Source organism: Streptomyces sp. NP160, assembly GCF_006335115.1.
In the GTDB taxonomy this organism is placed as follows: domain Bacteria; phylum Actinomycetota; class Actinomycetes; order Actinomycetales; family Quadrisphaeraceae; genus Quadrisphaera.
The window spans coordinates 115,344-172,184 of sequence record NZ_VDMJ01000006.1 but is presented as its reverse complement, the minus strand read 5'-3'; the positions used below and the strand labels follow the sequence as shown (position 1 = coordinate 172,184).

General features: G+C 75.8%; 53 protein-coding genes, 1 tRNA gene and 1 riboswitch (1 of these 55 cut by a window edge). Of the genes, 19 read left to right on the top strand and 35 right to left on the bottom strand.

Annotation, left to right across the window (positions count from 1 at the left end; all coding sequences use genetic code 11):
- The 4 genes from fbaA to FHN55_RS04860 form a co-directional block, all read right to left on the bottom strand.
- A protein-coding gene (fbaA, locus tag FHN55_RS04875) for a class II fructose-bisphosphate aldolase (RefSeq protein WP_139711110.1) crosses the window boundary here: on the bottom strand, nt 1–678 show its 5' portion. It extends 351 nt beyond the left edge of the window; 678 of the gene's 1,029 nt are visible here — the first part of the coding sequence; the start codon lies at nt 676–678; its stop codon lies beyond the left edge, outside the window.
- Nucleotides 679–725: 47 nt separating this feature from the next.
- Complete coding sequence (locus FHN55_RS04870; RefSeq protein ID WP_373995698.1) at nt 726–2,432, bottom strand: sodium:solute symporter family protein; 1,707 nt, start codon at nt 2,430–2,432, stop codon at nt 726–728.
- A complete protein-coding gene (locus FHN55_RS22535) occupies nt 2,429–2,758 on the bottom strand; it encodes a hypothetical protein (RefSeq protein ID WP_180357642.1) in 330 nt (109 codons plus the stop codon). Before FHN55_RS22535 ends, FHN55_RS04870 begins: the two co-directional genes overlap by 4 nt.
- A gap of 104 nt (nt 2,759–2,862) precedes the next feature.
- On the bottom strand, nt 2,863–3,561 hold the full coding sequence (locus tag FHN55_RS04860; protein ID WP_373995697.1) for a TrmH family RNA methyltransferase: 699 nt from the start codon (nt 3,559–3,561) through the stop codon (nt 2,863–2,865).
- 137 nt (nt 3,562–3,698) lie between these two features.
- On the opposite strand from FHN55_RS04860, the gene FHN55_RS04855 reads away from it, so the two are divergent.
- The 3 genes from FHN55_RS04855 (at nt 3,699) to FHN55_RS04845 (ending at nt 6,232) form a co-directional block, all read left to right on the top strand.
- Entirely contained in the window at nt 3,699–4,706 is a 1,008-nt protein-coding gene (locus FHN55_RS04855; protein WP_139711109.1) for an intradiol ring-cleavage dioxygenase, read from the top strand.
- 100 nt (nt 4,707–4,806) lie between these two features.
- Nucleotides 4,807–5,547 carry an HAD-IIA family hydrolase gene (locus FHN55_RS04850; protein ID WP_139711213.1) on the top strand — a complete coding sequence of 247 codons (741 nt, stop codon included), beginning with the start codon at nt 4,807–4,809 and terminating at the stop codon, nt 5,545–5,547.
- Nucleotides 5,548–5,569: 22 nt separating this feature from the next.
- Nucleotides 5,570–6,232, top strand: coding sequence for a DedA family protein (locus tag FHN55_RS04845; protein WP_218974351.1), 663 nt, complete (start codon nt 5,570–5,572; stop codon nt 6,230–6,232).
- On the opposite strand, the gene pyrE is transcribed toward FHN55_RS04845, so the two are convergent.
- Nucleotides 6,205–6,807, bottom strand: coding sequence for an orotate phosphoribosyltransferase (gene pyrE, locus FHN55_RS04840; protein WP_139711108.1), 603 nt, complete (start codon nt 6,805–6,807; stop codon nt 6,205–6,207). The genes FHN55_RS04845 and pyrE overlap by 28 nt on opposite strands.
- A 195-nt stretch (nt 6,808–7,002) precedes the next feature.
- On the opposite strand from pyrE, the gene FHN55_RS04835 reads away from it, so the two are divergent.
- The 3 genes from FHN55_RS04835 to FHN55_RS04825 all read left to right on the top strand — a co-directional run bounded on the left by FHN55_RS04835 (nt 7,003) and on the right by FHN55_RS04825 (nt 10,456).
- Nucleotides 7,003–8,454, top strand: a complete 1,452-nt coding sequence (locus FHN55_RS04835; protein WP_180357641.1) for a multidrug effflux MFS transporter — start codon at nt 7,003–7,005, stop codon at nt 8,452–8,454.
- 91 nt (nt 8,455–8,545) lie between these two features.
- Nucleotides 8,546–9,346, top strand: a complete 801-nt coding sequence (locus FHN55_RS04830; protein WP_139711106.1) for an exodeoxyribonuclease III — start codon at nt 8,546–8,548, stop codon at nt 9,344–9,346.
- Between the two features lie 9 nt (nt 9,347–9,355).
- Nucleotides 9,356–10,456 carry an alpha/beta fold hydrolase gene (locus FHN55_RS04825; protein WP_139711105.1) on the top strand — a complete coding sequence of 367 codons (1,101 nt, stop codon included), beginning with the start codon at nt 9,356–9,358 and terminating at the stop codon, nt 10,454–10,456.
- A 119-nt stretch (nt 10,457–10,575) separates the two neighbouring features.
- On the opposite strand, the gene clpB is transcribed toward FHN55_RS04825, so the two are convergent.
- The 4 genes from clpB to gndA all read right to left on the bottom strand — a co-directional run bounded on the left by clpB (nt 10,576) and on the right by gndA (nt 17,598).
- Nucleotides 10,576–13,275: an ATP-dependent chaperone ClpB gene (gene clpB / locus FHN55_RS04820; RefSeq protein WP_139711104.1), complete on the bottom strand. Its 2,700-nt coding sequence runs from the start codon at nt 13,273–13,275 to the stop codon at nt 10,576–10,578.
- Nucleotides 13,276–13,382: 107 nt separating this feature from the next.
- Nucleotides 13,383–14,345 carry a manganese catalase family protein gene (locus tag FHN55_RS04815; RefSeq protein WP_139711103.1) on the bottom strand — a complete coding sequence of 321 codons (963 nt, stop codon included), beginning with the start codon at nt 14,343–14,345 and terminating at the stop codon, nt 13,383–13,385.
- 136 nt (nt 14,346–14,481) lie between these two features.
- A complete protein-coding gene (locus FHN55_RS04810; RefSeq protein WP_180357640.1) occupies nt 14,482–15,954 on the bottom strand; it encodes a DUF2786 domain-containing protein in 1,473 nt (490 codons plus the stop codon).
- 138 nt (nt 15,955–16,092) lie between these two features.
- Nucleotides 16,093–17,598, bottom strand: a complete 1,506-nt coding sequence (gene gndA, locus FHN55_RS04805; protein WP_139711101.1) for an NADP-dependent phosphogluconate dehydrogenase — start codon at nt 17,596–17,598, stop codon at nt 16,093–16,095.
- A gap of 161 nt (nt 17,599–17,759) precedes the next feature.
- Between gndA and FHN55_RS04800 the strand changes: the two genes are divergently transcribed.
- Nucleotides 17,760–19,145, top strand: a complete 1,386-nt coding sequence (locus FHN55_RS04800; protein WP_139711100.1) for a diguanylate cyclase — start codon at nt 17,760–17,762, stop codon at nt 19,143–19,145.
- A 13-nt stretch (nt 19,146–19,158) separates the two neighbouring features.
- Here FHN55_RS04800 and FHN55_RS04795 read toward each other — a convergent pair whose 3' ends face one another.
- Nucleotides 19,159–19,944, bottom strand: a complete 786-nt coding sequence (locus FHN55_RS04795; protein ID WP_139711099.1) for an isocitrate lyase/phosphoenolpyruvate mutase family protein — start codon at nt 19,942–19,944, stop codon at nt 19,159–19,161.
- 101 nt (nt 19,945–20,045) lie between these two features.
- Between FHN55_RS04795 and FHN55_RS04790 the strand changes: the two genes are divergently transcribed.
- The gene (locus FHN55_RS04790) at nt 20,046–21,017 is read left to right on the top strand and encodes an aldo/keto reductase (protein ID WP_139711098.1); all 972 of its coding nucleotides are present in this window, start codon (nt 20,046–20,048) and stop codon (nt 21,015–21,017) included.
- Between the two features lie 74 nt (nt 21,018–21,091).
- Here the strand turns inward: FHN55_RS04790 and FHN55_RS04785 are convergent, their stop codons facing one another.
- From FHN55_RS04785 to FHN55_RS04745, 9 genes are all read right to left on the bottom strand, one after another.
- Complete coding sequence (locus tag FHN55_RS04785; protein ID WP_257570713.1) at nt 21,092–21,571, bottom strand: DUF4262 domain-containing protein; 480 nt, start codon at nt 21,569–21,571, stop codon at nt 21,092–21,094.
- 234 nt (nt 21,572–21,805) lie between these two features.
- On the bottom strand, nt 21,806–22,273 hold the full coding sequence (locus tag FHN55_RS04780; RefSeq protein ID WP_257570700.1) for a heat shock protein transcriptional repressor HspR: 468 nt from the start codon (nt 22,271–22,273) through the stop codon (nt 21,806–21,808).
- Nucleotides 22,274–22,279: 6 nt separating this feature from the next.
- Nucleotides 22,280–23,347 (bottom strand): DnaJ C-terminal domain-containing protein, encoded by a 1,068-nt coding sequence (locus FHN55_RS04775; RefSeq protein WP_139711096.1) that lies wholly within the window; start codon nt 23,345–23,347, stop codon nt 22,280–22,282.
- A gap of 70 nt (nt 23,348–23,417) precedes the next feature.
- Nucleotides 23,418–24,071, bottom strand: coding sequence for a nucleotide exchange factor GrpE (gene grpE / locus FHN55_RS04770; protein WP_139711095.1), 654 nt, complete (start codon nt 24,069–24,071; stop codon nt 23,418–23,420).
- On the bottom strand, nt 24,068–25,942 hold the full coding sequence (gene dnaK / locus FHN55_RS04765) for a molecular chaperone DnaK (protein WP_139711094.1): 1,875 nt from the start codon (nt 25,940–25,942) through the stop codon (nt 24,068–24,070). Before dnaK ends, grpE begins: the two co-directional genes overlap by 4 nt.
- 173 nt (nt 25,943–26,115) lie before the next feature.
- Entirely contained in the window at nt 26,116–26,757 is a 642-nt protein-coding gene (locus tag FHN55_RS04760; RefSeq protein ID WP_139711093.1) for a GNAT family N-acetyltransferase, read from the bottom strand.
- A gap of 186 nt (nt 26,758–26,943) precedes the next feature.
- Nucleotides 26,944–27,750, bottom strand: a complete 807-nt coding sequence (locus tag FHN55_RS04755; protein WP_218974350.1) for an energy-coupling factor transporter transmembrane protein EcfT — start codon at nt 27,748–27,750, stop codon at nt 26,944–26,946.
- A complete protein-coding gene (locus FHN55_RS04750; protein WP_218974349.1) occupies nt 27,747–29,351 on the bottom strand; it encodes an ATP-binding cassette domain-containing protein in 1,605 nt (534 codons plus the stop codon). The genes FHN55_RS04755 and FHN55_RS04750 overlap by 4 nt, the downstream gene beginning before the upstream one ends.
- 7 nt (nt 29,352–29,358) lie before the next feature.
- On the bottom strand, nt 29,359–30,177 hold the full coding sequence (locus tag FHN55_RS04745; RefSeq protein ID WP_139711092.1) for an ECF transporter S component: 819 nt from the start codon (nt 30,175–30,177) through the stop codon (nt 29,359–29,361).
- A 69-nt stretch (nt 30,178–30,246) separates the two neighbouring features.
- Nucleotides 30,247–30,359, bottom strand: a riboswitch (TPP riboswitch).
- A gap of 54 nt (nt 30,360–30,413) precedes the next feature.
- Here FHN55_RS04745 and FHN55_RS04740 point away from each other — a divergent pair.
- Together FHN55_RS04740 and FHN55_RS22530 are read left to right on the top strand one after the other, a co-directional pair.
- Nucleotides 30,414–30,695, top strand: a complete 282-nt coding sequence (locus FHN55_RS04740; RefSeq protein WP_139711091.1) for a DUF4235 domain-containing protein — start codon at nt 30,414–30,416, stop codon at nt 30,693–30,695.
- Nucleotides 30,696–30,714: 19 nt separating this feature from the next.
- Nucleotides 30,715–30,882 (top strand): hypothetical protein, encoded by a 168-nt coding sequence (locus tag FHN55_RS22530; protein WP_180357638.1) that lies wholly within the window; start codon nt 30,715–30,717, stop codon nt 30,880–30,882.
- Here the strand turns inward: FHN55_RS22530 and FHN55_RS04735 are convergent, their stop codons facing one another.
- Nucleotides 30,883–31,890 carry a hypothetical protein gene (locus FHN55_RS04735; RefSeq protein ID WP_139711090.1) on the bottom strand — a complete coding sequence of 336 codons (1,008 nt, stop codon included), beginning with the start codon at nt 31,888–31,890 and terminating at the stop codon, nt 30,883–30,885. It abuts the gene before it with no gap.
- 14 nt (nt 31,891–31,904) lie between these two features.
- The gene (dcd, locus tag FHN55_RS04730) at nt 31,905–32,510 is read right to left on the bottom strand and encodes a dCTP deaminase (protein ID WP_139711089.1); all 606 of its coding nucleotides are present in this window, start codon (nt 32,508–32,510) and stop codon (nt 31,905–31,907) included.
- 225 nt (nt 32,511–32,735) lie between these two features.
- On the opposite strand from dcd, the gene FHN55_RS04725 reads away from it, so the two are divergent.
- Both FHN55_RS04725 and FHN55_RS04720 read left to right on the top strand, forming a co-directional pair.
- Nucleotides 32,736–34,145, top strand: coding sequence for a TonB-dependent receptor (locus tag FHN55_RS04725; protein WP_139711088.1), 1,410 nt, complete (start codon nt 32,736–32,738; stop codon nt 34,143–34,145).
- A 52-nt stretch (nt 34,146–34,197) separates the two neighbouring features.
- A tRNA-Gly gene (locus FHN55_RS04720) sits at nt 34,198–34,268 on the top strand.
- 71 nt (nt 34,269–34,339) lie between these two features.
- On the opposite strand, the gene FHN55_RS04715 is transcribed toward FHN55_RS04720, so the two are convergent.
- The 5 genes from FHN55_RS04715 to FHN55_RS04695 form a co-directional block, all read right to left on the bottom strand.
- Nucleotides 34,340–35,041 (bottom strand): hypothetical protein, encoded by a 702-nt coding sequence (locus tag FHN55_RS04715; RefSeq protein ID WP_139711087.1) that lies wholly within the window; start codon nt 35,039–35,041, stop codon nt 34,340–34,342.
- Nucleotides 35,042–35,131: 90 nt separating this feature from the next.
- On the bottom strand, nt 35,132–35,353 hold the full coding sequence (locus tag FHN55_RS04710; protein ID WP_139711086.1) for a DUF6458 family protein: 222 nt from the start codon (nt 35,351–35,353) through the stop codon (nt 35,132–35,134).
- 81 nt (nt 35,354–35,434) lie between these two features.
- A complete protein-coding gene (locus FHN55_RS04705) occupies nt 35,435–36,526 on the bottom strand; it encodes a DNA polymerase domain-containing protein (protein ID WP_257570699.1) in 1,092 nt (363 codons plus the stop codon).
- A gap of 118 nt (nt 36,527–36,644) precedes the next feature.
- Complete coding sequence (locus tag FHN55_RS04700; RefSeq protein ID WP_139711084.1) at nt 36,645–36,977, bottom strand: AzlD domain-containing protein; 333 nt, start codon at nt 36,975–36,977, stop codon at nt 36,645–36,647.
- The gene (locus FHN55_RS04695) at nt 36,974–37,672 is read right to left on the bottom strand and encodes an AzlC family ABC transporter permease (protein WP_257570698.1); all 699 of its coding nucleotides are present in this window, start codon (nt 37,670–37,672) and stop codon (nt 36,974–36,976) included. Before FHN55_RS04695 ends, FHN55_RS04700 begins: the two co-directional genes overlap by 4 nt.
- Before the next feature lie 97 nt (nt 37,673–37,769).
- On the opposite strand from FHN55_RS04695, the gene FHN55_RS04690 reads away from it, so the two are divergent.
- Complete coding sequence (locus FHN55_RS04690; RefSeq protein ID WP_139711082.1) at nt 37,770–38,351, top strand: helix-turn-helix domain-containing protein; 582 nt, start codon at nt 37,770–37,772, stop codon at nt 38,349–38,351.
- 37 nt (nt 38,352–38,388) lie between these two features.
- Here the strand turns inward: FHN55_RS04690 and FHN55_RS04685 are convergent, their stop codons facing one another.
- Nucleotides 38,389–39,054, bottom strand: a complete 666-nt coding sequence (locus tag FHN55_RS04685; protein WP_180357637.1) for a LysE family transporter — start codon at nt 39,052–39,054, stop codon at nt 38,389–38,391.
- A 124-nt stretch (nt 39,055–39,178) separates the two neighbouring features.
- On the bottom strand, nt 39,179–39,616 hold the full coding sequence (locus tag FHN55_RS04680; RefSeq protein WP_139711080.1) for a hypothetical protein: 438 nt from the start codon (nt 39,614–39,616) through the stop codon (nt 39,179–39,181).
- A 163-nt stretch (nt 39,617–39,779) separates the two neighbouring features.
- Between FHN55_RS04680 and FHN55_RS04675 the strand changes: the two genes are divergently transcribed.
- Both FHN55_RS04675 and FHN55_RS04670 read left to right on the top strand, forming a co-directional pair.
- Nucleotides 39,780–40,484, top strand: coding sequence for a response regulator transcription factor (locus tag FHN55_RS04675; protein ID WP_257570697.1), 705 nt, complete (start codon nt 39,780–39,782; stop codon nt 40,482–40,484).
- A 16-nt stretch (nt 40,485–40,500) separates the two neighbouring features.
- Nucleotides 40,501–42,435: a histidine kinase gene (locus FHN55_RS04670; protein ID WP_139711078.1), complete on the top strand. Its 1,935-nt coding sequence runs from the start codon at nt 40,501–40,503 to the stop codon at nt 42,433–42,435.
- Here FHN55_RS04670 and FHN55_RS04665 read toward each other — a convergent pair.
- Nucleotides 42,416–42,796: a hypothetical protein gene (locus FHN55_RS04665; protein WP_139711077.1), complete on the bottom strand. Its 381-nt coding sequence runs from the start codon at nt 42,794–42,796 to the stop codon at nt 42,416–42,418. The genes FHN55_RS04670 and FHN55_RS04665 overlap by 20 nt on opposite strands.
- A gap of 157 nt (nt 42,797–42,953) precedes the next feature.
- On the opposite strand from FHN55_RS04665, the gene FHN55_RS04660 reads away from it, so the two are divergent.
- Nucleotides 42,954–45,047 (top strand): histidine kinase, encoded by a 2,094-nt coding sequence (locus FHN55_RS04660; protein ID WP_139711076.1) that lies wholly within the window; start codon nt 42,954–42,956, stop codon nt 45,045–45,047.
- Complete coding sequence (locus tag FHN55_RS04655; RefSeq protein WP_139711075.1) at nt 45,035–45,703, top strand: response regulator transcription factor; 669 nt, start codon at nt 45,035–45,037, stop codon at nt 45,701–45,703. The genes FHN55_RS04660 and FHN55_RS04655 overlap by 13 nt, the downstream gene beginning before the upstream one ends.
- Nucleotides 45,704–45,798: 95 nt before the next feature.
- Here FHN55_RS04655 and FHN55_RS04650 read toward each other — a convergent pair whose 3' ends face one another.
- The 4 genes from FHN55_RS04650 to FHN55_RS04635 are packed head-to-tail and all read right to left on the bottom strand — an operon-like array spanning nt 45,799 to nt 53,092.
- Nucleotides 45,799–47,844: a thioredoxin-like domain-containing protein gene (locus FHN55_RS04650; RefSeq protein WP_139711074.1), complete on the bottom strand. Its 2,046-nt coding sequence runs from the start codon at nt 47,842–47,844 to the stop codon at nt 45,799–45,801.
- A gap of 21 nt (nt 47,845–47,865) precedes the next feature.
- Nucleotides 47,866–48,933 (bottom strand): Gfo/Idh/MocA family protein, encoded by a 1,068-nt coding sequence (locus FHN55_RS04645; RefSeq protein ID WP_139711073.1) that lies wholly within the window; start codon nt 48,931–48,933, stop codon nt 47,866–47,868.
- The gene (locus tag FHN55_RS04640) at nt 48,930–51,053 is read right to left on the bottom strand and encodes an alpha/beta fold hydrolase (RefSeq protein ID WP_139711072.1); all 2,124 of its coding nucleotides are present in this window, start codon (nt 51,051–51,053) and stop codon (nt 48,930–48,932) included. The genes FHN55_RS04645 and FHN55_RS04640 overlap by 4 nt, the downstream gene beginning before the upstream one ends.
- Nucleotides 51,050–53,092, bottom strand: coding sequence for a cytochrome c oxidase assembly protein (locus FHN55_RS04635; protein WP_139711071.1), 2,043 nt, complete (start codon nt 53,090–53,092; stop codon nt 51,050–51,052). Before FHN55_RS04635 ends, FHN55_RS04640 begins: the two co-directional genes overlap by 4 nt.
- 93 nt (nt 53,093–53,185) lie before the next feature.
- On the opposite strand from FHN55_RS04635, the gene FHN55_RS04630 reads away from it, so the two are divergent.
- Nucleotides 53,186–53,998: a hypothetical protein gene (locus FHN55_RS04630; RefSeq protein ID WP_139711070.1), complete on the top strand. Its 813-nt coding sequence runs from the start codon at nt 53,186–53,188 to the stop codon at nt 53,996–53,998.
- 19 nt (nt 53,999–54,017) lie between these two features.
- Here FHN55_RS04630 and FHN55_RS04625 read toward each other — a convergent pair whose 3' ends face one another.
- Entirely contained in the window at nt 54,018–54,824 is an 807-nt protein-coding gene (locus FHN55_RS04625; protein ID WP_139711208.1) for a carbon-nitrogen family hydrolase, read from the bottom strand.
- A 31-nt stretch (nt 54,825–54,855) separates the two neighbouring features.
- Between FHN55_RS04625 and aroQ the strand changes: the two genes are divergently transcribed.
- Nucleotides 54,856–55,299 (top strand): type II 3-dehydroquinate dehydratase, encoded by a 444-nt coding sequence (aroQ, locus tag FHN55_RS04620; RefSeq protein ID WP_139711069.1) that lies wholly within the window; start codon nt 54,856–54,858, stop codon nt 55,297–55,299.
- A gap of 53 nt (nt 55,300–55,352) precedes the next feature.
- Here aroQ and FHN55_RS04615 read toward each other — a convergent pair whose 3' ends face one another.
- On the bottom strand, nt 55,353–56,837 hold the full coding sequence (locus FHN55_RS04615; RefSeq protein ID WP_139711068.1) for a dihydrolipoamide acetyltransferase family protein: 1,485 nt from the start codon (nt 56,835–56,837) through the stop codon (nt 55,353–55,355).
- Nucleotides 56,838–56,841: the final 4 nt, after the last annotated feature.

Here is a 56,841-nt window from a genome sequence, read left to right as displayed (position 1 = left end):
CACCTCGGGCTTGAGCTTGACGTTGCCCGGCTTGTAGACGCCGTGCACGTTGCCGAACGTCAGGGCGGTCAGGTAGTAGCCCTTCTCGCCCACGCCGAGGGCCTTCGCCGTGGCGATGGCGTCCTCGGGGGTGGAGTACAGCTGGTCGTTGATCTCGTTGGCGACGCCGTCCTCCTCGCCGCCGACCACGCCGACCTCGATCTCGAGGATGACCTTGGCCGCCGACGAGCGCTCGAGCAGCTCGGCCGCGATGGAGAGGTTCTCCTCCAGCGGGACGGCGGAGCCGTCGAACATGTGCGACTGGAACAGCGGGTCGCGGCCGTTCTTCACGCGCTCCTCGCTGATGGCGAGCAGCGGGCGCACGTACTTGTCCAGCTTGTCGGCCGGGCAGTGGTCGGTGTGCAGGGCGATGTTCACGCCGTAGCCCTTGGCCACGTGGTGGGCGTACTCGGCCAGCGCCTCGGCGCCGCGGACCATGTCCTTGACGGTCGAGCCGGAGGCGTACTCGGCGCCGCCGGTGGAGACCTGGATGATGCCGTCGCTGCCCGCCTCCGCGAAGCCCTGGATGGCTGCGGTGATGGTGGACGAGCTGGTGATGTTGATCGCCGGGTAGGCGAAGGAGCCGGCCTTGGCCTTCTCCAGCATCTCCGCGTAGACCTCGGGAGTGGCGATGGGCATGCGTGGTCCCTCCTCGTGTGAGCTTCGCCGCTGATCCTCCCACCGGGTCAGATGACGGCGAACACCACGTACCCCGCCGCTGCCAGCGCCAGCACCGACACCGACAGCACCGCCGGGGAGCGCAGGACGCCGGGCTCGCGGGGCACCGCCCGCTCGGCGGCCGGGGTGAGCGACCAGACCAGCCCCCGCAGCTCGGACTCCGGCTTGGGCCGGCCGGCCTTGGAGACCAGCCACCCCACGAGGACGGCGACGACGGTCGCCACGCCACCGCCGAGGAAGCTCGACCCCTGGCCCGACAGCGCCAGCGCCCCGGTCTGGTTGAGGACGAAGACGACGACGGCGCCGAGGGTGCCGCTGACGAGGCCCCAGAACCCGGCCGAGCCGGTCATCCGCTTCCAGAACAGGCCCAGGACGAAGACCGCGAACAGGGGCACGTTGAAGAAGGAGAACAGGGTCTGGATGTAGTCCATGATGTTGGTGAAGCCGGCCGCGATGAAGGCGGTGCCGATGGCCAGCGCCGTGCCGATGACGGTGACCGCGCGGCCCACCCGCAGGTAGTGCTGGTCGTCGCGGCCGGGGCGCACCCAGTCCTGCCAGAGGTCGTAGGTGACCACGGTGTTGAAGGAGCTGACGTTGGCCGCCATGCCGGCCATGAACGCAGCCAGCAGGCCGGCCAGGGCCACGCCGAGGAAGCCGTTGGGCAGCAGCTCGTCGAGCAGCAGCGGCACGGCGTCGTTGTAGGTGGCCCCGCCGCTCGACCCGCCGGTCTTCAGCGCGGCGATGCCGGGCACGAGCACCGCGGCGATCATGCCGGGGATGATGATGACCAGGGCGATGAGCACTTTGGGGAACGCCGCGATGAGCGGGGTGCGCTGCGCGGCGGAGGCGCTGCGGGCCGAGAAGGCGCGCTGGACCTCGGTGAAGTTGGTCGTCCAGTAGCCGAACGAGGTGACGAAGCCCAGGCCGAGGACCACCCCGACGGTCGAGCCGACGCCGCTGGCGATCCCGGTGAGGTCGCTGCCGGGGAAGGCCTGCAGCATCGAGCCGCTGCCCTGGTCGGTGAGCTGCTGCACCAGACCGCCCCAGCCGCCCACGCGGTGCAGGCCGACGAGCGTCAGCGGCACCATCGTCGCGACGATGACGAAGAACTGGAGCACCTCGTTGTAGATGGCCGCCGACAGCCCGCCGAGGAAGGTGTAGGCCAGCACGATGACGCCGGCGAGCACGATGGCCAGCCAGGTGGGCAGCCCGAGCAGGGCGTTCACCACGATCGCCATGGCGTAGAGGTTCACGCCCGCCAGCAGCACGGAGGCGAGGGCGAACAGCAGGCCCTGCAGGCGCTGGGTCTTGGCGTCGAAGCGGCGGCCGAGGAACTCGGGGACGCTGCGGACCTTCGAGCCGTAGTAGAAGGGCATCATCACCAGGGCCAGGAAGACCATGGCCGGGATGGCGCCGATCCAGTAGTAGTGGAACGCCTGCTCGCCGAACTGCGCGCCGTTGGCGGCCTGCCCGAGCAGCTCGATGGCGCCGAGGTTGGCGGAGACGAACGCCAGGCCCGTCACCCACGCGGGCAGCGAGCGCCCCGACAGCAGGAAGTCGAGGCTCGAGGAGATCCGCCGCCGGGCGAGCAGCCCGATCCCCAGGACGACGACGAAGTAGAGGGCCACCAGCACGTAGTCGCCGGCGCCGGCGTCGATGCGGGTGGCGCCCGTGGTGCCGGCGGCCAGCACCGGGGAGCCCAGCACAGCGCTCACGGGCGGCCTCCCTCGTCGTCGCCGTCAGCGGCCTCGGCCTCGAGGGCCTCGCGGACCGCGGGGTCGTCCTGGGTCAGCGGCCGCGCCACGACCCAGACGAGGAAGGCGGCCCCCATGACGAGCATGCCGAGGCCGGCCCAGAGGTTCAGGTTCACGCCGCCGGTCTTCTCGGCGGCGGCCTGCGGGAACGAGACGAGCCCCCAGACCAGGCAGACCAGCCCGTAGACGACGAACAGGGCGCCGATCACCGAGCGGATGTCGAAGGCCAGGTCGGCCAGCCGCTTCCTGGCGGGCTGCCCGGTGGCCGGGGTGGGTGGGTGTGGCACGTCGCGCTCCTCACGGCCCCCACCTCCCGTGGCGGAGACCGCTGGGAACGCTCACACCGTTGCCTCAGGACCGCACATCGATCACCTGCGGCAACCAGTTCCGGTCACCCGGTCGGTGGCACCTGCCCGAACGCGTGGCGGCGCAGCCACGCGTGCACCGCCACCGCGGCCGCCGCGCCGGCGTTCATCGACCTCGTCGATCCGAACTGGGCGATCTCCACCAGCAGCGCGCTGGCCGCCAGCACCTCCTCCGACAGGCCCGGGCCCTCGGAACCCACCACGAGCAGGCACCGGGCGGGCAGGTCCGTCGTCTCCAGCGGCACCGCGCCCGGCGCGTTGTCCAGGCCCACCACCACGAGGGCGCGCTCCCGCGCCCAGACCAGCAGGTCGGCGGCACCCGCGTGGTGGTGGACGGACAGGTACCTGTCCGTGGCCATCGCGCCGCGGCGGTTCCAGCGGCGGTCCGCCACCACGTGGAAGCCCGCCGCACCGGCGGCGTTGGCCGTGCGCGCCACCGAGCCGACGTTCATGTCGTGCTGGAAGCCCTCGACGGCCACGTGCAGCTCAGCACCCGGCCAGTCGCGCGCGCGGCGCTCCGCGAGGTCGGCGCGGATCGCCGCCTCGGTCCAGTAGCGGTACCCGTCGACGACGTTGCGCCGGTCGCCCTCGCGCAGCAGCTGCGGGTCGAGCCGGGGGTCCTCGGGCGGCGTCCCGCCCCGCTCGTCCGCCCAGGGACCGACGCCGACCACGCGCGCCCGCTCGTCGTCGTCCCCAGCGCGCCCCACCGCCGTCCGCCCCACCACGCGGACAGCCTGCCGCCCGGGCGTCCGACCTCCACAGCGGGCACCTAGCGAGCTCCCAGGGGCGGAGCCGGCGCCCGCCCCAACCTGGTCGCAGGCCGGCCCCGCGCAGCGCGGAGCCGCAGAGGGACGGAGCGGTCATGGGCATCTTCCGGAGCAGGCGCGGCGCGGACCCGGAGCTGCGCACCTACGAGGGGCGGGTCCTTCCGCGCCAGCACGAGGACGTCGACGACCAGGGCGTCGCCTTCGACGTGGCGACCCTGCTCGACCGGCGCCGCCTGCTGCAGCTGGGCGGCGCGGGCGCCGCCGCCGGCGTGCTGGCCGCGTGCGGCAGCTCGGAGGCTGCGAGCACCTCCTCCTCCACCTCGTCGACGAGCGCCACGACCGCGTCCTCCGCGCTGGCGGAGATCCCGGAGGAGACGGCCGGCCCCTACCCCGGCGACGGCTCCAACGGCCCGGACGCGCTGGAGGAGAGCGGCATCATCAGGTCCGACATCCGCTCCAGCTTCGGCACGTCCACCACGACGGCGCAGGGCGTCCCCATGACGCTCCAGCTGGACCTGGTGGACCTGGCGGACGGGAGCGCCGCGTACGAGGGCGCGGCCGTCTACGTCTGGCACTGCGACCGCGACGGGAAGTACTCGATGTACAGCGACGGCCTGACGTCGGAGAACTACCTGCGGGGGGTGCAGGTGGCGGACTCCTCGGGCCGCGTCGAGTTCACGAGCGTCTTCCCGGCCTGCTACTCCGGCCGGTGGCCGCACATCCACTTCGAGGTCTACCCCGACTCCTCCTCGATCACCGACGCGAGCAACGCCATCGCGACCTCCCAGGTCGCCCTGCCGCAGGACGTCTGCGACGCGGTCTACGCGACCAGCGGCTACGAGCAGTCGGTCACCAACCTCGCGCAGGTGAGCCTCGCCACGGACAACGTCTTCAGCGACGACCAGGGCGCCAGCCAGACCCCGACGGTCACCGGCGACGCCACCAGCGGCTGCGTGGTGAACCTCAGGGTGGGCATCGACGCGACCACCCAGGCGGCCACCGGGATGTCGGCCCCCAGCGGCGGCGGCGGTCAGGGCGGTCAGGGCGGCACCCCGCCCGACGGCGCTCCCGGCGCCCCCCGGGAGCAGACGACCACGTCGTGACGCCCGCCGCCGCACCCGGCGCGCCGCGCGCGCGATCACCCCGTCGGCCTACTGTGGCCGGGTGAGCGAGCGAGCGGCCCCGGTGACGTGGCTGACGGACATGGATGGCGTCCTCGTCCACGAGGGCTCCGCCATCCCTGGCGCGAGCGCCTTCCTGGCGCGCCTGGTGGAGCGGCAGCGACGCTTCCTGGTGCTCACCAACAACTCGATCTACACCCCGCGCGACCTGCGGGCCCGGCTGCACGCCTCGGGGCTCGACGTGCCGGAGGAGTCGATCTGGACCTCGGCCCTGGCCACCGCCCAGTTCCTGGCGGAGCAGAACCCCGGCGGCTCGGCGTACGTGATCGGCGAGGCGGGCCTCACCACGGCGCTGCACGAGGCCGGGTACACGCTCACGGAGACCGACCCCGACTACGTGGTGCTCGGTGAGACCCGCACGTACTCGTTCTCGGCGATCACCCGCGCGGTGCGGCTGATCGAGGGCGGCGCGCGCTTCATCGCCACCAACCCCGACGCCTCCGGGCCGTCACTGGAGGGCAAGCTGCCGGCCACGGGCGCCGTCGCGGCGATGATCACCAAGATCACGGGTCGCGAGCCGTACTACGTGGGCAAGCCCAACCCCATGATGTTCCGCTCGGCGCTCAACGCCATCGACGCGCACTCCGAGAGCACGGTGATGATCGGCGACCGGATGGACACCGACGTCGTCGCCGGCATCGAGGCGGGACTGGAGACGATCCTCGTGCTCACGGGCTCCACCTCCCGCACCGACGTGGAGCGCTACCCGTTCCGCCCCCACCGCACCGTCGACTCGATCGCGGACGTCGTCGACCTCGTCTGACGACGAGCGAGCGACCAGGCCCGTGCCCGACCTCGCCGAGCTGTCCGCCGGGGCCCTCTACGCGGTGGTGTGGGGCCTCGTCTTCGTGGAGTCCGGGATCCTCGTGGCGTTCTGGATGCCCGGTGACACCGTGCTCTTCACGGCCGGCCTGGTCGCCCAGGCGTCACCGGGCGTGAGCCTGTGGCTGCTGGCCGGGGGCACGGCGGTGGCCGCGACGCTCGGCAACGCCGTGGGCTACTGGACCGGAGCCCGCTACGGCCGGCCCTGGCTGGAGAAGCGGCCGCCCAAGGTGCTCGCCCACCTGGCCCGGGCGGAGGCGTTCTACGAGCGCTTCGGCCCGGTGGCGCTGGTGGTGGCGCGCTTCATCCCGTGGGCGCGCACCTTCGTCCCCGTGCTCGCGGGCGTCTCGCGGATGCGGTACTCGCAGTTCCTCGCCGCCACGCTCGCCGGGGCGCTGGTCTGGGGCGCGGGGCTGATCGTGCTCGGCTACTTCGCGGCCACCGTGCCGTGGCTGAAGACGGCGGCGTACGCGGTGGCGGGCACAGCGGTGGCGCTGTCCGTGGTGGTGCCGGTGGTGGCCGCGGTGAGGCGGCGGCTGGCCCGCCGCCGCGGCACCTCCCCCGAGGGGGAGCACGACGACGACGGGCGCAGCGCGGGTCAGAGCCCGAGCTCGTCCACGGAGTAGGCGGTGAGGTAGGGCAGCCCCTGGGCCTCGACGACCTCCTTGGCGCCGGTGGCCCGGTCGAGGATGACGGCCACGGCCACCACCTCGGCACCGGCCTCGCGCAGCGCGGTCACGGCGGTGAGCACGGAGCCGCCGGTGGTGGAGGTGTCCTCCACGGCCACGACGCGGCGCCCCGCGACGTCGGGGCCCTCCACGCGGCGCTGCAGGCCGTGCGCCTTCGCCTCCTTCCGGACCACGAAGGCGTCCAGGGGGCGCGCCGCGCCGCCCGCCGCCTCGCGCGACCGGGAGGCGTGCAGCAGGGCGCAGGCCACGGGGTCGGCGCCCATGGTCAGCCCACCGACGGCGTCGACGCCCTCCAGGCCCCCGGGCACCTGCTCGGCGAGCAGGTCCAGCAGCACCTCACCGACCAGGGGCGCGGCCTCGTGGTGCAGCGTGACGCGGCGCAGGTCGACGTAGTAGTCGGCCTCCGCGCCGGAGGAGAGCGTCACCCGGCCCCGCACCACGGCGAGGTCGGAGATGAGCTGGAGGAGGCGGGCACGGGCCTGGGGCGGCGGGGCGGTCGCGTCGCTGGTCACGGCCGCAGGCTAGTGAGCCGCGCACCGTCCGCGCTCCCCGCGGGCGTCCTCGTCGCCCTGCCCACGACATCCCGACCGCTCCTTCGGGTTCTCCCGTGACGAACGCCTCCTGCCGTGGGAGACTGGGAAGCGGCTGGTTGTATCGATCAACCACCGCTCCCACCCCGACGTCCGACGAGGACCGTGCCGACTCCCGTGTCGACCTCTGCCGCGCCCCGCTCCTCCGCCTCCTCGACCCCCGCCGCCGTGCCGCGCGAGCGCGACTTCACCGCGCTCCCGCTGCGCCGCCGCGCCGCCTGGGTGGTCCTGCTCGGCAGCCTCGCGGCGCTGGGCGCCTTCACCATCGACCTCTACCTGCCGGCCTTCCCCGAGCTCGAGTCGGAGCTGGGCGCCTCCCCCTCGCAGGTGCAGCTGACGCTGACCGGCACGATGGTCGGCGTCGCGCTGGGCATGCTGCTCGTCGGTCCCCTGTCCGACGCCGTGGGCCGCCGCCGGCCGCTGCTGGCGGGTCTGGGCGTGCACGTCGTGGCCTCCCTGCTGTGCGCGCTCGCGCCGACCATCGAGGTGCTCTCGGCGCTGCGCGTGCTCCAGGGCCTCGGCACCTCGGCGGCGTCGGTGATCGCGCTGGCCGTGGTCCGCGACAAGTTCGAGGGGCGCGGCGCCGCGCGGCTGCAGGCCCGGCTCATGGTCATCGTGGGCGTCTCACCGCTGTTCGCCCCGACCATCGGCGGGGTGCTGCTGCAGCTGTTCCACTGGCGCGGCCTGTTCGTGGCGCTCGCCGTCCTGTCCGCCGCCCTCGCGGTGGCGGTCGGCGTGCTCCTGCCGGAGACCGTCCCGACGCGCCAGCGGCGGCGCTTCCGGCTGGCCCCGGCGCTGCGCGGGTACGTCGGCCTCCTGCGCGACCCCGCGCTCATCGGGCTGGTGCTCGTGGCGGGCATGTCGATGTCGGCGATCTTCGGCTACGTCGCCCAGTCGTCCTTCGCGTTCCAGCAGCAGTACGGGCTCAGCTCGGCGCAGTTCGGCGTCGCCTTCGCCACCGGCGGCGGCATGCTCGTCCTGGGCACGCAGGTGAACGGCTCCCTGGTGCACCGGTTCTCCTCGCAGGGCCTGCTGGTCACCGGTCTGGTGGCCGGCGCCGCCAGCGGCCTGCTCCTGCTCGCGGCTGCCGTCACCGGGGTCGGCGGGCTGCTCGGGCTGCTCGTGCCGCTGTGGATGACGATGTTCTGCGTCGGCCTGGTCATGCCCAACAGCCCCGTGCTGGCGCTGGAGCGCCACGCCACCGCCGCCGGGGCGACCGCCGCCCTGCTCGGCGCCTCCCAGCACGGCGTGGCCGCCGCCGCCGCGCCTCTGGGCGGGGCGCTGCCCTTCGCCCCGGCCACCTCGATGGGCCTGATCATGGCCGGCGCCCTGCTGGTCGCCCTGGCCGTGTACGCGGTCTTCACCCGGCGGGCCCTGGCCCACGCACCGGTGCTGCACGGCGAGGAAGCCCGCCTGGCCGCCGCGCTGGAGGCCGAGCGCGTGCGGGCGCTGGAGGACGAGGCCGCTCAGCTGGCCGCCGCCGGGCGCGACGAGGCCCGCGAGGGCGAGCGCAGGGGCGCGGCCACCCAGCCCGCCGGCGCCACCTGCGCGCCGTGCACCGACTGCTGACCGGCTCCTGACCGGTCGCTCGCCGGGCCCCGCCTCCGCGCGGCACCGCCGCGCCGGGTGGCCGTCAGCGCCGTCCAGTAGCGTCGCGGACGTGCGGATCGCCACCTGGAACGTCAACTCCGTGCGCGCCCGGGTCGACCGGGCCGTGGCCTGGCTGCAGCGCAGCGACGTCGACGTGGTGGCCCTGCAGGAGACCAAGTGCAAGGACGCCCAGTTCCCCTACGAGGCGTTCCGCGAGGTCGGCTACGAGGTCGCCCACGTGGGGCTGAACCAGTGGAACGGCGTGGCCGTGATGTCCCGCGTGGGCCTGGAGGACGTGGAGGTCGGCTTCCCGGGTCAGCCGGCATGGTCGTCGTCGCCGGACGTCGAGGCCGCGGCCGAGGCCCGGGCCATCGGCGCCACATGCGGGGGCCTGCGGGTCTGGAGCCTGTACGTGCCCAACGGCAGGTCCTTGGAGGACCCCCACCTGGCCTACAAGCTCGAGTGGCTCGCCGCGCTGCGCACCGCCGGCGCCGACTGGCTCCAGCGGGACCCCCAGGCGCAGGTCGCGCTCTGCGGGGACTGGAACGTGGCACCCCAGGACGACGACGTGTGGGACATGAGCGTGTTCGAGGGCTCGACGCACGTGACGCAGCCGGAGCGGGACGCGTTCTACGCCGTGGTCGACGCGGGCTTCGCCGACGTCGTGCGACCCCACGCCCCCGGACCGGGCACGTACACGTACTGGGACTACAAGCAGCTGCGCTTCCCGCGGCGCGAGGGCATGCGGATCGACTTCGCGCTGTGCTCGCCCGCGCTGGCCGCCCGGGTGACGGGCGCGTCGATCGACCGCGAGGAGCGCAAGGGCAAGGGCGCCTCCGACCACGCCCCCGTCGTCGTCGACCTGGCCTGAGCGCCGCCGGTGAGCGCTGAGCGCCGATCGGCCGCGAAGCGGGTGCTGCCGGCGCGGCGGAGGTGGCGCGAGGCCGGCCTTGCCGGCTCGACGCGCCGCCTCGGCGGCCAGCGCCCGCGCTCCGCGGCGCGCGAGCGGCGCTCGCTGCACGCGGAGGCGGTGGAGGCCCTCGAGGGCCACGGCGTCCCGGTCCCGGCGGGACCGCGCGAGCCGGACGGCTGGGTGCTCGCCGACGACGGCGCCGCCCTGGCCACCTACGTCCGCGAGCCGGCGCGCCCGCCGGCGCCCCGCTGGCGGGAGCGCCTGGCCGGTCGCCGGACCGCGCCGCCCACCGTCGTGCTCGTGCACGGGTGGACCCTCAGCGCCGTGGTGTGGGACCGCACGGTCGCGGCGCTCGCCGAGGCGCGTCCCGACGTCCGCGTGGTCCGCTACGACCAGCGCGGGCACGGCTCGTCGGCGGCCCGCGGCCCACTGGCGCCCGCGGCGCGTCCGGTCGCCGCCATCTCCCGGCTCGCCGACGACCTCGCCGCCGTGGTGGACACGTGCGCTCCGGAGGGCCCGCTGGTGGTGGTGGGGCACTCGATGGGCGGGATGGCGCTGCTGTCCGCGAGCGCCCGGGTGCCGGGCCTGCTCGGCCCCCGCACCCGCGGGCTGGTGCTGGTGAGCACGTCGGCGGGGGGCCTGTCCTCGGCGGGACGCCCGCTGGTGCCGCTCATGGCGGCGCTGGCCCGGCTCCCGCAGGACGTGCTGGTGCCCCGGGCGCCGCGGCTGCTCGCGCAGCGCACCAACTACGGCCCCGGGGTCGACCCGCGACTGGTGGCCGACACCATGCGCGCCATGGGGCGGGTCTCGGGCCGCACCACCGGCGAGTGGTTCTCCGCCCTCATGGCGCACGACGAGAGCGCCGCGCTGCCGCTGCTGGCCGCCGCCGGGACGCCCGTGCGGGTGGTGGTGGGCGACCACGACCGGCTGACCCCGCCGGCCCACGCGAAGGCCCTGGCGGACGCGCTCCCCCAGGCGCGGATGCGCGTGGTGGCCGGGACCGGGCACATGATGCTGGTGGAGCGCCCCGACGCGATCGCCGACGAGGTCAGCGCCCTGCTCGGCTGAGCCCCGCGCGCCGATGACCCGGCCGACGCGCTCCCGGGCGCCTGTCCCGGAGGTCGACGACGAGGGCCGGGCGCGTGCGGCGCCCGGCCCTCGTCGTCGTCCTGGTCCGGCGGGTCGGCTCAGGCGCTGGGCAGCGCCCTCAGCTCGCCGTCGCGGTCCGTCCCCCCGGCCGCACCGGGGACCTGCTCACCGGGCTCGAGGCGCCGCACGCTCAGCGCCCGGCGGTCCCGGCCCACGCCGAGCGGGTCGGAGGAGGTGTCCACGAGCACCGCGTCGCCGTCCTGGACGCCGCCGGAGAGCAGCTCGCGGGCGAGCGCGTCCCCGATCTCGCGCTGCACCAGCCGGCGCAGCGGACGGGCGCCGTACGCCGGGTCCCAGCCCTCCAGCGCGAGCAGCTCTCGCGCGGCCGGGGTGACGTGCAGCTGCAGGCGCCGGTCGGACAGCCGGCGCGCGAGCGCGTCGACGTGCAGGTCGACGATGCGGGCGAGGTCCTCGGTGGAGAGCGCGTCGAAGAGGACCACCTCGTCGAGCCGGTTGAGGAACTCCGGCTTGAAGGCGGCCCGCACGGCGGCCATGACGCCCTCGCGCTGCTGCTCCGCGCTCAGCGACTGCTCCACGAGGAACTGGCTGCCGAGGTTGGAGGTCAGCACGAGGATGGTGCTGCGGAAGTCCACGGTGCGGCCCTGGCCGTCGGTGAGGCGGCCGTCGTCGAGGACCTGCAGCAGCACGTCGAAGACCTCCGGGTGGGCCTTCTCCACCTCGTCGAGCAGGACGACGCTGTACGGGCGGCGCCGCACGGCCTCGGTGAGCTGGCCTCCCGACTCGTACCCGACGTACCCGGGGGGCGCGCCGACCAGGCGGGCGACGGAGTGCTTCTCGCCGTACTCCGACATGTCGATGCGGACCATGGCCCGCTCGTCGTCGAAGAGGAAGTCGGCCAGGGCCTTGGCCAGCTCGGTCTTGCCGACCCCCGTGGGCCCGAGGAAGAGGAAGGAGCCGGTGGGGCGGTCGGGGTCGGAGATGCCGGCGCGGGCGCGGCGGACGGCGTCGGAGACGGCGCGCACCGCCTCGCGCTGGCCGACGAGGCGCTGCCCGAGCACCTCCTCCATGCGCAGGAGCTTGGCGGTCTCGCCCTCCAGCAGCCTGCCGACCGGGATGCCCGTCCACGCGGCGACCACGGCGGCGATGTCGTCGGGACCGACGCGCTCGCCGACCAGCGGCTCACCGCCAGCCGCCGCGCCCCCGCCCTCCTCCGCGGCCTGGGCCTCGGCGAGGTCGCGCTCCAGGGAGGGGATCTCCTCGTACTGGATGCGGGAGGCCGCGGCGTAGTCGAGGTCGCGGTAGGCGCGCTCGAAGCGGGAGCGGGCGTCGTCGAGGCGCTGCTTCAGCTCACCGACCCGGTTGAGGCCGGCCTTCTGCTGCTCCCACCGGGCTGTGAGGGCGGCCAGCTGCTCGGTGCGGTCGGCCAGGTCGGCGCGCAGCCGCTCCAGCCGCTCCAGGGACGCGGGGTCGGTCTCGGCCGCGAGCGCCATCTCCTCCATGCGCAGGCGGTCGGTGGAGCGGCGCAGGGCGTCGATCTCCTCGGGGGAAGAGTCGATCTCCATCCGCAGGCGCGAGGCGGCCTCGTCCACGAGGTCGATCGCCTTGTCGGGGAGCTGGCGGCCGGTGATGTACCGGTCGGAGAGGCTGGCGGCGGCCACGAGCGCGGCGTCGGTGATCTCCACGCCGTGGTGGGCCTCGTAGCGCTCGTTGAGGCCGCGCAGGATGGCGACGGTGTCCTCGACGGAGGGCTCGCCCACGAAGACCTGCTGGAAGCGGCGCTCCAGGGCGGCGTCCTTCTCGATGCGCTCGCGGTACTCGCTCAGCGTGGTGGCGCCGACCAGGCGCAGCTCGCCGCGAGCGAGCATGGGCTTGAGCATGTTGCCGGCGTCCAGGCCGCCCTCGCCGCCGGAGGCGCCGGCGCCGACGACGGTGTGCAGCTCGTCGATGAAGGTGATGACCTCGCCGTCGGAGCCCTTGATCTCGTCGAGGACGGACTTGAGGCGCTCCTCGAACTCGCCGCGGTACTTGGCGCCGGCCAGCATGGCGCCGAGGTCGAGGCTGATGAGGCGGCGCCCGCGCAGCGACTCGGGCACGTCGCCGTCGACGATGCGCTGGGCCAGGCCCTCCACCACGGCGGTCTTGCCGACGCCGGGCTCGCCGATGAGGACGGGGTTGTTCTTGGTGCGGCGCGCGAGCACCTGCACCACGCGGCGGATCTCGGCGTCCCGGCCGATGACCGGGTCGATCTTGCCCTCGCGGGCGCGGGCGGTGAGGTCGACCCCGTACTGCTCCAGGGCCTTGAAGGTGCCCTCGGGGTCGGCGCTGGTGACCTGGGCGCCGCCGCGCACGCCGGGCAGCGCCTCCAGCAGCGCGTCGCGGGTGGCGCCGGCGCGGGCGAGCAGCGGCGCGACGGACTCGGGGCCGTCGACGCTGGCCAGCCCGACGAGCAGGTGGTCAGCGGAGACGAAGGCGTCTCCGTGGGCCTCGCTGGCGGTGCGCGCGGCCGTGAGGGCCTGCAGCGCGGGGCGGGAGAGCTGCGGCGTGGCGACGGTGGCGCCGGACGCCGAGGGCAGGGCGGCGAGCTGGGCGCGCAGCTGCTCGCGCACGGGGGCGACCGGGGCGCCGGTCGCGGCGAGCAGGGCGGCGGCCACGCCGTCCTGCTCGAGCAGGGCGAGGGCCAGGTGGGCGGGCAGCACGTGGGCGTGCCCGGCCTCCACGGCGCTGGACGCGGCAGTGGCCAGCGCCTCCTGGCTCTTGGTGGTGAGCTTGAGCTCCACGGGACCTCCGGGGTGGTGCGAACTGAGTTGAGCCTATGAGACTCAACCCGATCCGCACCACCCCTGTTCCCGGCCTCCGCCGGGACGGGTCGGGCCCGTCGAGGCCGTCAGCCCCTGGCGACGGCCTCGAAGCTGTTCTCCACCTCCGCGGCCTCCAGCTCCGCCGTGGCGGCGATCAGCTCGAGCAGCTCCGGGTCGGCGCCGGGGGCGTACTCCTCGAACCGCGGCGGGGCCACGGTGATCGGCTCACCGCCCTCCGGGGCCTGGCGCGGCACCGACAGCTCGGTGCCGTCGTTCGACGGCGAGGGCCCGCGCAGGATCTTGCTCGCCTCGCTCGCACCGGTCAGGTCGAACGTGTAGTTGACGCTCTGCAGGCCCTTCTCCACGAGCGCGGCGACCTCGGGGAAGCGCTCGGCGTTCGTCTTGGGGATCGGCAGCGTCTTCTTCCAGTCCACGCCGAGGGTCTCCAGCGCCCGCGCGTAGGCGTTCTCGTGCGCCTGGTCGCGGACGATGAGGTAGGAGATCGTCGAGCGGGCGGTCTTGTTGCTCGTCATCTCGTACAGGCGGCACTTCTGCAGCCGCCCCGTCGACTCGAGCATGAGGTTGTAGAGCAGGTCGAGCACGAGGTTGCCCGAGTTGTAGACGTAGGAGCCGCTCCACGGGTTGCCGGCCGAGTCGACCGGCAGGGCCCCCTGCGCCCCGACGAGGTAGTGGTGGATGTTGCCCTCGGACAGCGCGCTCGCCAGCGGGGTCGCTCCGCCGCCGCCGGGCGCGTCCAGGGGATCGGTCTGCTTCCCCTGGTAGCGCGGGGAGCCGTCCGTGAGGCGCGCGATCGTCGTCCCGATGAGCTCGACGTGGCTGATCTCCTCGGTCCCGATGCCCTGCATGAGGTCCTTGTAGGGCTTCGAGCGCGGGTCGCCGCGGAAGTTCATGGACTGGAACAGGTACTGCATCATCGTCCGCATCTCGCCGAACTGGCCGCCGAGCCCCTCCTGGAGGGCGTTGGCGGCCGCAGGGTCCGGCTCGTCCTGGGCGATCTCGTTGATGAGCTGCTGGACGTGGAGGTACACGGAGGCTCCTCGGTGTGGGGCCGCGCCGGCGCCTGCTCGACCAGCTGCTCTCCCGCCCTACCCCGCGACCGGCGCCGCACTCCTGCCACCCGTGACCGGCAGGAGCGCAGCGCCGGCCGCTGCCGAGCAGCGAGGGCTAGGCGCCCCCGGCGTTCGGCAGCGCCGCCCGGCCCGAGACGGCGTGGCCCGCGTCCAGGGAGGCCAGCTCGGCGGCGGCCCAGCCCGAGGCCCACCCCGCCCGGTCGAGGGTCCGCGGGCCTCGGCGCTGCACGAGGTCGGGGAAGGCGTCGGCCACCGCGGCGTCGACGGCCTCCGACCGCTCCCGCAGCACGGGGAGCAGGCGCTGGTCCGTGACGCCGGCGTCGCCGGCGCGCGCCGCCTCGTCGAGGCGCTGGCCGATGCGGCGCGCGAAGGACTCCAGGTAGGCCCTGCGGAACTCCGGGCGCCGCGTGCGCGCGCCCGGCCGGACGTCGGCGCCGGCGGCCGTCATGCCCCGGACGGCCTGCGTCAGCAGCGAGGCGAACAGCACCTCGACCGCCGCGAGGTCCGCCGGGAAGCCGACCACCGCGGAGGACCCCACGTACCGCAGCCACACCGCGCTGCACCGGTTCGCCCGGGCCACCGCCGCCAGCAGGGCCGCCTTCTGCCCCTCGTACGGGGCGTCCACCCCGATCCGCACACCGCTCGGCGCACCACCGGACCCGGAGGACCCGTCGCGGGTGGTGGCGGCGAGCGCCGCCTCCAGGCTGTGGCGGGTCACGAGGCTCTGCGCCGCGGCGGTCAGCGCCTCCGCCTCCGCGGGGAAGGTCGTCGACTCGGCCTTGGCCAGCAGCAGCCGCACCCGCTCCAGCACCTTGAGGTCGACCCCCTCCAGCGGTGCGTCGGTGCGCGACCACGAGGACTCCTCGGGCGCGGCCCCGACGACCGGCAGCGGCGGCTGGCGGTCCAGCTCGAGGGCCAGCTCGAGCGCCTGCACCGCGACCACGGCCCAGACCGGCGCCCACGCCGCCCCCGCGCCGCCCAGCGAGCGCTGGTCGGCCCCCGAGGCGCGCAGGAAGCCGCCGGCCGCCTCCCGCAGCTCCAGGCCTGCGGCCTCCACCTGCCGGCGGAACCGCCGCGGCAGGTGCGAGCGGCTCCGGCTGGCCAGCTCGGCGCCCACCGCCAGACCTGCCAGGGGCACCCGGTCCGCCCCCAGCTGGCGGCTCGTCCAGCGCAGCACGTCGGCGGGCTCCCAACCGCGGTCCCAGCGCCGCTCGAGCACCTCCAGCAGCAGCCTCCTGACGGCCGCGTGCACCTCGCCCTCGAGACCGGCCGCGAGCACCTGCGCGGCCGTGGTGCGCCCGCCCGTGCGCAGGGCGTGACCCGCGTCGGCGAGGAGCTCCTCCGCGCTCCGCGGCGGGCTCTGGCCGAAGGCGCCCGCGCCCCAGCCGCCCTCGTCGTCGGGGTCCTCCCAGCCGTCCTCGCGCAGGTCGTCGTCGAGGTCGTCGTCGAGCTGGTCCAGCAGCTCCTGCCACTCCTGCCGCGACGGCTCCCCGCGCCAGCACCCGCACCCGGAGCGCCCGCACGCGCAGCCCGACCCGTCCCACGGTCCCCGGTACACCTGTCCCACCGCTGCACCCACCTCGCTGCGGGTCGCCCGACCCGCTCGCGGCCAGGCTGGGGCGCGGTCCGGACAGCAGCGGGCGGGTGCCGCCGGGCCCTGTGGACGGAGCTCCGGCGACACCCGCCTGTGGGCGGACGACGTGCGTCAGTGGGGGTTGTGGCTCCCCTGGCCCTCGGTGTCCTGGCGCTCCTCCGAGCCGTCACCCGACCACAGCGTGTGGTAGGTGCCGGGCTTGTCGACGCGGCCGTAGGTGTGCGCGCCGAACAGGTCGCGCTGGCCCTGCACCAGCGCAGCCCCGAGGCGCTCCCGGCGCAGGCCGTCGTAGTAGGCCAGCGCGCTGGAGAAGCCGGGGACCGGCACCCCGAGGCGGACCGCGGTGGCCACCACGCGGCGCCAGGAGTCCTGCGCGTTCGCCACGGCCGAGGCGAAGTAGTCGTCCAGCAGCAGCGAGGCCAGGTGGGCGTCCTTGTCGTACGCCTCCTTGATGCGGTTGAGGAACTGCGCCCGGATGATGCAGCCGCCGCGCCAGATGGTGGCCATGGCGCCCTTGTCGACGTCCCAGCCGTACTGGTCGCTCCCGGCCTGGATCATGTCGAAGCCCTGGGCGTAGGCGACCACCTTGGAGGCGTAGAGCGCGTCGCGGACGGCGTCCACGAAGCCCTCGGCGTCGGCGCCCTCCAGGGAGGCCCCGGTGGGACCGGTCAGGGAGCCCGCGGCCTGCACGGCCCTGCGCTGGTCCACCGAGCCGGACAGCGACCGGGCGAAGACGGCCTCGGCGATGCCGGTCACGGGCACGCCCAGCTCCAGGGCGGTCTGCACCGTCCAGCGGCCGGTGCCCTTCTGCTCGGCGGCGTCGACGATGACGTCGACGAGCGCCTTGCCGGTCTCGGCGTCCACCTTGTCGAGCACCGTAGCGGTGATCTCGATGAGGAAGGACTCCAGGTCGCCCTCGTTCCAGGTGCGGAAGACGTCGGCGAGCTCGGCGGGGCTCTTGCCGAGGCCCTGGCGCAGCAGGTCGTACGCCTCGGCGATCAGCTGCATGTCGGCGTACTCGATGCCGTTGTGCACCATCTTGACGAAGTGGCCGGCGCCGTCGGGACCGACGTAGGTGCAGCAGGGGGTGCCGTCGACGTCGACGGCGATGGACTCCAGGATCGGGCCGAGCGCCTCGTAGGACTCCTTCGAGCCGCCGGGCATGATGCTCGGCCCGTTGAGGGCGCCCTCCTCCCCGCCGGAGACGCCGGTGCCCACGAAGTGCAGGCCCTTGGCGCGCAGCGCCTGCTCGCGACGGCGGGTGTCGTCGAAGTGGGCGTTGCCGCCGTCGATGACGATGTCGCCCTCCTCCAGCAGGGGGACGAGCTCGTCGATGACGGCGTCGGTGGGCTTCCCGGCCTTCACCATGATCATGACGCGGCGCGGGCGCTTGAGGGAGGCCACGAAGGACTCCAGGTCGGTGGAGGCGACGAAGTCGCCCTCGTCCCCGAACTGCTCGACCAGCTCGTCCACGCGGGACTGGGTGCGGTTGTGCAGCGCCGTCACGTGGCCGTGCCGGGCGAAGTTGCGGGCCAGGTTGCGGCCCATGACCGCCAGGCCCGTCACGCCGATGTCGGCGCGCGCGCTGGTGGAGGGGGTGGATGACTCGTCTGCCATGGCCCGATCCTGCCGGGCCCGCCGCTCGCGCCGCCAGCCCGGTCGTGTCACGTCCGCCTCACGGGGCGGCACCACCTGCTGAGAGGATGCACCGCTGCCGGGTCAGGGGATCATGGCGGCGGACCAGGGGGGATCGTGGCGCGGAGGCCTGCGTGGAGGGCGTGAGCCCCGCCGTCGTGGGGGCGGTCGCGGTCGCGGCCGCCGCCCTCCTCGTCCTCGCCCGTGCCCGCGGCCGCACCAGCGGCCCCGCCGCGGCCGCGGCCCTCGCGGGCCTGGTGCTGCTGCTCCTCGCGTCCGCGGGTGACGCCGCCCCGGTGTCGGGGAGCGCCGGCCCGCTGCTCGTGAGCGGCGCGGCGTCGCTGCTCCTCAGCACCGGCACCATCGCCGTGCAGATGCGGCTGCTGCGCGCGCGGCTGGTCACCTCGGCCGCCCGCAGCTGGCTCGACGTCACCAGCGGCGCCGTCCTGGGCCTGGGTCTGGCGTGGGCGTTGGGGACGCCGCTGCTGCTGCGGTCCCCGGGGGTCGGCGAGGCCTGGGCGACCGTGCTGCTGGTGCCCGCGGGCGCCGCCCAGATCGCCAGCAGCTTCACCGTGACGTCGATGCTGCTGGTGCGTCCCCGCGATCCGCGGATGCGGGCCCTGGCCGCCGTGGGCTCCCTGCTGTTCGCGGCCGAGGTCGCCGGGCTGCTCGGGTCCACCGGGTCGGGCGCGGCCGTCGTGGTGGCGGCGCTGCTGCGCGCGGCGGCCGCGGTGGCCCTCGCCGCCGCGGCGCTGCTGCACGACCCGGCGGCGGGCGCGACGGCGCTGGAGAGCACCTCCGACGTCATCATCGCGCCCATCGCGCTCACCGCCGGCAGCATCGTCATGCTCGCCTGGCACCTCGTCTCACCCCTGTCCACGGCGGCCGCGTGGGCGGCGCTCGCCACGATCGTGCTGCTGACGGCCAAGACCGTGGTGGTGTTCCGCCAGCTCGACGCGCTGAACGCCATCCGCACGCAGGCCATGACCGACGCGCTCACCGGGCTGGGCAACCGCCGCGCGCTGCAGGAGGCGCTCAGCGGCGTGGAGCGGGGCGAGGAGGTGGCCCTGGTGGTCATCGACCTCGACAGGTTCAAGGCCGTCAACGACACCCTCGGGCACGCCGCCGGTGACGAGCTGCTCGTGGAGCTGGGGCACCGCCTGCGGGAGGGCGCCGCCGACGGCGAGGTGGTGGTCAGGCTCGGCGGGGACGAGTTCGCCCTGGTGGTGCCCGGCGCCGACCGCGAGGTGGCGCGCCAGCGGGCCGCCGGGGCGGTGGCGGCGCTCGCGCGGCCGGTGCGCCTCGGCCGCACGACCGCGTCGGTGGGCGCCAGCGCCGGTGTGGCCGTCGCGCCGCTGCACGCCACCACCGCGGTGGGGCTGCAGGAGAGGGCCGACGAGGCGATGTACCTGGCCAAGGGCAGGGAGGGCGCCGTGGTGGTGGCCGGCGGCCCGGAAGCCCGCCCGCAGGACCGGCGCAGGGCCAGCCGGCGCGCGGGTGACCGCGCGGTCGTGGTCGACGAGGCCTGAGAGCGGGCGCCGGTCAGTTCAGCGCGCGGGTGCCGGGCGGCAGGACGCCCCCGGCCAGCAGCTCCGCGGTCGCGTCCTGCAGGGCGGTCAGCGCCACGCGCTGCGTGAACGGGCCGGTGGACAGGCGGGCGACGCCGAGGGCCTCCAGCTCCCGCGCGGGCAGCGAGGCGCCGGGGATGGAGATGAGCGTGACCACGCCGCGGCCGAGCTCGGAGACGAGCGCCTCCACGTGCTCGCGCCGCGCCGCGCGGGGGACGAAGACGACGGGCGCCCCCACCTCCAGGTAGGCCTTGCAGCGCCTGACGGCCTCGGCGAGCGTGTCGGCCGGGTCCTGTCCCTGGGGGGCCTTCGTGAAGGCGTCCGTGCGGGCGTTGAGCACGAAGCCGGGAACGCCGGCGTCGCGGGCGGCGCGCAGGCTCGCCTCGACGGCGGCCACGGACTCCTCCAGCGGCTTGAGGCCGTCCTCGAGGTTGCCGCCCACCGCGCCGGCGGCGATCGCGCGGCGGGTGGTCTCGCCCGGGTCGCCGTAGCCGGCCTCGAAGTCCATGGTCACCGGCAGGGACACGGCGCTGGCGATCCGGGCGACCATGTCGAGGTGCAGGTCGAGCGGGATCTGCTCGCCGTCCTCGTAGCCGAAGGTGGCGGCGATGCCGTGGCTGGGCGTCGCGATGGCCCGGGTGCCCTCGACGGCGGCCACCGCGCGGGCGGAGACGACGTCCCAGGCGTTGGCCAGCACCAGCAGCTCCGGGGCGCGGTGCAGGTCGAGCAGCGTCTGGGCCCTGGCGGCGAGGTCTGTCACGACCCTCGACGCTAGTGGCACCACCCCCGCCGCGCACCCGACCGGGCCGCGGGGGTCCTCGGCGTCGACGTCGGACCGCGCGTGCGGTAGGACTCGGGTCCGTGGCTGCGGGAGCGGGTGGGTCGCGCAAGGGGCTGCGCCTGGGGCTGGGGCTCGCCGCGCTGGGCAGGCCGGCCTACATCACGGCCGGTCGCGACGGCGACCTCGGCGCCGACAGGTCCGTCGAGGCCATGCGCGACCGCGCCGCCGCGGTGCTCGACGCGGCGTGGGCCGCTGGGGTGCGCCACCTCGACGCCGCCCGCTCCTACGGACGGGCGGAGGAGTTCCTCGCGCACTGGCTGGCCGCCCGGCCCGAGGTGGCGACCGACCCGTCGCTGGTGGTGGCCTCCAAGTGGGGGTACCGGTACGTGGGCGGCTGGCGGATGGACGCCGAGCAGCACGAGGTGAAGGACCACTCGCTGGGCGCCTTCACCGAGCAGCTCGCGCAGACCCGCCACCTCCTCGGCGACCACCTGCGCCTGCACCAGGTGCACTCCGTGACGCCGGACAGCCCGGTCCTGCGTGACGGCCCGCTGCTGCGGGCGCTGGCCGCACAGCGCGAGCAGGGCCTGCGGATCGGCCTGTCGACGTCCGGCCCCCACCAGGGCGACGTGGTGCGCGCCGCGCTGGAGGTGCGCGTCGACGGCGAGCCGCTCTTCACCGCCGTCCAGAGCACCTGGAACGCGCTGGAGCCCTCGGTGGGTCCGGCGCTGGCCGAGGCCGCCGCCGCGGGAGTGCTCGTGGTGGTGAAGGAGGCGCTGGCCAACGGCCGGCTCGCGCCCGGCAGCGACGCCGGCGCGGAGCGCCTGGCGCACCAGGTGGGCGTACCGCTGGACCAGCTGGCGCTGGACGCCGCCCTGGCGCAGCCGTGGGCCGGCGTGGTGCTGTCCGGGGCGGTCACGCCGGAGCAGGTGGCCCGCGGTGCGGCAGCGGCGCAGCTCGACCTCGACGACGACGCGCTGGCAGCGCTGGTCCCGCTCGCGCAGGAGCCCGCCGCCTACTGGAGCGAGCGGTCCGCTCGCCCCTGGCGCTGAGGCGACCGACAGAGCAGCGAGCCAGCGGTCACCGGTCAGCGGTGGCGGTGGACCGCACCTGGCGCCCGGCCCGCTCAGAGCTGGCGCGGAGCGGCGACCTTGGGGGCGCGGGCGAAGAGCTGCTGGTGCACGGCACCGGCGGGGCGCTCGGCGTCCCACGGCCAGCGGCCCGAGTCGTCGCACCAGACCAGCTGGAGCGCCGGCACCTCGGCGTCGTCCGCGGCGACGGCCTGGGCGACGACGAGCGCGTCCGGCGAGGAGACGCGCAGCAGGCGCAGCGACGGCCACGGGGTGCGCTGGAGGAGGTCACCGACGTGGAAGCGGTGCCCGGCGAGCACCTCGTCCCCGAGGACCCCGAGCAGGTACCGGGCCTCCGCGGGAGCGCGGCCGCTGACGAGCAGCTCGGGGTGCCCGACCCGCGTGAGGCCGACGGTGTGGGAGAACGGCAGCGCGCGGCGGCCGGCGCCTCCGACGGACACCACCGACCAGCCCTGCTCGTCGACGAGACGGCGGTGCTCGTCCAGGGCCTCGACGACCCTGCGGTCCACACGCATCACCGGAGCCGCCTCCTCAGTCCTCGCCTGCAGGGCCCAGCATAAATACAAGAGTGACAGACGTGACGAGTGTGACGTGCGTGGTGAAACCGCACCAGCCCCACCCCGTCCAACACCCCCGACTCTAGAACAGGTGTTCGACGAACGGGTGGACTTCCCCAGAAAGGCGGACCGGTCCCGAGCGCCGCCCGGCACGCTACGGGCGGGGTCCGACAGCCCCGACCCAGCCGGGGCTCAGCGCGACGGGGGCCGCCACACGACGAGAGCGCCCGACGGGGCGAAGGTCGAGGCCGGCCGCTGCGGCCGCCGGCCGCGCTCGACGGCGACGACCTCGCCCTCGGGACCGGCGGCGAAGACCCGCCGGGAGCGCTGCAGCGCCTCGTAGACGCGGGCGACCTCGGCGGTCAGCTCCTCCACGCGCGCCTGCAGCGCGCTGACCTGGTCCTCCAGCTCGAGGATGCGCTTGATGCCGGCCAGGTTCACGCCCTCCTCCTGCGACAGGCGCTGCACCTCCCGGAGCATGACGACGTCTCGGGGGGAGTACCGCCGCCCCCGCCCGGAGGCGCGGGACGGCGAGACCAGCCCCAGCCGGTCGTACTGGCGGAGGGTCTGCGGGTGCATCCCCGCCAGCTCCGCAGCCACGGAGATGACGAAGACGGCAGCGTCCGGGTGCAGGCCGGAGCGCTGGTCACCGGAGTCCACCTCGGCTCACCTCCCTCCGGCGGCAGCGCCGCGCACGCGGGCCAGCAGGTCGGCGCGGGGGTCGGCGCCGTCCGAGCCCGCGACCGCGTCGCGGAAGGCCTCCACGGCGGCGCGGGCGGCACCGTCGAGGCGCTGCGGGACCACCACCTGGGTGGTCACCAGCAGGTCGCCCGTGCTCTCGCCGCGGCGCACGCCGCGGCCCTTGACCCGCAGCGTGCGACCGGACGGCGTGCCCGCCGGCACCTTGAGGCGCACCGTGCCGCCGTCGAGCGTGGGAGCGGTGACCTCGGCCCCGAGGGCCGCCTCGTCGAAGGTCACCGGCAGGGTCACCCTCAGGTCGTCACCGTCGCGGGTGAACACCGGGTGCGGCTGCACGTGCACGGTGATGAAGAGGTCGCCGGGCTCACCGCCGCGGGGGCCGGGACGGCCCTTGCCGCGCAGGCGGATGCGCTGGCCGTCGCGCACGCCCGCGGGGATGCGCGTGGTGAGCGGCTGCCCGTCCACGCTGAGCGTGACCGTCGCGCCGCCGACGGCGTCCGCGAAGGGCAGGGTCGTCTCGGCGTCGAGGTCCACGCCGCCGCCCCGACGGCCACCCGGGCCCGCACCGGCACCCCCCGGCGCCTGGAAGCCGGCGGGAGCACCGCGGCCGGCTCCCCCGAACATGCTCGCGAGGAGGTCTTCGACGTCAGGACCGCCGGCTCCGGGGGCACCGCCGCCGTAGCGCACGCGCTGACCGCCACCGGCACCGCCGAAGAGGCCGCCGAAGAGGTCCTCGAAGCCGGCGGCGCCTCCCGGGCCCGACGGGCCGCCGGCGCCGGAGCTGAACCGGGCGCGCCCGCCCGCCATGGCGCGCACGGCGTCGTACTGGCGGCGCTGCTCGGGGTCGTTGAGCACCGAGTACGCCTCGCCGACCTCCTTGAAGCGCGCCTCCGCGGAGGCGTCGCCGGGGTTGGCGTCGGGGTGCAGCGTGCGCGCCAGCTTGCGGTAGGCCTTGCGCACGTCGTCCTGGGAGGCGTCGCTGGAGACGCCCAGCGTCGTGTAGAAGTCCTTCTCGAGCCAGTCCTGGCCGGCCATGCGGTTCCTCCTGGAACGGCCCGACCCGCACCCCGGGGGTGCCGGGGCGCGGGTCGGGTCTGGTGGGGTCTCAGGCGGGGGAGGTCACGGCGACCCGCGCGGGCCGCAGCACCTTCTCCCCCACCTTGTAGCCGGGCTGCAGCACGGTGGTCACCAGGGTCTCAGCGACCTCCGCGCTCTCGGCGTGCATCAGCGCCTCGTGCACGGACGGGTCGAACACCTCGCCGACCTGCCCGTAGCGCGAGAGGCCGAAGCGGCCCAGGGCCGCCTCCAGCTTGTCGCTGATGGACGCGAACGGTCCGCCCTCGAGGTCGCCGTGCTGGCGGGCCAGCTCGACGTCGTCGAGGACCGGCAGCAGGGCCTCGAGGAGGCTGGTCGTGGCCGAGGCGCGAGCCACGTCCCGGTCCCGGTCGACCCGGCGGCGGTAGTTGACGTACTCCGCCTGGAGCCGCTGGAGGTCGCCGAGGCGCTCCTCCGCGAGGGCGAGGGAGGCCGCGAGCTCGTCGGTGACGTCGGCGACGCCCTGCTCGTCAGCGCGCTCGGCGGCCTCGTCCTGCTCGAGCCCGTCGGCCCCGGCGGGGGCACCCCCCGCGCCGGGGACCTGCGGGTCCGCGGCCGGGGAGCGCACCTCACCGGTCTCCGGGTCGAGCCGGCGCCTGTCGCGCACGACCACCGGCTCCTCCGGGTGCTGGGGCTGCTGGGGCTGCTGGGGACCAGCGGTCACTTGCGGCCCTCGGTGTCGTCGTCGACGACCTCGGCGTCGACCACGTCGTCCTGGGCGGACGTCGAGGACGAGGCGCCCTGGGCACCGGCTGCACCGGCGCCGGCTGAGCCGGCGTCCTCCTGGCTGTACAGGGCGGAGCCGAGCTCCTGGCTGACCTTCGCCAGCTCCTCCTGCTTGGCCTTCACCGCGTCGGTGTCGTCACCCTCGAGCGCCGTCCTCAGCTCGGCGATGGCGGTGCGGACCTTGGTCACGCCCTCCTCGGGGAGCTTGTCGGTGTTGTCGGAGACGAACTTCTCGGTGGAGTAGGCGAGCTGCTCCGCGGAGTTGCGGACCTCGGCCTCCTCGCGGCGCTTGGCGTCCTCCTCGGCGTGGGCCTCGGCGTCCTTGACCATGCGCTCGATGTCCTCCTTGGACAGCGCGCTGCCCCCGGAGATCGTCATGCGCTGCTCCTTGCCGGTGCCGCGGTCCTTCGCCGAGACGTGGACGATGCCGTTCGCGTCGATGTCGAAGGTGACCTCGATCTGCGGCACGCCGCGCGGGGCCGGGGCGATGCCGGTGAGGTCGAAGGTGCCCAGCGCCTTGTTGTCGCGCACCAGCTGGCGCTCGCCCTGGTAGACCTGGATGAGCACGGACGGCTGGTTGTCGTCGGCGGTGGTGAAGACCTCCGAGCGCTTGGTCGGGATGGCCGTGTTGCGCTCGATGAGCTTGGTCATCACCCCGCCCTTGGTCTCGATGCCCAGGCTCAGCGGCGTGACGTCGATGAGCAGGACGTCCTTGCGCTCGCCCTTCAGCACGCCGGCCTGCAGCGCGGCGCCCACGGCCACGACCTCGTCGGGGTTGACGCCGCGGTTGGGCTCCTTGCCGCCCGTCAGCTCGCGCACGACCTCGCCGACGGCGGGCATGCGGGTGGAGCCGCCGACCATGACCACGTGGTCGATGTCGCTCAGCTTGACGTCGGCGTCCTTGATGACCGCGTTGAACGGGGCCTTGGTGCGCTCGAGCAGCGAGCGGGTCATGTCCTCGAAGGCGGCCCGGGTGAGCTTCTCGTCGAGGTGGACCGGGCCGTTCTCGGTCATGGACAGGTACTGCAGGCTGATGCTGGTGCTCGTCGCGGACGAGAGCTCCTTCTTGGCCTGCTCAGCGGCCTCGCGGAGGCGCTGCATGGCGATCTTGTCCTTGGACAGGTCGACGCCGTCCTTGTTCTTGACCTGCTTGACCAGCCAGTCGCGGATCGCGGCGTCCCAGTCGTCACCACCGAGGTGGTTGTCACCGGAGGTGGCGCGCACCTGGATGGTCGAGAAGCCGTCCTCGGCGTCCTTGCCCACCTCGAGCAGGGACACGTCGAAGGTGCCGCCGCCGAGGTCGAAGACGAGGATCAGCTCGTCCTCCTTGCCCTTGTCCAGGCCGTAGGCCAGGGCCGCCGCGGTGGGCTCGTTGATGATGCGCAGGACGTTGAGGCCCGCGATCTCACCGGCCTCCTTGGTGGCGGTGCGCTGGGCGTCGTTGAAGTACGCCGGGACGGTGATGACGGCGTCGGTCACCGGCTCGCCGAGGTACTCCTCGGCGTCGCGCTTGAGCTTCTGGAGCACGCGGGCCGAGATCTCCTGCGCCGTGTACTTCTTGTCGTCGATGGTCTGCGTCCAGTCCGTGCCCATGTGGCGCTTGACGGACGAGATGGTCCTGTCGACGTTCGTGACCGCCTGGCGCTTGGCGATCTCGCCGGTCAGCGCCTCGCCGGACTTGGCGAACGCGACCACGGACGGCGTGGTGCGGGCCCCCTCGGCGTTCGCGATGACGGTGGGCTCGCCGCCCTCCAGCACCGCGACCACGGAGTTGGTGGTGCCCAGGTCGATGCCGACCGCTCGGGCCATGGTGTTCCTCCTGAGAGCAGACTGCTGAGTGACTTCCGCTCAAGTCTCGCGCGCCCCGTCGGCTCTGTCGAACCGGGACGGCTCTTCTTGAGCCTGTCTCACTCAACTCTCAGGTGGTGCCAGCTGTTCCCGGCGACGCTGCCGGGCCCGCGGGCGGGTCTGGTGCCGCGGACTCAGCGGTAGGACAGCTCGCGCAGCGGACCGAGGGAGTCGACGGCGGTCCGCGGCACGTGCACCCGCGGGCAGCGGCCGTGCGCGTGGCGCTGGCCGCGCACCCGCGCCCCGAGGCCGGACAGCAGGGCCTGCGAGGCCACCGGGTCGGCGTCGGGGTGGACCTGCAGCTCCGTGCGCCCCTGCACGAGCAGGGCGCCCGCGAAGTGCGCCAGCAGGGTGGAGCCGATGCCGCGGTGCTGCCACGCGTCCTGCACGAGGACCTCCGCGGCCATGGCGATGGGGTCCTCCTCGCCGGTGCACGTGGCGGGGCGCAGCGCGCCCACGGCCACCGCACGGCCCGGGGCGGACTCGACGACGACGGCGCCGGGCTCGCGCAGCCAGGCCTCCTGCTGCACGAGCGGCAGCACGGTCCCGCCGCGGCCGGACCAGCCCAGGCGGGTGGTGGGGGAGCAGCGCACCAGCAGCGAGGCGAGGACCGGGAGGTCCTGCACCCGCGCCGGGCGCACCACGAGGCGCTGCCCACCGGCCACGAAGGACCACGGCTGGGCCAGCAGGGCCGCGCTCGGAGCCTGCTCCGGCGCGGCGAGGGGGGCGGCCGCCCGGAGGGTCGGCACTCGGGTCATCACGGTCTCTGCGCTCACAGGCAGGAGGTTGACCTGAGAGGTTTCCGGTGCGGTTGCGCGTTTGTGACGCGCGTGTGTCGTCAGTCCCGCCGTTCGTGGTAATGGCGCGCCCCGGTCGGGCGTCTGCGGGTGGTTGCGCGAGGTCACAGTTCTGTCACGGCACCGGCCGCAGCGCTCCGGAGAGCACGCACCGACCCGTGCGCGTCACGTCAGCAGCAGCCGCCAGGTCCCCGCGAGCACGCCCGCCGTCGTCGCCAGGACCGCCAGGAGGACCCCGCCCGCCACGACCCCCCAGTCGGCCCGTCGCATCCGGCTCGGGCGCGCCCACGTGCGGCGCTCAGCAGGACCGGCGCCGAAGCCGCGCGCCTCCATGGCCGTGGCCAGCACGGTCGCCCGCCGCACCGCGATGACCAGCAGCACGAACGTGCGGCCCGCCGCGTCACGCGCCCCGGCCACCGCGCCACCGCCGCCCAGCCCGCGGGCGCGGCGGGCGAGCCCCAGCTGCCGCCACTCCTCCCCCAGCACGTCCACCACGCGGAAGGCGGCGAGCGCGGCCAGCACGAACCGCGCCGGCAGCCGCAGCACCTGGGCCAGGGCGTCGCCGAGGTCGGTGGGGTCGGTGGTGGCGAGCAGGACGACGCCGGGCAGCGCGATCGCCACCACGCGCAGACCCACGGCGGCGCCGGCCTCCAGCGAGCCGCTGGTCACGCTGAGCGGCCCGGCGGCCAGCAGCACCGAGCCCGAGTCGACGCCCACGAGCGCCGTGAGCACCGCGGTGGGGACCGCTGCCAGCGCCAGCAGGGTGCTGCGCCGGAGCAGCGCGCCCGCACCGAGGCCCACCAGCGGCAGGGCGAGGAGCTCCAGCGCGACCGCGGTGCCGGCCGTCACCACGTCGACCGACAGCAGCAGGACGACGGCGAGCAGCGTGGCCACGGCCAGCTTCGCCACCGGGTTGGCGCGGCTCAGCGGTGTCGGCCGGACCGCTCCCGGGTCGAGCAGGCCCGTGCTCACGCAGCGCCCTCCGCGCAGCCGGGGGTGAGCGCCCCGCGCGGCTCGACGCGCACCGCACCCCCGCCGACCCACCACGTGGCGTCGGCCAGCGCGTGGCACAGCGCGTCGTCGTGGGTGGCGGCCAGCACGGCGGCCCCCTCGGCCCGCAGGGCGGCGAGCAGGGCCACCAGCTCGGCCCACGTGCGGGCGTCCTGGCCGAAGGTCGGCTCGTCCAGCACGAGCAGGCGGGGGCGGGTGGCCAGGGCGGTGGCGACGGACAGCCGCCGCTGCTCACCACCGGACAGCGTGAACGGGTTGGCGCGGGCGAGGCGGTCCAGGCGCAGCCGCTCCAGCAGCTCCTCGACGCGCTCGCCGACCTCGTGCTCGGGCAGCCCGAGGCGGCGCGGGCCGACCGCCAGCTCGTCGGCCACGGTCTGCGCGACGAACTGGTGGCGCGGGTCCTGGAAGACCGAGCCGACCCTGGAGACCAGCTCCCGCGGTGCCCAGCGGGCGGGGTCGTCCCGGTCCGCGGAACGGTGGCGGTCGCGCCAGCGCCGGCGCGGTGGCGCCGGCGGCGGGTCTCCGAGCAGCTCCGGCTCAGCGCGCACCCGGCCCGCCACCGGCAGCGCCAGACCGGCGACCGCCAGGGCCAGCGTGGACTTCCCGGCGCCGTTGACCCCGCGGACCGCGGTCACGGACCCGGCGCTGACCCCCGCGCTGACCCCGCTGAGCACCGGAGCGCCACCTCCGCGCCGTCCCACCGCGACGGTGTCCAGCGACAGCAGGGGAGGCGGTGGCGGTCCGGCGCCGGCCACCCGGCGAGCGGTGGCGGGCCGGGGGTGGCGGCCAGGCACCCAGACGCCCGCGGCGGCCAGCTCCGCCCCGCGCTGGGCCAGCACCCGCCCCACGGGGCCGTCGGCGAGCACCCCACCGCCGGGGGCGAGCACCACGACGCGGTCGACCAGGTCCACCCAGAGGTCCACGCGGTGCTCCACCAGCAGGCAGCCGGCGCCCGTGGCGCCGAGGCGGTCGCCGACGACGTCGCGCAGCCGGGCGGCTCCCTCGGGGTCGAGCATGGCGGTCGGCTCGTCGAGCAGGAGCAGCTGCGGCTCCAGGGCCAGCACGCCCGCGAGCGCGAGGCGCTGGCGCTGGCCGCCGGACAGGTGCGCCGTGGGGTGCTGGCGCGGCAGCGCCAGCCCCACGTCGGCGAGGGCGGCGTCGACGCGGGGCCAGATCCGCTCGGCGGGCACGCCGTGGTTCTCGAGGCCGAAGGCGACGTCGTCTCCGACGCGGGCGAGCACGGTCTGGGCCTGCGGGTCCTGCAGGAGCAGCCCGGTGCGGGCCCTCCCCTCGCCCGCGGCCACGGCCCGCAGCCGCGCCTCGGGGGCGGGCACGCCGTCGAGCAGCAGCTGCCCCTCCGCCTCGCCGGTGCCGTCCGGACCGCCGTCCAGCAGCCCGGCGACGCCCGCGAGCAGCGTGGACTTGCCCGCCCCCGAGGCGCCGAGCAGCAGGACGCGCTCGCCGGCCTCGACGTCGAGGTCGAGGCCGCTCACGGCGTGGGCGCGGCGGGCGTTCCACCGCCACCCCCACCCGCGGGCGCGCAGCAGCGGGCCGGACGTCACGGCGGGGTCAGACCCGCTCGGCGTTGCGGCCGGACGCCAGCGGAGCCAGCGCGCCGGTGCGGGCGAGCGCCCGGGTCAGCGCCCACCCGCCCAGCCCGGCGATGACGATCCCCGAGACGACGGCGAAGGCGACGTAGGCCACCTTCCAGCCGAGCACGAACTCCGGGTAGTACAGGACGGTGTCGAGGATCCCGACGACGACGCCCGCCCCGGCGCCGGCGCCGATCGCGGCGACCACGCCCCACTGGCGGTAGAGGAGCACCGCCAGCACCACCTCGGCGCCCAGGCCCTGCAGCAGGCCGTACCAGACGGTGGCGAAGCCCCACTGGTTGCCGATGAGCGCCGACACGACGGCCGCGACGAGCTCGACGAAGACCGCCGCGCCCGGCTTGCGGACGACCAGGCCGCCGACGACGCCGGCCGACAGCCACACGCCCACGAGCAGCGCTGACGCCGGCGGGAAGAACGCCAGGGCGTTGGAGACCGGCGTCCAGCCCAGGTTCCAGGCGGTGAAGACGAGGCCCATGGCCACGCCGAGGACGCTGGCCACGACGATGTCGACCACGCGCCACGAGCGCCGGGGCGCCGTGCGCCACCCGACGATCGCGAGGGCGCCGAGGACGAGCGCGAGGACGCCGACCAGCGGCTGCGGAGCGGCGTCACCGCCGGAGTCGTCGAGGAACGAGAACCAGGTCGGCCCCCACCACAACAGGGCCGCGACGGCCACGACGACGGTGGCCAGGACGAGCGTCGCGACGGTGCCGGCGCGCGATCCGGCGCGCGAGGACCCGCCGGTGGGTCCGTGGTGCTTCTCAGTGGTGCTCATCAGGTGCCTCCCAGCAGGGTCGCGAGGAGGGGTGCCGCACCGCCGCGCCCGGTGTCGGACGCCGCGGCGGCGGCAGAAAGCTCGACTCCCTACGCCGGTGCGAGCCGGATCAGGTTCGAGGGTCTGCGGTCTCCCGCACTCTCAGCGCCTCCCAGCAGGTCAGCGCTCCCCTGTCGATCGGCGCAACCTTACGCCCTCCGCTGGACGGCTCCCAGTGCGCTTGGGAGGCTGGCGCCGTGGGAAACCTCGTGTGGACCGTGCTGGGCACGGGCAGCGGTCTGGCGGCGCAGTCGGCCGCCCGCTCCGTCATCAAGAAGCTCTGGGTGCTCGCCACCGGCAAGCAGCCCCCGGCCAACCCGCTGAGCCCGCAGGTCGCGCTCGCCGAGGCCGTCGGCTGGGCGGTCGTCTCCGGTGCCCTCGTGGGCGTGGTGCGCATGCTGGCCACCCGCCAGGCGGCCAAGTTCTACGAGAAGAGCGCCGGGCACCTGCCCAAGAAGCTGCAGGACGTCAGCGGCTGACCGGCTGGTCTGGCGCGGCGTGGACGGGCTGCTGAGGTCGCTGAGGGAGCCCGGTGCCGGGCGTCCCTCGCTGCTGGCGCGCGTCGTCGCGGTCCTCGTGGTCCTCGGGATGCTGGGGGCCGCGGCCCCCGTGCTGGCGCTGCTGCTCGGCCCGGTGGTCCGCTGGCTCGGCGAGGTGCTCCTGTAGTCAGGCGAGCGGGAAGCCGTCCGCGTCGACCACGACTCCGCCGACCTCGTCGGCGAGCGCGTCCGTGAGCGCCGCGACCACCGCGCCGGCGCGGGCGCGGGCCCTGCGGACGTCGGGGGCCGGCACCTCGTGCTCGGCGGCGGCGGGGTCGTCGGGCCACCACACGGCGCTGTAGGTCACGGCCGTCGCCGCCCACGGCACCCCGTGGAGCACGGGCGGTGGCTCGGCGGCGCCCGCCACCTCGAGCTGCACCACACCTCCCTCGGGGAGGGGGACGACGAGGGCGTAGGCGTCCAGCACGTCCTCGCCCGCGGCGACGGCCGCGTCACGCGCGTCAGCGGCGCGGTGCAGTGCCTCGCGCGCCTCGGGCGGGGGCGCGTCGTCGTCGTGGGTGCTCTCCAGCGCCGCCACCGCCTCGGGCGCCAGCCCCTCCCAGGGGGTGCCCTCCACGGCCAGCTCCACGCCGGGCACCGCGTGCGCGGCGATGTCGAGGGCCTCCTCGGGGGCCACCCAGCTGGGGCTGAGCACGGTCCGGTCCACCCAGGAGAGCGGGTCGGGACGCAGCAGGGCCCACCCCCGGCCCGACGGCAGGGGGGCCACGCGGACGGCGCCCTCGAGGCGGCGCGCCAGCGCCAGCGCGAGGTCGAGGGCGCGGCGCTCGGCCATGACGGGCAGCCCGTCGGGGAAGGCGCGGTGCAGTCCCTCGCGGTCGGTGGTGCCGGGCATCGGGGGGTCGCCGCGCTCCACGGGGCACTCCAGCACCCACGCGCACCGCCAGGGGTCGGGCACGCCCGACCCGGCCGCCGCCGCGGCGTCCAGGAGCAGCGGGCCGCGCAGCGTGGTCCAGCGGCCCAGGCGCCAGGTGGCGCCACCGACGGCCACGAGGTCGGGGTGGCGGGCGCGGACGAGCCCCAGGACGACGGACTCGGGGAGCTCGTCGGGCAGGAGCAGCAGGTGGTGGCCCGCCAGCGCGCGCCCGGCGTCGCGCCCGAGCACCAGGGAGGCCACGGCGGGACCGGTGCTCAGTCGCCGTCGGCGGCGGGGGAGCCCGCGCTGACGTCCGTGCGCTGGAAGTTCAGGTAGGAGCGCGACGCCGTCGGTCCCCGCTGGCCCTGGTAGCGCGAGCCGTACCGCGTGCTCCCGTACGGGTGCTGCGCCGGGCTCGTCAGGCGGAAGAAGCACAGCTGGCCGATCTTCATGCCCGGCCACAGCTTGATGGGCAGCGTCGCGACGTTGCTGAGCTCGAGGGTGATGTGGCCGGAGAAGCCGGGGTCGACGAAGCCCGCGGTGGAGTGGGTCACCAGGCCGAGCCGGCCGTACGACGACTTGCCCTCGACGCGGCAGGCCAGGTCGTGGGGGACGGTGACGGCCTCGTACGTGGAGGCGAGCACGAACTCGCCGGGGTGCAGCACGAAGGCCTCGCCCTGCTCCACCTCGACCAGCCGGGTCAGCTCGGGCTGCTCCTCGGCCGGGTCGATGACCGCGTACTTGTGGTTGTCGAAGAGCCGGAAGTAGCGGTCGAGGCGCACGTCGATGCTCGAGGGCTGGACCATCGCGGCGTCCCAGGGCTCGAGCACGACCCGCCCGGCGTCGACCTCGGCGTGGAGGTCGCGGTCGGAGAGCAGCACGGGGCCAAGGTAGTGGGCGCGCCGCGGGCCCCCGTCGGGCTCCAGTCGGGGACCCGAGGCGCCGATGACACAGGCAGTTCTCCCCGGATCCACCGGGGGAGGTGGTCCGGGAGCCGCGGGACCGCCATCATCAGCAGCGACAAGTGCTGTGTCGATGGTGACCGCTCGCTGCGAGGTCCGCGCCCCCCGGGCGCGGGGGACGGACGGGACGACGGGATGGGCGGCATGGACGTCGGCGAGGACACCCTCCAGAAGGCGCTGCGGATCAACCTGGACCCGCGCTGGTACGGCACCATCGCCGAGATCGGCGCCGGCCAGGAGGTCGCGCGGTGGTTCTTCCGCGCGGGCGGCGCCGCGGGCACGATCGCCAAGACCATGTCCGCGTACGACATGGCCGTCTCCGACGCCGTGTACGGGCGCTCGGACCGCTACGTCTCCCTCGGCCGCCTGCAGGCGATGCTGGAGCACGAGTACACGCTCAACGTGGAGCGCCTCTCCGAGGCCCGCGGGGACGACACCTGCTTCTTCGCCTTCGCCGACACCGTGGTGGCGCGCAGCTACCGCGGCGGCAACGAGTGCCACGGCTGGATGGGCGTGCGCTTCCAGGCGCACCCCGAGGACGAGCCCAACGAGATCGTCGTCCACGTCCGGATGCTCGACGACGACGCCGCCCAGCAGCAGGAGGCGCTCGGCATCGTCGGCGTGAACCTCCTGCACGCCGCGTTCTTCGAGCGCGCCGAGCCCGACGAGATCGTGGCGAGCCTCCTCGACCGCCTCAACACGGGGCGCATCGAGGTCGACATGATCAAGTTCTCGGGCATCGAGTTCCGCAGCGTCGACAACCGCCTCATGGCGCTCCAGCTGGTGAACCTCGGCCTGAGCGGCGTGGCCATGTTCGGCGCCGACCGCGAGGTGCTCCAGCCCTCCGAGGCGCTGCGCAAGCGCCCCGTGCTGGTGGAGCGCGGCAGCTTCCGCCCGCCGACGCACGTCAACATCGACATGCTCGAGTGCGCCAAGCGCGAGTTCGCCAAGGACCCGGCCGTGGCCGGCAAGGAGGTCCTGGCGCTCACCGAGCTCACCATGAGCAACCTGCTCGCGGGCGGCTCCAAGGTGGACCGGCGCGACTTCCTCGCCCGCGCCGACCTGCTCTCGGCCACCGGCAGCACGGTGCTCATCTCCAACTTCGCCGACTACCACCGCCTCGCCGCCTACCTGCAGGCGCGCACGTCCGAGCGGATCGGCATGGTCATGGGCCTGCCGAGCCTCGAGGCGCTGTTCGACGAGAAGACCCACGCGCACCTGCAGGGCGGCCTGCTGGAGAGCTGGGGGCGGCTGCTGAAGAACGAGCTGAAGCTCTTCGTCTACCCCAAGCGCGACCTCGCGTCCGGTGACGTCGTCACCGTCGAGGACGTCCAGGTGGGCGAGCAGCTGCAGCCGCTCTTCGACTACCTCTCCGGCCGGGGCAGCTTCGTGCACCTGTCGGAGTTCAACCCGGACTACCTCTCGATCCTGTCCCGCGACGTGCTGAAGCGGATCGCCGCGCACGACGAGACCTGGCAGGACATGGTCCCGACCGAGGTGGCCGAGCTCATCTGCAAGCGCTCGTTCTTCGGCTACAAGCGGGACGGCGTCTGACGCCCCGTCCGGCCCTTGCTACCCTGGTGGCGGTCGTTCCCCGGAGCGCCACGCGGACGTAGTTCAATGGTAGAACTTCAGCTTCCCAAGCTGATAGCGCGGGTTCGATTCCCGTCGTCCGCTCGTCAGCACCGCGAAGGCCCCCGCCCAGCAGGGCGGGGGCCTTCGTCGTCGTCCTCAGCGGCCGGGCGGGCTCACACGTCGAAGTCGCCGCCACCGAAGTCGCCGCCACCGTCGAACCCGCCACCGTCGTACCCGGCGTCGTAGCCGCCGCCGTCGTCGTACCCGGGGTCTGCGCCGTCGGCGGCCATGTCGGCCTGGGCGCCGTCCTCGAAGCCCTCGGCGTACTCGCTGCCGTCGAAGCCGTCGAACATCGCGTCGGCGATGGCGGTGCCGATGAAGGCGCCGGCGACGCTGGCCAGGAGGCTGCCGCCGATGACGGCACCCATGCCGAGGCCGCGGCCACCGCCCATCCCGCCCGCGCCACCGCCGGAGAAGCTGCGCTCCAGCGTGCCGGGCTGGCGCATCTCGGCACGCGTGGCCATGCGGGCGAGGTCGCGCGGGTCGTCGGTGCGGGCGCGCTCGTTCGCGGGCACCTGGCTGCCGAGCTCGGCCAGCACCTGCTGGCGCTGCTGCGGCGTCAGCTTGGCGAACGCCTCGGCGTGCGCCTGCTCGATCTGCTCCGGCGGGGCGGTCCGCAGCAGGTAGCGGTAGCGCTCCACGGCGCGCTCGTCCTCGGACTGCGGCGAGCGCTGCGAGCTGACGGGCCGGACGCCGCCCGGGGGGTCGGTGCGGTAGCCGGTCTGCTGGCCGTAGCCCGGCGCCGGCGGGTAGCTCGCCGCCTGGCGCTGGCGGGAGCGGTCCTCGCGGCCGAGCAGTCGGTCCAGGAAGCCCATCGTGGTCACTCTCCTCGCGGGTGGGTGGACGCACCGACCACGCTACGTGCGGGGCCTGCGCGCCGCCCGCCCGCGAGCCGCAGGCGACCCTCAGGCGCCCGGCGGCACGCCGTCGTGGCGCTCGACGTACGTGGTGCTGCTGGACACCGCACGGCGGCGGCTCAGCGCGAGCACCAGGACCAGCGAGAGCGCGCCCGCGCCCATGCAGATCCACCCGATGGCGGTGAGGTCCACCGCGGTGAGGCCGTCACGCACGCCGAAGGCGAGGATCGCACCGACGACCAGCAGGAAGATGCCCGTTCCGAGTCCCATGACGACGATGGTCAGGACGGCGGCCCGCGCCGCGATCCCAGGTGACCCCCGTCACCCGAACAGCCGCCGACGACGACCCCCTCAGCGGGCGGGGTCGTCGGGGCCGCCGGGACGCGCCCGGTCGCGGCTGGGCTGCACGCGCTTGGGCTCGCCGTCCTGCTTGGGGTGGTTGGGCGGGAACGGCATCTCGCCCTCGCCGGCGGCGGCGTCGCGCTCGGCCATCTCCAGCAGCGGGGTGAGGTCGTGGTGGACGTCGTCCAGGCCGCGCATCGGGTCTGCGCGGCGGGCCAGCAGCGCGGGCACCGTGGCCATGGTGAGGTCGTCCGGCTCGACGTCGGCCAGCTCGGCCCAGGTCACCGGGGTCGAGACGGTGGCGCGGGGCGTGCGGCGCACCGAGTACGCCGAGGCGATGGTGTGGTCGCGGGCGTTCTGGTTGTAGTCCACGAAGATCGCCTGCGTCCGCTGCTCCTTCCACCACGCGGTGGTGACGCGGCCGTCAGCCCGCCGCTCCACCTCGCGGGCGAACGCGATGGCCGCCGTCCTGACCTGCTTGATCTCCCAGCGCGGCTCGATGCGGACGTAGACGTGCACGCCGCGGCCGCCGGAGGTCTTGGGGAACCCGGCGTACCCCAGCTCGTCGAGGAGCGGCAGGACGACGTCGAGGGCGACGGCGCGGGCCTCGGCGAAGCCGGTGCCGGGCTGGGGGTCGAGGTCGATGCGGAGCTCGTCGGGGTGCTCCACGGCGTCGGGGTCCGTGTCGGACGCGCGGGTGGGCCACGGGTGGAACGTCACGGTGGACATCTGCGCCGCCCACACCAGGGGGGCAGCGGCGTCGACGCGCATCGCGTCGGCGTGGCGCCCGGAGGGGAAGGTCACCCGGGTCGTCCGGACGTACGGGGGGGCGTGCGGCGGGACGCGCTTCTGGTAGACCTCCTCGCCGTCCACGCCGTCGGGGAAGCGCTGCACGTAGGTGGGCCTGTCGAGCAGGGCGCGCACGAGCGGGCCGAGCTCGCCGTCCTCGCCGCGCTGGGCGACGGAGCGGTAGTACTCCACGAGGTGCCTCTTCGTGCCGCCCTCGGCGCCGAGCGCCGGGAAGACGACCTTGTCGGGGCTGGTGAAGCGGACGGCGACGCCGTCGACGTCGAGCTCCTCCGCCGGTGCCTTCGGTGCCACGGACAGCACTCTGGCGCCTCCACCCCGCACTCGCGCACCCCAGTGCTCCATCCGACCCCCTCCGGACCGCACTCGCGCACCCGAGTGCGCGGAGGGTGGCCGGGCCGGGGTGAGGGGGTCAGGGCAGGCCGAGCAGGCGCAGCAGCGCCGTCGTGGCGGCTGCGGCGAGCACCACCACGAGGAAGGGCGCCCTCCGCCACACGAGCACCCCGGCGACGACGACGCCGAGCGGGCGCGCCCAGCCCGTCGGCGAGCGCCCGTCGAACAGCGCCTGCGTGACCACGAGACCCGCCAGCACGGCGACGGCGAGCCCCGCCAGCAGCGCGTCGGTGCTCTCGGCGCGCGCCCCTCCGCCGACGCGCGCCGCGAGCCAGGGCCCCAGGAGGCGCAGGGCGAGCGTGGCGACGGCGAGCACGCCCAGGCCGGCCCAGTGCTCGGCCCCCCAGCTCACCGCGCACCCCCGCCCGGCGCGCCGTGGCCACCGCGGCGGGAGCGGCCGGCGAGCACGCCCAGCACGGCGGCGACCGCGGGCAGCCCGGCGGGCAGCACCGGGACGGCCGCGACGGCGACGACGGCGCCGGCGAGCGCGGTGCGCCGGTCGGCGGAGGTGCGCAGCGCGGGCACCAGCAGCGCCAGGAGCACGGCCGGGAAGGCGGCGTCCAGGCCCAGGGTGGCGGGGTCGACGGCGGCCAGCACCGTGCCCCCCAGCACGGCCCCCACGAGGACGCCGGCGTTCCACAGGGCGAAGAGCAGCACGCCGGTCAGCCAGAAGGCCGCGCGCCGCTCGTCCGGGTCTCGGCGCGGGAGGGTGAAGGCGGCGGACTCGTCGGTGAGCAGGTGCGCGGCCACGAGCCGGCGCCACCCGGTGCGGGGGACGACGTCGGCCACGCCCATGCCCAGCGGCACCATCCTCGCGTTGAGCACCGTGCCGGTGAGGGCCGCCACCAGCGGTGACGAGCCGCCGGTGACGAGCGCGACGAAGACGAACTGGCTGGCGCCGGCGAAGACGACGACGGACAGGAGCACCGGCACCCACAGCGGGGTGCCCGAGGCGACGGCGACCGCGCCGAAGGACAGGCCCACGACGCCGTCCGCGGCGCAGACGAGCAGGACGTCGCGCAGCAGCGTCCTGTCGACGCCGCGCACGCGATCGGCGATCCGGTCTGCGAGACCAGGTGTTCGGTGTGGCGAACTCACTCTGCGAGGATGGGCGCATGGGACGACGTTCGTCAAGGCGAACCGCATGACCGACGAACCGAACAAGCCGGTGGTGGCCGGCGGTGCGCCGATCGCCGCCATCGCCGCCGCCCTGCGCCAGCACCGCCAGCGCTCCGGACTGACCATGGGCGACCTCGCCACCCGCGCCGGCGTGGCCAAGTCGACGCTGTCGCAGCTGGAGTCGGGCTCGGCCAACCCCAGCGTGGAGACCCTGTGGTCGCTGGCCACCGCGCTCGGCGTGCCGTTCTCCGCCCTCGTGGACCCGCCCGCCCCGGCCGTGCGGGTGCTGCGCGCCGGCGAGGGACCCACGCTGGCCGCCGAGAGCGCCCACTTCCGCGCCACGCTGCTGGCGGCGAGCACGCCCGGCGTGAGCTTCGACGTGTACCGCATCACCGCCGAGCCGGGCGCCCCGCGCAACTCCGAGCCGCACGCCACCGGCACCGTCGAGCACCTCGTCATCGCCACCGGCCGGGCCCTGGCGGGCATCCTCGAGGACCCGGTGGAGCTGGCCCCCGGCGACTACGTCGCCTACCCGGCCGACCTGCCTCACACGTTCCGCCCGCTGGAGCCGGGCACCACCGCGGTGATGGTCAGCCAGTACCGCTGAGGTGGTGAGGCCCCGCCGGAGCGGGGCCGGAGGGGGGCTACAGGACGCCGGCGGCCTGCGCGGCGAACCGCAGCCCGACCACCACGACGACCGCTCCTGCCGCCCGCTCCACCCAGCACCGCGCGCGCTCCACCAGCCGCGCCCGGACGGCGCGCAGCACCCCGACGAAGCCGGCGGTCCACAGCACCGACGCCGCACACAGCCCGAGCACGAGCACCGGCAGGTCAGCCAGCCGCGCCGACGCCACGAGGCCTCCGAACAGCAGCGAGGAGTCGAGCAGCGCGGACGGGTTCAGCCAGGTCACCGCAAGCGCCCCGAGCACCAGGCGCCGGCGGCTCCACCCGCCGACGGCAGCACCGGGGACGGCGCCGGTCGCGGCCGTCGTCGTCCCGAGAGCCAGCAGGTGGCGGGGAGCGCGGCGGGGGCGGGTGCGCCACAGGATCTGCCCGCCCATGACCAGCAGGACCGCCGCGCCGACGACGAGGGCGGGCACCCGCAGGTGGGGGGCCTCGGACAGCAGCCGCCCGGCCAGGCCCGCGCCCACCAGGGAGACCGAGACGTCGAGCCCGACCACCAGGGCCGCGGCGCCCCACGCCCTGGCGGTCGGGAGCTGGAGGCCCACCTGCAGCAGGTAGGCGTTCTGCGGGCCGAGAGGGGCAGCGGAGGCCAGGCCGACGAGCAGGCCGAGCACGAGCGGGTCCACGGTGGGTCTCCAGGGGAAGCAGGGAGGTGCTCGGACAGCGCTGATCGTGGTGGTCCGGGTGGTGTCGCCACAGCGGGGCCAGCACCTGCGTGGGGGGACGCCGTCCCCCGTCGGAGGCGTCCGGTCAGGCCCGGCGGCGGGGACGCAGGAGCATGAGGACGACGGCGACGACCGTCACCAGCACGGTCACCGCCGCCCACACGAGCAGCACCGCCGGGACCCCGCCCACGAAGAAGGCGGGGACCGCGGTGAGCGCTGAGAGGATCCGCGCCACCGCTGCGAGCCGCACCGCGGGGGCGCGCCACCTGCCCGCCCACGCGAGGGCGACGCCGGCCAGCGTGACGACACCCATGGCGAACGCGAACCACAGCACCTCCGTCGGCGGGCCGTTCTGGGCGCTCGTCCCGGTGGGCTGGTCGACGACGAGGACCCCGCTCAGGTCGGCCAGCGCCAGGAGGGACGCCAGCACCAGGCCCACGTGGTTGAGAGGACCGAGTGGACGGGAGCGGCGGGTCGCGGCGCCGGAGGTGGTGGCGGACCCGGTGGCGGGGTGGGTGGTCATGGCTGCTCCTCGGGAGTCGGGCGCCGGACGGCGGGGCAGGACGAGGCTGGCCGCCAGGGGCGTCCCCGTTGAGGGGGCAGGCCCCCACCCGACCGGGAGGTCCCCCGGGCGGCGGGGACGCAGACCCTGGTCCGGGACCCGCCGCGGGGCCATGCTCGGCGGCGTGCGGGAGGACGACGCCGGACCGGTGACAGCCGTGGACACCGCCGCCCCGGTGCGGGTGCTGCTGGTGGACGACCACCCGGTGGTCCGCCGCGGGCTGCGCGCGCTGCTGTCCTCGCTGCCCGGCATCGAGGTGGCCGGGGAGGCCGCGAGCGGTGAGGACGCCGTGCGCGAGGCGCAGCTGCTGGCGGCCGACGTGGTGGTGATGGACGTGCAGCTGCCGGGAATGGACGGTGTGTCCGCCACCGCCCGGCTCACCGCCGCCGTGCCAGGAGCCGCGGTCCTCGTGCTGACGATGTTCGAGGACGACGACACCGTGGTCGCCGCGCTGCGCGCCGGCGCCCGCGGCTACCTCCTCAAGGGCGCCGACGCCGACGAGATCGCCCGCGCCCTGCACGCGGTCCACGCGGGCCAGGTGGTGCTGGCCCCCGACGTCGCCGCGCGCCTGGTCGTGCGCCTGTCGGGGGCGCCCTCCCAGGCGCCGGTGCGCCCGTTCCCCGAGCTGACCGACCGGGAGCTGCAGGTGCTCGACGCCATCGCCGCGGGACACAGCAACACGGCCATCGCCAGCGGGCTGGGCCTGGCGCCCAAGACGGTCGGCAACCACATCTCCTCGGTCTTCGCCAAGCTGAGGGTGGCGAGCCGCGCCGAGGCGATCGTGCTGGCCCGCGAGCACGGCCTGGGCGCCCGGCCCGCTGCCGGCTGACGCCTGCGGCCCGCCCGTGAGCGCCGTCGTCGACCACCTGCCCGTGCTGGGCAGCGCGACGGTGTGCGCCGCGAGCGCCGCGGTGCTGCTCATCGGGCCCGGAGGAGCCCACGACGCACCGACGGCTGACCGCCGTCGCGTCGCCGTGGCGCTGCTGGTCGCCGCGGGCCTGCTGCTGGTGGCCGGTGCCTCCGCACCGCTGGCGGCCGCCGGCGCCGCCGCCGGCCTGTCCACGGCCGCGGTCGTGGTGGCGTGCAGCGTGGCCCTGCCGGCGGTCGTCGCGGCGGTCCCGCTGCACACGGACGCGGTGGCGGACCGGCGCCGCGACGCCGCCGTCGACAGGGCCCTGGTCGCCGCGGTGCTCGGGTCCGGAGCGGTCACCGCCACCGGTGTGCTCACCGGCACCGTCCTCGACGTGCTCGGTGGCGGCGCCCTGGTCGTCGCGCTCGCGTCGCTGCTGTGGTGGCGCACCGAGCGCAGCCGGGAGGTCGAGCGCACGCGCTGGCTGTGGCTGGTCGCCGGGGTCGTCGCCCCGGTGCTCGTGGCCGGGCAGGCGCTGTTCGCCGTCGACGGCCCGCCCGACGCCCCCCTCGGGGTCTCCGCGGACGGCCGCTGGTCGGCGGTGGCCGCGCTGGCGGTCCTGCTGGGGGGCGCCGCGGCCCTGGCGGCCCTCGTCGTCGGCCTGCGCGCGCCCCTCGTGGTGGACGTGCGGCGCCTCGTCGCCCAGCTGGCCGGGTACGCGGTCAGCGTGGAGGTGGCGCTGGCGCTGTTCACCCTCGGCCAGGTGCTCGTGCAGGCGTCGACGGGCTCACCGCCGGGCAAGGCCGGGAACGCCCTGCTCGCCGTGGGGGTCGCAGCGACCTTCCACCCGGTGGCGCTGCTGGTGCGGTGGCTGTTCGACGAGCTGCTCTTCGGCGGCCGGCGCGACCCGGTGGCGGTGATGAGCAACCTCGGCGTCCAGCTGCGCTCCCAGAGCGACCCGTCGGCGTGGGTGGCCTCGCTGCGCGCCGACCTGGGCGCCGCGAGGGTCGAGCTCTGGGGCGACGTCGACCTGCTGGCCGCGGCCGTCCGCGACGACGGTGACAGCGCGGACGGTGGCGGGGAGCGCGGGCGGGGGACGCCGGTGCGGGTGCCCCTGGCCGTGGGCGAGCAGGCGGTGGGCGAGCTCGCCGTCGTCGTCGACCTGCCCGACGAGCAGGCGGCCGGGCAGCTGCGGCGGCTGCTCGACCTGCTGGCGCCCCCGCTGGCCCGCGCGATGCACGGCCTCGCCCTCACCCAGCAGCTGGCCGTGGAGCGGTCGCGAGCGCTCGCGGCGCTGGAGGAGGAGCGGCGGCGGCTGCGGCGCGACCTGCACGACGGGCTCGGCCCGGTGCTCACCGGCATCGCCTACAGCGCCGACGCCGCCCGCAACTTCGTCCGCACGGACCCCGAACAGGCCGACGGGCTGCTCGCCGAGCTCCGCGAGGACGTCTCCGGCTCCATCGCGGAGGTCCGCCGCCTCGTGGTGGGCCTGCGCCCGCCGGCGCTGGACGAGCGGGGTCTGGCCGGCGCGGTGCGCCAGCAGGTGGCGCGGCTGGGCGCGGCGCACGCGTCCTCGCTGGTGGTGGAGGTGGTCGACGAGGAGCGGCCGCCGTCGCTGCCCGCAGCCGTGGAGGTGGCCGCCTACCGCGTGGCCGTGGAGGCGGTCATCAACGCCGCCCGCCACGCGCGCGAGCACCCCGACCGCGCGGGCGAGGGGCTGCGGGTCCGAGTGGTCTTCGCCGTGGTGGACGGCGCCCTGGTCGTCACCGCCGACGACGACGGCGCACCGACGCCCGCGTGGCTGGCGGGCGTCGGCACCGCGTCGATGCGGGAGCGCTGCGAGCAGCTCCACGGCTCGCTGGAGGCAGGGCCGACGCCCGCCGGCGGGCGTGTCAGGGCGGTGCTGCCGCTCACACCGGCGACGCCGTGAGCTCCCGAGCCGCGCGGCGGGCGGGGAGCACCAGGATGACGCCGACCAGCGTCACCACCACGCCCACCGCGATCGCCGCCTTGTAGCCGGTGGGGATGTCGGCGAAGAACGCGGGGACGGCGGACAGCGCGTTGAGGAGCTGGCTGACCACGATGAGCGTGACGCCGAGGCCGACCCGGCCGCTGCGCCAGCGCCAGACGAGCACCACACCGACCAGCGTGACGATGCCGAGGATCCCCGTGACCACGTTGATGACCACCGGCGCGGGCCCGGTGGTCGGTGACACGAGCGTGGGCAGACCGGCCAGGCCCGAGAGGGCGTTGAGCACCAGGCCGGTGACGAGGGCTGCGGAGCGCTTCACGGGGGACCTCCGGACGACGGCGGGACGAGCGGGGCGACGGCGGGACGGCGACACGGTGGCGCGTCCCGGCGCGGCGCGTCTGCCGTGGCAGCACCCGGTCCAGACCCGGGTGCTGGCCCCCTGTCCGCGGGCGCGCCGCGGGCCTACGGTGCGGCGCGTGGCCGCTGAGGAGCTCCACCTGGCGGCCCGGCCGGCAGCGCTCGGCCCGGGCCTGGCCGGGGCCGTGGCCTGCGGTGCCGCCGCGCTGGCCTGCGTGGTCGCCACCGCGCGGCTGGCGCTGCTCGCCCCCGCCCTCGTCCCCGTCCTCTACCTGGCGCTCATGGACCTCGTGGGCCTGGTCGCCCTCGTCGTCGCCCTGCTCGTGGGGGTGCGGCGCCCGGGCAGCCCGGTGGCCGCGCTGCTCGGTCTGCAGGGCCTGGTGCCGTGCCTCGTCGGCGTGAGCGACGCCTGGACGGCGCTGGTGACCGCCCCCTCGCCCGTGCTGGCTGCGACGCCGTGGGGCGCCGCGCTGGCCGAGGCCTCCTGGATGGCCTGGTACGTGCCCCCGGCGCTGCTGCTGCTCCTGTTCCCCACCGCCCGCCTGCCGGGCCCCCGGTGGCGGCTGGTCGCGGCGGGCGTGGTGGGCGTGCCCCTGGCCCACCTCGGGGCCCTGCTCCTCGTCCCGGCGGCGACCACCCACTTCCCGGGGGTCCCAGCGCCGCTCCCGGCGGGTGCCGGGGTCAGCGCGGTGGCGGCGGCGGTGTGGACGGCGGCGCCGTTCGCCCTGCTCGGCCTGCTCGTCGCCTCCCTCGTGGCCGCGGTGCGCCGCTACCGGCGCAGCACGGGCGTGGAGCGGGCCCAGCTGACGTGGTTCCTGCTCGGTGCGACCTTCGTGCCGCTGACGCTGCTGGTGTGCTGGCTGTCCTACCTCGTCCTCGACGGCCCGGACCTCGCGGTGCTCGGGCTGGTGGCCGTCGGCCTGGCGATCCCGGCGGCCACGGGCGTCGCCGTCCTGCGGCACGACCTCTACGACGTCGACAGGGCGCTCGCCGCCACCACCACCTGCGCGCTGCTGTCCACGGTCCTGCTGGGCGTCTACACGCTGGCGGCCTTCCTGGGCGGCCTGTGGCTGGGCCGCGAGTCCCCCGTGCTGGCAGCCGCCACCACGGCCGTGTGCGCCGCGGCCCTGGCCCCCGTGCGCGCCCGGCTGCGGCGGGTCGTGGACCGCCGGGTCGACCCGGCGCGCCAGCGCGTGCTCGGTGCGGTCGCGTCGCTGGAGGCGCGGGCCCACGCGGGTCTGGTGCGCCCGGAGCGGCTGCAGGCGGTGCTCAGCGAGGCGTTCGGGGCGCCCGTCCGCGTGGGGTACCGGCTGCCGGGCGCGGCGTCCGACGACCACGTCGACGCCGACGGCGCGGCGCTGCCGCCGGTCGCGGCCGGAGAGCAGGTGGTGCCCGTGGAGGTGGCGGGCGAGGAGGTCGGCGTGCTGGTCGCGCCACCGGGCGCGCCGCGGACCCTGCTGCGCGAGGCGGCGACAGCTGCCGCCCTGGTCGTGGAGGTGGTGCGGCTGCGGGTCGGGCTGACCGCCGCGCTGCGCGACGTCGCCGAGAGCCGCGGGCGGCTGCTCGAGGCGTCCCTGGAGGAGCGCCGCCGCCTCGAGCAGGACCTCCACGACGGCGCCCAGCAGCGCCTGGTGAGCCTCGGCGTGGCGCTCCGCCTGGCGCAGCGGCGGCTCGCGAGCGGGGCGCTCGACGTGCTCGGCCCCGGAGCAGCACCGGGCGGCCCGCTCGACGGGGTGCTCGACGGGGCGGTCCAGCAGCTGTCGACGGCGGTGGCCGAGCTGCGGCAGATCGCGCACGGCCTGCGCCCGGCGAGCCTCGGCGACGGGCTGGGGGCCGCCCTGGGCTCCATGCTCGAGCGGGTGCCGGTGCCCGTCGACCTGCGGATGGACCTCGAGGACGACGACGGGTCGGACGCCGGGCGGCGCGCGGTGCCGGAGGCGGTCGCCACCACCGCGTACTACGTGGCGAGCGAGGCCGTGGCGAACGCCGTGAAGCACTCCGGCGCCGAGCGGATCGCGCTGAGCGCCGCCCGCCACGACGACGCCCTCGTGGTCAGCGTCCGCGACGACGGGTGCGGCGGAGCGTCCCTCGCGGCGGGGTCCGGGCTGGCCGGCCTGGCGGACCGGGTGGCCGCCGCCGGTGGTGACCTGCGGCTGGTGAGCCCGCGGGGCGCGGGCACGCTGCTGGAGGTGCGACTGCCGTGCGGATCGTGATCGGGGAGGACTCCCCGCTGTTCCGCGAGGGGCTGGCGGCGCTGCTGGAGGACGCCGGCCACGAGGTGCTCGCCAGGGCCCCGGACGCGCCCGCGCTGCTGGCGGCCGTGGCCGCGCACGAGCCCGACCTCGCCGTCATCGACGTGCGGATGCCGCCGGACCTCACCGACGACGGCGCCCGCGCCGCCCGCGAGCTGCGCCGGCGCCACCCCGGGCTGGGCATCGTGCTGCTCTCGCAGCACGTGGAGGTGCGGCACTCGGTGGAGCTGGTGAGCTCCGGCCGGTTCGGCTACCTCCTGAAGGACCGCGCGCTCGACGTCGACGACTTCCTCGACGCGCTGCGGCGCGTCGCCGCGGGCGGCTCGGCCCTCGACCCGGAGGTGGTGGGCCGCCTGCTCGGCGGCCGCGGCGGAGGGGGATCGGGGGCGCGCAGCGGGCTGGAGGCGCTGACGCCGCGCGAGCGCGACGTGCTGGCCCTGATGGCCGAGGGCCGCACCAACGCCGGCATCGCCCGGCGCCTGTGGCTCACCGAGCGGACGGTGGAGGGGCACGTCGCGTCGATCTTCGCCCGGCTCGGGCTGACGTCCACCGACGACGACCACCGCCGCGTGCTGGCCGTGCTGGCGCACCTCGGCCACGCCGCCCCCTGGCGCTGACCGCCCCGACCCCTCATGCCGCACTCGGGTACCCGAGTGCGGCACCACCCACCCCCGAAGCCGCACTCGGGTGCGCGAGTGCGGGACGGGAGGTGTCAGGCGCCGCGCAGGTCGAGGGCCAGCTCGGACGGGCCCTCCTCGTCGAGCACCACGGGGATGCCCCAGTCCTGCTGGTACAGGTGGCAGGCGGCGAACTCGGGCACCTCACCGGTGACCGGGTCCCCGTCGCAGGCGGCGGCCTGCACCGACACGTGCAGCACACCGGTGGCGCCCGGCTCCAGCGCCGAGGGGTCGATGACGAGGTCCCGCGCCAGCCCCTCGGCGTCGCCGGCACCCGCGCTGAGCAGGCCCTCCGGCGAGGAGGAGACCACCAGGCGCGTCGGGTCTCCCCAGCGGTGGTCGAGCTTCTGCCCGGTCGGCGGCGTGAAGGCCACGCGCAGCGCCACCGGTCCCGGTGCCAGCGGCGTGGGCGGGCGCTTGACGCGCTGGGCCTCCCCGGCCAGCCTCGACGCCGCCGCGGGCACCTGCAGCCGGGTCAGGCGCGACGCGGCGCTCTCGACGACGACGAAGGTCGCCGCTCGCCCGTCGTCGTCGAGCTCCACGGCCACGGCGGTCGGCTCGGCCAGACCGCTGGCGAGCGTGGTCACCTCGCCCGCGTCACCGCCGAGCGGGTCGTAGCGGCGCAGCGCGCCGTTGTAGGTGTCCGCCACCACCACCGACCCGTCGGGCAGCAGCGCCATCCCGAGGGGGTGCTGCAGCAGCGCCTGCGCTGCCTCGCCGTCGCGCAGGCCGAACTCGAACAGGCCGGTGCCCACCACGGACCCCACCTCGTAGCCGGCGCCGGCCACCGGGAGCACGTTGGCCATCCGGTCGTCCTCCACGGCCTTCACCTCGCGGTCGGCGGGGCCGTCGCCGGAGCGCTCCACCCAGCGCAGCGCTGACGTCTCGGCGTCCAGCACCCACAACCGGCCGCCGTCCGCGGAGACCTCCAGCGCACCGGTCTGGGCGAACCACGCCTGCTCGGCGGCGCCGTCGCGCAGGCCCTCGGCGGTGGTGCCGGCGAGCACGCGGACCACGCCGCCGGTGGCGTCGACAGCCCCTGCCGGGCCGGCCGGGGCCGGGTCGAGCGCCCACAACTGGTGGACACCGGCCATGGCGATGACCAGCTGCCCGTCGAACCAGGCGGTGTCGAGCGGCGTGGACAGGTCCTGCTCGAGGGCCGGGCCACCGCCCTCCCGGCGGCGCAGCTGCGCCCCGGTCCCGGCGAGCGTCACCAGCGACAGGTCGGCCAGCCGCAGGCCGCGGACGGCGTGGTTGGTGGAGTCGGCCACGGCCACGTCCCACCCCACGCGCGCGGCCACGTCCGGCGGCAGGAGCGTCAGGCCGACCGGCTCGGACAGGCGCGCCTGCTCCGGACCACCGTCCACGAGGCCGCGCTCGCCGGTGCCGATCCGGGCGCGCTCGGTGGCGAGGTCCTCGTCGAGGACGACGAGCTGGTGGTGCGCGGTGTCGGAGAGCAGGTAGCCGCCTCCAGCACTCGCCGGCAGGGGCAGCAGCGCGGTGGGCAGCGCGAAGGCGCTGTCCGGCGCGGGCGGGGGCACGTAGGGGTCGTCGCCGCGGCGCAGGGTGCCCTTGGCCTCGTGCTCGGCCACCAGCTCGCGCAGCAGCACGCCGAGCCCGTGCGCGTGGCCCTCGCCGCTCATCGACGCGACGACGTAGCCCTCCGGGTCCACCACGGTCAGCGTCGGCCAGGCGCGCGCCGCGTAGGCCTGCCAGGTGGTGAGCTGCGGGTCGTCGAGCACCGGGTGGCGCACGTCCCAGCGCAGGACGGCGGCGTCGACGGCCTCGACGGTGCCCTCGTGGGCGAACTTCGGGGAGTGCACCCCGACGACGACGAGGACGTCGGAGAACTCGTGCTCCAGCTCGCGCAGCTCGTCCAGCACGTGCTGGCAGTTGACGCAGCAGCTGGTCCAGAAGTCGAGCAGCACGATGCGGCCGCGCAGGTCGGCCAGGGACAGCTCGGCACCGCCGGTGCCGACCCAGCGGCGGCCCACCAGCTCGGGGGCGCGCACGCGGGTGCGCTTCAGCGAGGTGGAGGTGGAGGTGGCCGACTGTCCACGATCACGGACGGGAGAGGTCATCGAGGGGCTCCAGCGGGTGGGTCAGGCGAGGGCGGTGTCGTCGTCGCGGTGCACGGCACCGAGCTGGTCGAGAGCGGCGTCGAGCACCTCCGCCACGGCGACCGAGTCGGTCATGGGCATGACCGGGCTCTCCACGAGCCCGGCGGCCAGGCACTCGTGGACGTGCTCGACCATGTGCACGTAACCCCGTCCCGTCACGGGACGTTCCACCACCTCGGAGGGCTCGTCGTCGCGGCCGGCGCCGTCGGCCCACACCTGCAGGCGGGCGGGCTTGTGCAGCGGACCGGCGACCTCGATGCGGCCCTTCGTGCCCGTGATGGTCCCGGCGCCCCCGGCGTGGGCGAGCAGCGTGGAGCCCAGCCGGGCGGTGCGGCCGCCGCCCCAGTCGAGCAGCAGCGAGGCCTCGGCGTCGACGCCGTTCTCGGCGAGCACCCCGACGGCGTGCACGGCCCGCGGGGAGCCGCCGAAGACGCCCTGCGCGAAGGACACGGGGTACACGCCGGTGTCGAGGAGCGTGCCGCCGCCCTGCGCCGGGTCCCACAGGCGGTGGGCCGGGTCGTACGGCAGCGCGAAGCCGAGGTCACCGGCCACCGAGCGGACCTCGCCGATGGCGCCGGAGGCCAGCAGCTCGCGCAGGCGGACGAGGTTGGGCTGGAACCGGGCCCACAGCGCCTCCATGACGAAGACGCCGCGCTCGCGCGCGAGCTCCGCCAGCCCGCGGGTCGCCGCGGCGGTGCAGCCGACCGGCTTCTCCACGAGCACGGGCAGCCCCGCCTCCACGCACGCGCGGGCGAGCGCCACGTGCTGGGCGTGCGGGGTGGCGATGTAGACCGCGTCGAGCCCGGTCTCGGACTGCCGGTCTGCGCCCGCCTCGACGAGCTCCCGGTAGGAGCCGTAGGAGCGGGCGACGCCGTGCTCGGCCGCGAAGGCGGCCGCCCGCCCCGCGTCGCGGGAGGCCACGGCCGCCAGCTCCGCGCCGGGCACCAGGGCGATGTCGCCGCTCACGGTGGCGGCGATGCCACCGGTGGCGAGCACGCCCCAGCGCACGTTCGTGACCCTCGTCGTCGTCTCGCTCAGCTGGTCGGTCATCCGAGCTCCTCGGGTGCGGTCCACGGCCGGCCCAGCACGTGCTGGTCCAGGAAGGCGAAGACGGTGGCGTACCAGAGCCGGGCGTTGCCGGCCCCGAGCACCCAGTGGCCCTCGTCGGGGTAGAGCAGGAAGCGGTGCGGACTGCTGCCGTCTGCCGCCTCCGACCTGCTCAGCAGGTCGTACCAGAGGCGCAGCGCCTCCCCGACCGGCACGCGGTCGTCGTCGTCCCCGTGGATGACGAGCACGGGTGTGCTGATGGCGTCCGCATGGGAGTGCGGGGAGTTGTCGCGCACCATCTCGGCGGTCATCTCCCGCGCCCACTCGGCGGGGAAGTCGGTGGTGCCGGAGAACTGGTCGAGCGCCCACAGCGAGGCGTGCGTGACAACCGCGCGGAACCTGTCGGTGTGCCCGGCCACCCAGTTGGCCATGTACCCGCCGAAGGACCCGCCCATGGCGGCGGTGCGCTCGGCGTCGACGTCGTCGCGGGCCACGGCGGCGTCGGTGACGGCCATGAGGTCGGTGTAGGGCTCGGAGCCCCAGCGCCCCAGGCCGCGCCGGACGAAGTCGAGGCCGTACCCGGTGGACAGGGCCGGGTCGGGCAGGAGCACGGCGTAGCCGCGAGCAGCGGCCAGCCACGGGTTCCACCGCCAGCTCCACGCGTTCCAGCTGTTCAGCGGGCCGCCGTGGATCCACAGCAGCAGCGGTGCGGGGCTGTCGGGGCCCGCGTCGTGCGGCAGCACCAGCCAGGCGCGCAGCGGGGTGCCGTCGGCCGCGGCGGCGGTGACCTCGGTGAGGGTGCCGGGCAGCTCCGGGCCGCTCGCGCCCCAGGCGCCGAGGGCGTGGGCCGGTGCGGGCAGCACCTCCGGCTCGCCCCCGGCGGCAGGGATGCGGACGGGGGTCGGCGGGGCGTCGACGGCGGAGCGCAGGGCGTAGAGCCACCGGCCGTCGGGCGAGGCGACGACGTCCGAGTACGCGCCGTCGTCGGGGGTGAGCCGCTCCACCTCGGCGGACAGCGGCCGGACGGTGACCCGGAAGACCGGGCAGCGCCCGCCGTCGTCGGCGGTGACGAGCAGCGACCCGCCGTCGGGCGCCCAGGCCAGGGAGGTCGGCCAGCGGTCCCACTCGTCGCTGGCGGCGAGCACGAACCGCTCGCTGCCGTCGGCATCCACGACGACGACGTCCACGTCAGGAGACTGCGACGGCGTCGCGCGCCGCCACCGCAGCACCGCGACGCGGCTGCCGGTGGGCGCCGCGACGGGCGCGGTGTGGTCGTAGGAGCGGTCGTCGAGGAGCGTGCGCCGCTCTCCGGTGGCCACGTCGATCGCGACGAGGCTGACACGGGAGTCTCCGCGCGCCTCCGCGACGTTCCACTCGGTGACGACCGTGGAGCCGTCCGCGGTGATCGCCCAGGCGGGGTCGTCGGGGAGGGCGGCGCCGACGTGGCCGGTGAGGTCGCGCAGGTCCAGGCGGTCCTCGCCGCTGCCGGAACGGCCGCCCGTGCCCGACAGCACGGCGCCGACGTCCACCCCGCCGCCGGAGGCCGCCACGAGCAGGCGGTGCCGGTCGGGGCCGAGGTCGTGGTCCCAGATCCGCACCGGGAGCGCGTCGTGCAGGACGCCGCTCGTGCGGGAGTCCTTCCGCAGCTTCCTCAGCCGCGCGTCGGCGGTGGCGTCGGTGGCCGAGGGCAGCGTGGGACTGCCGAGCAGCACCGTCCCGGCCTCGCGGGCCACGACCACGCCCGCGACGCCGCCGGGGCGCACCGCCACCTTCCGCGCCTCGCCGCCGACTGCCGGCAGGCACCACAGCGCGGCCGGCGCGTCGTCGTCGCCCTCCGCCGCCGCGGGGTCGGGGCGTGCGGAGGTGAAGAGCAGGTCGCCCGCGGGCGTGAAGACCGGCGCGGACTCGCCCTTGGCACCGCGCGTCAGCCGCCGGGCCGCCCGCCGGCCGGTCGGGTCGACCTCCCACAGCGCCGTGGTGGACCGCCCGCCGCGCTCGTCGAGCTGGGAGACCGCCGTGACCAGCCGGGTGCCGTCGGGCGAGAGCGCGAGCCCTCCCGTGCGGGGCAGCCGGGTGTACGCGATGAGGTCGGAGAACGGGGTCTCGCTCGTGGTGCCGCTCACCGCTCCTGCTTACCAGCACCCTGCTGGCCAGTGCCCGAGCGGGCGGCCAGCATCGCGTTGTAGGCGGTCAGCTCGGCGTCTCCGTCGCGGTCGGCGGCTCGGTCGCGGCGGCGGGTCTCGCGCTCGTCGCTGCGCGACCACTGCACCGCCAGCACGATGGCCAGCACCAGGGTCGGCATCTCGCCGATGCCCCACGCGATGGCGCCGCCGGTGCGCTGGTCGGCGAGGGCGTCCACGCCGAGGCCGAGCCGGGAGAACCAGTCGGCGGCCAGCAGCTCGTCACCGCCGGTCAGCGCCACCCCGAAGAACGCGTGGAAGGCCATGGTCGCGAGCAGCAGGAGCAGGCGCAGGGGGTAGGGCGGGTTCCAGGCACCGGGGTCCACACCGATCACCGCGGAGGCGAACAGGTACCCGGTGAGCAGGAAGTGCACCTCCATGAGCTCGTGGCCGAGGTGCGTGGACAGCGCCAGCCCGAACAGCGGCGAGTAGTAGAAGACGATGACGCTGCCCGCGAAGAGCACCGCCGCCACCAGCGGGTGCGAGACGAAGCGCGCCCAGCGGGAGTGGACGAGCAGCAGCAGCCACTCGCGCGGGCCGCGGCTGCCGTCGCGGCGCTTGGGCAGCGTGCGCACGGCGAGGGTGATGGGCGCGCCGGCCACGAGGAGGATCGGCGCCACCATCATGATCGTCATGTGCGCCACCATGTGGGCGCTGAAGAGCAGGTCGATGTAGGCCTGCGGCCCGAACGAGGTGGCCCACGCCAGGACGACGACGCCGGCGAACCACGACACCGACCTGCCGACGGGCCAGCGGTCGCCGCGGGTGCGCAGCCGGCGCAGGCCCGCGGCGTAGAGCACGGCCAGCGCGCCGCAGGCGACCAGCCAGAGCAGGTCCGGCGCGGGCTCGGTGAGCAGGCGCACCGGTGTGGCCGGCAGCGGTGGGACGACGTCGTTGGTGAGCTGCGCGGCCAGGGTGCGCGGGCCGTCGTCAGCGCCGGCGGGGGGACCGGTGCGCACCAGCGCCACCGCCACGCCGACCGTGGCGGCCATGACGAGCACCTCGACGGCCACGAGCCGCCAGAAGGGGCGGCCCGCGCTCGCGCCACCGGCGGCACCGGCGACCTCCAGGGTGGCGATGGCGCTGCGTCGGTGCACCCACCCGGCGGCGCCGAGCGCCACCGCGGCGGCGGTCTTCACGCCGAGCAGCGCGCCGTAGGGGCTGAGCAGCCCGGCGGGCGTCGCGCCGACCTGCACCCAGCCGTTGGCCAGGCCGGACAGGACCACCAGCCCGAACGAGCCGAGCGCCAGCGCGGAGTAGCGCCGCACCACCACCGGCAGCGAGCGGCCGAGGTGGGGACCGGCGACGGCGAGCGCCACGAGCCCGCCCACCCAGGCCCCGACTCCCAGGGCGTGCAGCCACCAGCCGGAGACGGCGGTGTGGTGGCCGCCCTCCGTGCTGCCGTGGCTGCCCAGGGCGATGGGCACGAGGGCCGCCGCCGTGAGGAGGCCCGCGACGGCGGCGGAGGTGGGTGTCGCGGTCCCCAGGGCGACGAGCGTTCCGGCCAGCACCGCGAGCACCGCGGTGGCGAGGGCCGTGCGTCCGGGCGGCACCTGGGTGAGGAAGAAGCCGATCTGGCCCCCCAGGCCGCCGCTGCTCAGCGGGGTCCCGGCGATGTCGGCGTAGGTGAGGACCGGCTGGACGACGGCGGCGAGCACCCACACCACGGCGGCGCCGGCGGCCAGCCGGCTGACGGCGCGCCACGCCGGGGACGCCGGCACCAGGGCCACGGCGAGGAGCAGCAGCGAGCCGAGCACCACCGAGACGGCGAGGTCCGCGGTCGTGCGCAGCACCGGCAGGCCCCAGCGGACCACCGGTCCGGCGTCCCCGAGGACCCCGGGCACGGCGGCACCGGTGGCGACCATCGAGACGACCAGGGCCACCAGCGCCACGGGGACGCCGAGGACGAGCGCCAGCGCCACGGGGGAGCGCTCGGCGCCACCGTCGCTGCGGACGGTGGTCGTGTCCCGCTCGAGCACCACCCGTCGAGGGTACGTCGCGCACGCGCCCGCCCCGGGCGATCGGAGTTAGGTGAGCCTTGCCTTCCTCACACCCCTCGGTCCAGACTGCCGTCCGTGACCGCCTCCCCCGCGTCCCCCGCCTCGACCGCCCTCCTGCCCGCCGCGGTGACCGCGCGCACGGTCGCCGCCGGCTCCGGCGTCGCCGTCCTCGCCGTCGCCGGGTGGCGCAGCACCGGCGTCCTGCACGGCTGCGACGAGCAGGGCCGCGTCGTGCTGCTCCTCCCTCCGGACGCGGTGCTGCCCGACCTGCCGCCCGTGGGTCCGCCGCCCGGCACCAGCGTGCTGGAGGTGGAGCGCAGCGCGGCGCTCCCCGACGCGACGGTGCCCCTGGCCAGCGTCCAGGTGTGGCTCGAGCTGGAGGAGGTGCCGCCGTCGCAGCGCCCGGCGGCGCTGGAGCTGCTGGCCAGCTGCCACAGCCTCGCCTCGGCGCTGCGCAGCTGGCGCGGGCGCCGCCTGCTGCGCGGCACCGTCCAGCACGTCCACTGCCACCGCGCGCCGCGCTGCGAGGAGGTCGACGCCGCGGCCTTCGCCGCCGCGGTCCCCGACCCGGTGGCGCACTGGGAGGCCGAGGCGCTGGAGCGCCTCCGGGTGGACCTGCGCGAGGAGCTCCTCGACGGCCTGCGCCGGTGCGGCCCCGCAGCCCGGTCGCGGATGCTCCTCGACGGCCCCTCCTGGCGGGGCACCGCCGACCTGGCCGACGCGCTGCCCGTCGCCGTGGACGCGCGGGGCACCACCGTGCTGGGCGTGCTGTCCGACGGCGACCGCCTCCACCTGCGGCTGCCCTTCGCCAGCAGCCCCGGCGACGTCGACGACGTGGTGGACCTCACGGCGACGGCCCTGCACGAGGCCGTCGCCGCGACGGCCTGACGGGCTGACGGGCTGGTCGCTAGAGGCGCCGGTCGGCGAGCACCGGGAACTGCTCGCGGCAGCGGGCCACCTCGCCGAGGTCGAGGCCCACGCGCAGCACCTGCTCCCCGTCGCCGGCCTCGGCGAGGTCCTCCCCCCACGGGGAGACGACGGTGCTGTGCCCGGCCATCGGCGTGCGCGCGTGCGTGCCCGCCGTCCCGACGGCGACCAGCAGCACCTGGTCCTCCACGGCGCGGGCGCGCGTGAGGAGCCGCCAGTGCGCCAGTCGTGCCGCCGGCCAGGCGGCCGGCAGCAGCACCAGCTCGGCGCCGAGGTCCACCTGGCGGCGGAAGAGCTCGGGGAAGCGCAGGTCGTAGCAGGTGGCCAGGCCCGTGCGGACCGCCTCGCCGGACGGTCCGCACGGCAGGTCGACGACGACGACGTCCTCGCCGGCCTCCATGAGCAGCGGCTCGCCGGCTCCGAAGCCGAACCGGTGCACCTTGCGGTAGCTCGCCAGCAGCCCGCCGTCGCGGCTGAGCACCACCGAGGTGTTCCACAGGTGGCGGCCCTGCGGGCCGGGCTCCTCGGTGCGCTCCACCAGCGAGCCGCCGTGCACGACGGCCCCGGCGGCGCGCGCGGCGTCGGCGAGCGCGCGCACGGTGGGTCCGTCGAGCGGCTCGGCGCGGGCCTCCCACTCGCGGTAGGAGAAGCCGCCGGGCGCCCAGAGCTCGGGCAGCACCACCAGGTCGGCTCCGCGCTGGTCGGCCACCAGCTGCGCCACGCGCTCCACCCGGGCGGCCACCGGCTCGTCGTCGTCGTAGCCGACCTGGAGCACGCTCACCTGCAGGGTCCTCGACACGGCTGGCACCCTAGGCGCCGTGAGCGCACCCGTCTTCCTGCTGAACGGCCCCAACCTCGGACGCCTGGGCCTGCGCGAGCCCGCGGTGTACGGGTCGACCACGCTGCCCGAGCTGGAGGCCCGCTGCACGGCGGTGGCCGCGGAGCTGGGGCTCGAGCTCACGTGCCGCCAGACGGACACCGAGGGCCAGATGATCGGCTGGGTCCACGAGGCCGCCGACCTCGGCGCCGGCGTGGTGCTCAACCCCGCGGGGTGGACCCACACGTCGGTGGCGCTGCGCGACGCGTGCGCCCAGCTCACCGCCCCCCTGGTGGAGGTGCACCTCACCAACGTGCACGCGCGCGAGCCGTTCCGGGCGCACTCCTACATCTCGCCGGTGGCCGCGGCCGTCGTCGCCGGCATGGGCCCGGAGGGCTACCTGGCGGCCCTGCGCTACCTCGCCGGCCGGCTCAGCACCGACTGACGGCCCGCACCCACCGGCCGCCGCCGAGCGCCCGGTCGCGGTCCCGGACGGGCTCAGGCCCAGCGCAGGGCGGTGTCGGGCCGCTCGAGGACGCGGGCGACGTCGGCGAGGAACTTCGAGCCGAGGTCCCCGTCGACGAGGCGGTGGTCGAAGGAGACCGACAGCTCCACCACGTCGCGCGGCTTCACCTTCCCCTTGTGCACCCACGGCTTCTTGGCGACCTGGCCCACGCAGAGGATCGCCGCCTCGCCGGGGTTGAGGATCGGCGTGCCGGAGTCGACGCCGAAGACGCCGATGTTGGTGATGGACAGGGTGCTGCCCGACAGGTCGGCCGGCTGGGACCGCCCGGCGCGCGCGGTGGAGACGAGGTCCCCGAGGGCGTGGGCCAGCTGCACCAGGGACATCTCGTGGGCGTCCTTGATGCTCGGCACGAGCAGGCCGCGCGGCGAGGCCACGGCGATGCCGAGGTTGACGTAGTGCTTGATGACGATCTCCTGCGCGAGCTCGTCCCAGCTGGCGTTGATGCCGGGGTGGCGCGCCGCCGCCAGGCACACCGCCCGCGCCACCAGGAGCAGCGGGGAGACGTGCACGTCGCGGAACTCGCGCTCGGCGCGGACCCGCTCGAGCATCTTCATCGAGCGGGTCACGTCCACGGTCACGAAGGCGGTGGCGTGGGGAGCGGTGAAGGCGCTGGCCACCATCTGCCGCGCGGTGGCGCGGCGCACGCCGCGCACGGGGATGCGGGTCTCGCGCTCCGGCTCCGACGCAGCGCTCGGAGCGCCGACGGGGCTGCCGGCACCCCCGTCGGGCAGCTCGACCACCTGGCCGGGCTGCGCGGCCGGCGCCTCGGGCAGGGCGCCGCGGGCGTCGACGAAGGCGCGGACGTCGTCGCGGGTGACCAGGCCGCCGTCGCCGGTGGCGACCACGCGGGCCAGGTCCACGCCGAGGTCGCGGGCCATGGCGCGCACCGGCGGCGAGGCGAGCGGGCGGTCGGAGGCACCGCCCTGGCGCGGGGCGGACGGCGCGGTGGGGGCCTGCGCCCCGGTCGGGGCGCCGGGCCGCTGGCTGCGCACGGTGCGCCGGCGGCGGGCGGGGTGGCCGTGGGTGGCGGGGCGCACGCCGTAGCCGACGAGCACCGCCTCCCGCTCCACCTCGTGCTCGTGGTCGACGGCGGAGACGGGTCCGCCCTCCAGGCCCGAGCCGCCCTGCCCGGTGGGCGCCACCGGCGCGGGCCGGTGCGGGTGGTCGGGGGTGGCGCCGGAGCCGGCCGCGGGTGCGGCGGTCTCGACGGCGATGAGGGGTGTGCCGACGTCCACGGTCGTCCCCTCGGGCACGAGCAGGCCGACCACCGTGCCGGAGAACGGCGAGGGCAGCTCGACCAGCGACTTGGCGGTCTCCACCTCGACCACGGCGTCGCCGTCGGCCACGACGTCGCCGACGGCGACGCGCCAGCTGACGACCTCGGCCTCGGTGAGGCCCTCGCCGACGTCGGGCAGGAGGAAGTGCTGGGTGCTCGTGGAGCTGGTCGTGCTGGTCACGGAC

What these genes read in the sequence shown, in the direction of transcription:
- FHN55_RS04855 (WP_139711109.1), top strand. Translation starts at nt 3,699, where the DNA reads ATGGGCATCTTCCGGAGCAGGCGCGGCGCGGACCCGGAGCTGCGCACC.
- FHN55_RS04850 (WP_139711213.1), top strand. Translation starts at nt 4,807, where the DNA reads ATGGATGGCGTCCTCGTCCACGAGGGCTCCGCCATCCCTGGCGCGAGC.
- gndA (WP_139711101.1), bottom strand. Translation starts at nt 17,598, where the DNA reads ATGGCAGACGAGTCATCCACCCCCTCCACCAGCGCGCGCGCCGACATC.
- FHN55_RS04785 (WP_257570713.1), bottom strand. Translation starts at nt 21,571, where the DNA reads ATGCGTGTGGACCGCAGGGTCGTCGAGGCCCTGGACGAGCACCGCCGT.
- FHN55_RS04775 (WP_139711096.1), bottom strand. Translation starts at nt 23,347, where the DNA reads ATGGCCGGCCAGGACTGGCTCGAGAAGGACTTCTACACGACGCTGGGC.
- dnaK (WP_139711094.1), bottom strand. Translation starts at nt 25,942, where the DNA reads ATGGCCCGAGCGGTCGGCATCGACCTGGGCACCACCAACTCCGTGGTC.
- FHN55_RS04745 (WP_139711092.1), bottom strand. Translation starts at nt 30,177, where the DNA reads ATGAGCACCACTGAGAAGCACCACGGACCCACCGGCGGGTCCTCGCGC.
- FHN55_RS04725 (WP_139711088.1), top strand. Translation starts at nt 32,736, where the DNA reads ATGGACGTCGGCGAGGACACCCTCCAGAAGGCGCTGCGGATCAACCTG.
- FHN55_RS04715 (WP_139711087.1), bottom strand. Translation starts at nt 35,041, where the DNA reads ATGGGCTTCCTGGACCGACTGCTCGGCCGCGAGGACCGCTCCCGCCAG.
- FHN55_RS04710 (WP_139711086.1), bottom strand. Translation starts at nt 35,353, where the DNA reads ATGGGACTCGGAACGGGCATCTTCCTGCTGGTCGTCGGTGCGATCCTC.
- FHN55_RS04690 (WP_139711082.1), top strand. Translation starts at nt 37,770, where the DNA reads ATGACCGACGAACCGAACAAGCCGGTGGTGGCCGGCGGTGCGCCGATC.
- FHN55_RS04680 (WP_139711080.1), bottom strand. Translation starts at nt 39,616, where the DNA reads ATGACCACCCACCCCGCCACCGGGTCCGCCACCACCTCCGGCGCCGCG.
- FHN55_RS04650 (WP_139711074.1), bottom strand. Translation starts at nt 47,844, where the DNA reads ATGACCTCTCCCGTCCGTGATCGTGGACAGTCGGCCACCTCCACCTCC.
- FHN55_RS04645 (WP_139711073.1), bottom strand. Translation starts at nt 48,933, where the DNA reads ATGACCGACCAGCTGAGCGAGACGACGACGAGGGTCACGAACGTGCGC.